This window comes from Novosphingobium sp. PhB165 (assembly GCF_004341845.1).
Classification (GTDB): domain Bacteria; phylum Pseudomonadota; class Alphaproteobacteria; order Sphingomonadales; family Sphingomonadaceae; genus Novosphingobium.
In genome coordinates, this window is the sequence record NZ_SLVB01000006.1 from 167953 (window position 1) to 225623 (window position 57671).

Annotated in this window: 36 protein-coding genes and 2 tRNA genes (1 of these 38 running past the window's edge); 22 read left to right on the top strand and 16 right to left on the bottom strand. The window is 66.6% G+C overall.

What is annotated here, in order from left to right; genetic code table 11:
• The 5 genes from EDF56_RS17830 to EDF56_RS17850 form a co-directional block, all read right to left on the bottom strand.
• Window positions 1-156, bottom strand: the beginning of a protein-coding gene (locus tag EDF56_RS17830; RefSeq protein WP_132389930.1) for a VOC family protein. 330 nt of this gene lie to the left of the window's left edge; 156 of the gene's 486 nt are visible here — the first part of the coding sequence; its start codon is at window positions 154-156; its stop codon lies off the left edge, out of view.
• Window positions 157-369: 213 nt separating this feature from the next.
• Window positions 370-1572 (bottom strand): aromatic ring-hydroxylating dioxygenase subunit alpha, encoded by a 1203-nt coding sequence (locus EDF56_RS17835; RefSeq protein WP_132389932.1) that lies wholly within the window; start codon window positions 1570-1572, stop codon window positions 370-372.
• Window positions 1573-1671: 99 nt separating this feature from the next.
• Window positions 1672-2961: an MFS transporter gene (locus tag EDF56_RS17840; protein WP_243652670.1), complete on the bottom strand. Its 1290-nt coding sequence runs from the start codon at window positions 2959-2961 to the stop codon at window positions 1672-1674.
• 615 nt (window positions 2962-3576) lie between these two features.
• On the bottom strand, window positions 3577-4008 hold the full coding sequence (locus tag EDF56_RS17845; protein ID WP_132389934.1) for a nuclear transport factor 2 family protein: 432 nt from the start codon (window positions 4006-4008) through the stop codon (window positions 3577-3579).
• A 503-nt stretch (window positions 4009-4511) separates the two neighbouring features.
• The gene (locus tag EDF56_RS17850; protein ID WP_132389936.1) at window positions 4512-6932 is read right to left on the bottom strand and encodes a TonB-dependent receptor; all 2421 of its coding nucleotides are present in this window, start codon (window positions 6930-6932) and stop codon (window positions 4512-4514) included.
• A 373-nt stretch (window positions 6933-7305) separates the two neighbouring features.
• Here EDF56_RS17850 and EDF56_RS17855 point away from each other — a divergent pair, with 373 nt between their 5' ends.
• Window positions 7306-8328 carry an aldo/keto reductase gene (locus EDF56_RS17855; protein WP_165912238.1) on the top strand — a complete coding sequence of 341 codons (1023 nt, stop codon included), beginning with the start codon at window positions 7306-7308 and terminating at the stop codon, window positions 8326-8328.
• A 36-nt stretch (window positions 8329-8364) separates the two neighbouring features.
• Window positions 8365-9354: a bile acid:sodium symporter family protein gene (locus tag EDF56_RS17860; RefSeq protein ID WP_132389938.1), complete on the top strand. Its 990-nt coding sequence runs from the start codon at window positions 8365-8367 to the stop codon at window positions 9352-9354.
• A 346-nt stretch (window positions 9355-9700) separates the two neighbouring features.
• Here the strand turns inward: EDF56_RS17860 and EDF56_RS17865 are convergent, their stop codons facing one another.
• A complete protein-coding gene (locus EDF56_RS17865; protein ID WP_132389940.1) occupies window positions 9701-11584 on the bottom strand; it encodes a potassium transporter Kup in 1884 nt (627 codons plus the stop codon).
• A gap of 143 nt (window positions 11585-11727) precedes the next feature.
• Here EDF56_RS17865 and EDF56_RS17870 point away from each other — a divergent pair, with 143 nt between their 5' ends.
• The 14 genes from EDF56_RS17870 to EDF56_RS17935 all read left to right on the top strand — a co-directional run bounded on the left by EDF56_RS17870 (window position 11728) and on the right by EDF56_RS17935 (window position 41096).
• Window positions 11728-12030: a hypothetical protein gene (locus tag EDF56_RS17870; protein ID WP_132389942.1), complete on the top strand. Its 303-nt coding sequence runs from the start codon at window positions 11728-11730 to the stop codon at window positions 12028-12030.
• A gap of 140 nt (window positions 12031-12170) precedes the next feature.
• Window positions 12171-12272 (top strand): K(+)-transporting ATPase subunit F, encoded by a 102-nt coding sequence (kdpF, locus tag EDF56_RS17875; protein ID WP_132389944.1) that lies wholly within the window; start codon window positions 12171-12173, stop codon window positions 12270-12272.
• A 25-nt stretch (window positions 12273-12297) separates the two neighbouring features.
• Window positions 12298-14001 (top strand): potassium-transporting ATPase subunit KdpA, encoded by a 1704-nt coding sequence (gene kdpA, locus EDF56_RS17880; RefSeq protein ID WP_132390572.1) that lies wholly within the window; start codon window positions 12298-12300, stop codon window positions 13999-14001.
• A gap of 29 nt (window positions 14002-14030) precedes the next feature.
• Entirely contained in the window at window positions 14031-16046 is a 2016-nt protein-coding gene (gene kdpB / locus EDF56_RS17885; protein WP_207904734.1) for a potassium-transporting ATPase subunit KdpB, read from the top strand.
• An 11-nt stretch (window positions 16047-16057) separates the two neighbouring features.
• The gene (gene kdpC / locus EDF56_RS17890) at window positions 16058-16654 is read left to right on the top strand and encodes a potassium-transporting ATPase subunit KdpC (RefSeq protein ID WP_132389946.1); all 597 of its coding nucleotides are present in this window, start codon (window positions 16058-16060) and stop codon (window positions 16652-16654) included.
• The gene (locus tag EDF56_RS17895) at window positions 16651-19299 is read left to right on the top strand and encodes a sensor histidine kinase KdpD (RefSeq protein WP_132389948.1); all 2649 of its coding nucleotides are present in this window, start codon (window positions 16651-16653) and stop codon (window positions 19297-19299) included. Before kdpC ends, EDF56_RS17895 begins: the two co-directional genes overlap by 4 nt.
• Complete coding sequence (locus tag EDF56_RS17900) at window positions 19296-19982, top strand: response regulator transcription factor (protein WP_132389950.1); 687 nt, start codon at window positions 19296-19298, stop codon at window positions 19980-19982. The genes EDF56_RS17895 and EDF56_RS17900 overlap by 4 nt, the downstream gene beginning before the upstream one ends.
• Before the next feature lie 554 nt (window positions 19983-20536).
• On the top strand, window positions 20537-21160 hold the full coding sequence (locus tag EDF56_RS17905; RefSeq protein WP_165912239.1) for an RNA polymerase sigma factor: 624 nt from the start codon (window positions 20537-20539) through the stop codon (window positions 21158-21160).
• Entirely contained in the window at window positions 21157-22185 is a 1029-nt protein-coding gene (locus EDF56_RS26455) for a FecR domain-containing protein (protein ID WP_243652671.1), read from the top strand. The genes EDF56_RS17905 and EDF56_RS26455 overlap by 4 nt, the downstream gene beginning before the upstream one ends.
• Window positions 22148-24472, top strand: coding sequence for a TonB-dependent receptor (locus EDF56_RS17915; protein ID WP_243652672.1), 2325 nt, complete (start codon window positions 22148-22150; stop codon window positions 24470-24472). Before EDF56_RS26455 ends, EDF56_RS17915 begins: the two co-directional genes overlap by 38 nt.
• 640 nt (window positions 24473-25112) lie before the next feature.
• A complete protein-coding gene (locus tag EDF56_RS17920) occupies window positions 25113-36308 on the top strand; it encodes an Ig-like domain-containing protein (RefSeq protein WP_132389952.1) in 11196 nt (3731 codons plus the stop codon).
• Between the two features lie 42 nt (window positions 36309-36350).
• On the top strand, window positions 36351-37751 hold the full coding sequence (locus EDF56_RS17925; RefSeq protein ID WP_132389954.1) for a TolC family protein: 1401 nt from the start codon (window positions 36351-36353) through the stop codon (window positions 37749-37751).
• On the top strand, window positions 37744-39888 hold the full coding sequence (locus EDF56_RS17930) for a type I secretion system permease/ATPase (protein ID WP_132389956.1): 2145 nt from the start codon (window positions 37744-37746) through the stop codon (window positions 39886-39888). The genes EDF56_RS17925 and EDF56_RS17930 overlap by 8 nt, the downstream gene beginning before the upstream one ends.
• A complete protein-coding gene (locus EDF56_RS17935) occupies window positions 39885-41096 on the top strand; it encodes an HlyD family type I secretion periplasmic adaptor subunit (RefSeq protein ID WP_132389958.1) in 1212 nt (403 codons plus the stop codon). The genes EDF56_RS17930 and EDF56_RS17935 overlap by 4 nt, the downstream gene beginning before the upstream one ends.
• A 280-nt stretch (window positions 41097-41376) precedes the next feature.
• Here EDF56_RS17935 and EDF56_RS17940 read toward each other — a convergent pair whose 3' ends face one another.
• Entirely contained in the window at window positions 41377-42108 is a 732-nt protein-coding gene (locus tag EDF56_RS17940) for a hypothetical protein (protein WP_132389960.1), read from the bottom strand.
• Window positions 42109-42121: 13 nt separating this feature from the next.
• Between EDF56_RS17940 and EDF56_RS17945 the strand changes: the two genes are divergently transcribed.
• Window positions 42122-42364, top strand: a complete 243-nt coding sequence (locus tag EDF56_RS17945) for a hypothetical protein (RefSeq protein ID WP_165912240.1) — start codon at window positions 42122-42124, stop codon at window positions 42362-42364.
• 327 nt (window positions 42365-42691) lie between these two features.
• Here the strand turns inward: EDF56_RS17945 and EDF56_RS17950 are convergent.
• From EDF56_RS17950 to EDF56_RS17970, 5 genes are all read right to left on the bottom strand, one after another.
• Window positions 42692-42767: transfer RNA gene (locus tag EDF56_RS17950), tRNA-Thr, on the bottom strand.
• Between the two features lie 190 nt (window positions 42768-42957).
• Window positions 42958-44193, bottom strand: a complete 1236-nt coding sequence (locus tag EDF56_RS17955; protein WP_132389964.1) for a hypothetical protein — start codon at window positions 44191-44193, stop codon at window positions 42958-42960.
• A gap of 4 nt (window positions 44194-44197) precedes the next feature.
• A complete protein-coding gene (locus EDF56_RS17960; RefSeq protein WP_132389966.1) occupies window positions 44198-45007 on the bottom strand; it encodes a sugar phosphate isomerase/epimerase in 810 nt (269 codons plus the stop codon).
• Complete coding sequence (locus EDF56_RS17965) at window positions 45007-46173, bottom strand: sulfotransferase (protein ID WP_207904735.1); 1167 nt, start codon at window positions 46171-46173, stop codon at window positions 45007-45009. The genes EDF56_RS17960 and EDF56_RS17965 overlap by 1 nt, the downstream gene beginning before the upstream one ends.
• A gap of 2 nt (window positions 46174-46175) precedes the next feature.
• Entirely contained in the window at window positions 46176-47306 is a 1131-nt protein-coding gene (locus tag EDF56_RS17970; RefSeq protein ID WP_132389968.1) for an LLM class flavin-dependent oxidoreductase, read from the bottom strand.
• A 128-nt stretch (window positions 47307-47434) separates the two neighbouring features.
• Between EDF56_RS17970 and EDF56_RS17975 the strand changes: the two genes are divergently transcribed.
• From EDF56_RS17975 to EDF56_RS17985, 3 genes are all read left to right on the top strand, one after another.
• Window positions 47435-48544, top strand: coding sequence for a helix-turn-helix transcriptional regulator (locus EDF56_RS17975; protein WP_132389970.1), 1110 nt, complete (start codon window positions 47435-47437; stop codon window positions 48542-48544).
• Between the two features lie 407 nt (window positions 48545-48951).
• The gene (locus tag EDF56_RS17980) at window positions 48952-49704 is read left to right on the top strand and encodes an SDR family NAD(P)-dependent oxidoreductase (protein WP_132389972.1); all 753 of its coding nucleotides are present in this window, start codon (window positions 48952-48954) and stop codon (window positions 49702-49704) included.
• Window positions 49705-49734: 30 nt separating this feature from the next.
• The gene (locus EDF56_RS17985) at window positions 49735-50538 is read left to right on the top strand and encodes an SDR family oxidoreductase (RefSeq protein ID WP_132389974.1); all 804 of its coding nucleotides are present in this window, start codon (window positions 49735-49737) and stop codon (window positions 50536-50538) included.
• Between the two features lie 449 nt (window positions 50539-50987).
• Here EDF56_RS17985 and EDF56_RS17990 read toward each other — a convergent pair whose 3' ends face one another.
• Window positions 50988-52052, bottom strand: a complete 1065-nt coding sequence (locus tag EDF56_RS17990) for an aldo/keto reductase (RefSeq protein WP_132389976.1) — start codon at window positions 52050-52052, stop codon at window positions 50988-50990.
• Window positions 52053-52195: 143 nt separating this feature from the next.
• On the opposite strand from EDF56_RS17990, the gene EDF56_RS17995 reads away from it, so the two are divergent.
• Together EDF56_RS17995 and EDF56_RS26005 are read left to right on the top strand one after the other, a co-directional pair.
• A complete protein-coding gene (locus tag EDF56_RS17995; protein ID WP_132389978.1) occupies window positions 52196-53341 on the top strand; it encodes an aminotransferase class I/II-fold pyridoxal phosphate-dependent enzyme in 1146 nt (381 codons plus the stop codon).
• A gap of 61 nt (window positions 53342-53402) precedes the next feature.
• The gene (locus EDF56_RS26005; protein WP_165912241.1) at window positions 53403-53573 is read left to right on the top strand and encodes a hypothetical protein; all 171 of its coding nucleotides are present in this window, start codon (window positions 53403-53405) and stop codon (window positions 53571-53573) included.
• Between the two features lie 51 nt (window positions 53574-53624).
• Here EDF56_RS26005 and EDF56_RS18000 read toward each other — a convergent pair.
• The 3 genes from EDF56_RS18000 to EDF56_RS18010 all read right to left on the bottom strand — a co-directional run bounded on the left by EDF56_RS18000 (window position 53625) and on the right by EDF56_RS18010 (window position 57565).
• Window positions 53625-53698, bottom strand: a tRNA-Gly gene (locus EDF56_RS18000).
• A gap of 176 nt (window positions 53699-53874) precedes the next feature.
• Complete coding sequence (locus EDF56_RS18005; RefSeq protein WP_132389980.1) at window positions 53875-55101, bottom strand: alpha-galactosidase; 1227 nt, start codon at window positions 55099-55101, stop codon at window positions 53875-53877.
• 22 nt (window positions 55102-55123) lie between these two features.
• Window positions 55124-57565: a glycoside hydrolase family 3 protein gene (locus EDF56_RS18010; protein ID WP_132389982.1), complete on the bottom strand. Its 2442-nt coding sequence runs from the start codon at window positions 57563-57565 to the stop codon at window positions 55124-55126.
• Between the last annotated feature and the right edge of the window lie 106 nt (window positions 57566-57671).

Genomic DNA, 57671 nt, shown 5'->3' on the forward strand with positions numbered 1-57671 from the left:
GCCGTCCTTGTTCTGGAAGAAGCCGCCGGGAACCATGCGGTGGTAGATCCCGTGCGGGCGCGCATCGTTCTCCCAGCCGAAGACTTCGGCGTAGAATTCGCCGGCTTTGGCGGGATCGTCGGTCGCGAAATCGACGAAGATGAGCGTGTTGGTCATTGCGAAAGGCTCCCTTGGTGGTTGACCAAGGCGTAGCTGGCGGGAGTTTGCATGCGCGGCACGAGGCGCACGAATCCTTGATTTCCAGCGTCCCTCCACAAGTGCACCTAAACGCACCCGAACGGCACCTAACCGCACGCACATAAAAAAAGGCGGCGCCCGACTTGGGTCGGACGCCGCAGCCGTCGGGAATGAGTGACGGAACTTGTGAAATCAGGCGCGTATCCGCGTGACCGGAGCAGAAGGACCGCGACGGCGATCCCACTCGGCGCGGTAGCGGTCCACCAGCCAGACATTGAGCAACCGCTGGGCGCCCTCTTGCCAGGAATAGCGACCACGCGGCGCGAACTTGGAGCGCAGGCCCTGCTGCACCAGTTCGTCGACGTGGAAATCCTGACCTACGATCTCCTCGACCGCGGTGTCGTTCATCTTCATCTTCAGCTCGTAGAGCGGATCGTCCATTGCTTCGGGCACCATCAGCGTGCCGATGGTCAGCGCGTGGCTCTCTGGTCCGCGCGGGTCCATGATCAGGTAGAGCACGGTGTCGTTCAGCACCACCAGCGAGAGGCTGGGCGGCAGGTTCACGAACAGCAGGCGGTTCTGCTCTTCCTCGGTCAGCTTCGGGAAGACCGGGAAGACCGCCTTCTGCGTGGCGTTGAAGGCGGCGTTCTTGTGGAGCGTGCCGTTCAGCCGGTAGTAGCCGGCGGAATCGGCAGGCACTTCGGGGAAGCTGGCAAGGCCGCTGGGGATGAAGTCGTGCAGCGGCCCGGCGTGTAGGCGGCTGGCGTGGTAGCCGTCGTTGTTATTCTCCAGCATGACCTTCCAGTTCCATGGGAACACGGTCGGTTCCTCGGGACGGGGGCCGCGCAGGTTGGCGAAATCGTAGTTGGCGACGACCTCTTCCAGCCCGGCAAGGCGCGGGGTCAGCGGGGCGGCATCGGCATCGAAGTTGACGAAGATGAAGCCGTGCCAGATCTCGTGCCGGATGACCGGCAGGCTGGCGGCCTTCCTGTCGAAATTGCAGGTGCGGTTCATCGCCGGCGCGCCGACGAGGGTGCCGTCGAGGTCGTAGGTCCAGTGGTGATAGGGGCACACGAAGGCGCGGGCATTGCCGTGGCCTTCGGCGACCAGCATCGCGCGGTGCTGGCAGACCGAGGACAGCGCCTTGATCGAACCGTCGCGCGTCTTGCAGATCACCATCGGCTCGTCCGCGCGGGTGACGGTGAAGAAGTCGCCCGGGTTCTCCAGCCATTCGGCGCGGCCGACGCAGAGCCATTCATGCTCGAACAGCGCGGCTTTCTCGAACCGGTAGAATTCCTCGTCGACATAGCATTCCGCCGGCAGCGTCTCGGCTTCCAGCGTGTCCAGCGTCGAGCTTTCCAGACTGTCGATGAACTTGTCGGTGAGAATGGTCATTGCTGGCATTTCCGTGTGATGGCCTCTTGCGCCTGAAGGACGCTAGCGGGCCTTGGCCGGAGGTTCTTGGCGGTGGGCGCAGGGACTTTTGGCGAGTCCCTATTCGGCCGGGACCAGTTCGGTCGCTTCCGCCAGTTCCGGTTCCCCGGCGCGGCGCGGCCCCGAAGCGGGGGCCCGCAGGAACAGCATCGACATGGCCGTCGCGCCTGCCAGCATCAGCGCGAGGACAAGCAGCGCCGGGCCGTAGCCGCCGGTCACGTCGGCAATGCGGCCGGCGCCGATCGGGCCGAACACGGCAAGCGTGGTGACGGTGGTGGCCATCGCGGTCATTTCTCCGGCGATGCCCGCGCCGAAGTAGCGCAGCAGCAGGATATGCGCGGAAAGCCAGGCCATGCCCCAGCCCATGCCGAACAGTGCGGCGGCGACCGTTGCCACCAGCACGTGGCTGGCCGTCCACAGCAGCGCCATGGCCAATGCCTGCACGGCCAGCCCGGCGATGAAGATGCGGCGCGGATCGACGCGCTCGCACAAGGTGCCGGTCACGCCTTTGGCGCCGGTGCCGGCGAAAGCCAGCAGGCTCATCGCGATGGCGCCCGGCGCCGCGCCCTGGCCGAGCTGGGCGATATGCGCGACAAGGATCGAGTGGGTGGTGGTGACCACGGTCTGCACCACGGTCATGGCGAGGGCGAGAATAATGAAGCTGGGCGTCATCAGCGCCTGCTTCACCGTCCACGGGCTGGCAGCGGGACCGTCGCTTTCGTGGCCCGCGCCCTTCACCTGATCGATGCTCTCCACTTTCACCGCGTCGCGAATGCAGAGGAGCGAGATCACGCCCAGCACCAGCGCGCTGGCGGCCATGACCATCCAGTGCAGGCGCCAGTTGCCGGTAAGGCCGACGATGGTGCCGACGATCAGCGGCCCGGCAATGCCGCCCGCCGCGCCGGTCATGAAGTAGAAGCCGATCATCCGCGAAGAGGTACGCGGGAACCACGTCGCCAGCAGATAGACGGCGGGCGAGGGGGCGACGAGCGAGAAGCCCACGCCCATCAGCGTCGTCGCCACGAAGAACAGTTCGAGGTGATGGATCTGCGAGGCGATCAGGAAGCCGATGGCCAGCACCAGACAACCCGCGAAGACCGTCAGCCGCGTGCCGATCCCCTTCATCAGCATCGGCGGCAGTGGGCTGGCCATGCCGCAGGCCATGCCGAGCAGCGAGAAGCTGAGCCCGGCAGCGGCCTTCGACCAGCCGAGTTCGGCCACCATCGTATAGAGCACGTAGCCAAGCGAGGTGAAGGTGGTGGCGGTCACGAAGAAGAAGCCGAGCGAGGCGGCGAACATGACCAAGGCGCTGCGCGATATGCTTTTGGGCGCGGACAGTCCGGACGACATGACAACTCCTGCGGGCTCACGGTCCGCGGAATCGCCGGACCATCATGCCCTGCAGGCTTACATGCTGCACCTGCACACTCTTGATGGTGCGCGACTCAATAGTTGATTGGGGGATGGGGATGCTGGTCGCGCGCCGAAAGCCGCCTTTCCGTTCTCTTCGACATTGCGGAAGCCGAAATGACGATGGAGAAACGGTAGTTATCCGCAAATCGTCGTCCTGAAACAAGTTCAGGATGACGTGGAGGAGGGGGAGGAGGAAGTTTCCCACCTTCCCGAATCCGGCCCTTCAAGTCCGCTCGGGCTGAGCTTGTCGAAGCCCCTTGCGGCGTAGCGCTGATCCAACATCCTTCGACAAGCTCAGGATGAGCGGTGTGAGGGGGATGAGCGGTGTGAGGGGGATGAGCGGTGTGAGCGGTGTGAGCGGGGGAGGGGGGGAGGCTCAAAATGAGCGGGATGGGGAAGTAATTCAGCCGCTTTCTCTTCGTCATCCCCGCGAAGGCGGGGATCCCGCTTCTTCCGTTGTGCAGGGCGAGAGGTTGCCACGACGAGGTTTTTTGTTGAGACGCCACACTCTCCCCCTCATGTGTCGAGCGTGTCGCCGCCCCGTTTCCGCACTTACGAGATGGACGTGTTTGTTTCCGCAGCACTTTCGTTCAGAACGATCTCGTAAACGCGCCGTTTGAAGCGCCACTCGCCCGCCTGCTTTTCAAGCGTGTCGTCGTATCTGCCGATCAGCTTCCACACGCGGCCATCTTTCAGCACCACGATTTCACGGCAATAGACCTGCGCGGAGGCTGTGGTCCCTTCAACGGTGATCGCGGCGATTTCGGTAAAGAACCCCATCTGGCCGACAATCGACCAGATACCGTCCCATTGCTCCGCGATCGCCGCCTTTCCGCAGGCTTCTGCATCACGGGACAGACGCACACCATCTTCGGCCCAAAAGGAAAGATAGAGATCGCGGTCCTCGCTCATCGCCGCGGCACTATAAGCGCCGTACAATTCCCGGATCGCCAAGCGGTCCTCAAGCATTCCCGCAAATGCCATCGCTTCCTCCGATCATCCTCGTCGGCTTGCTAAGTCTAGGCGATCGCTTGCGGCATGTCACTTGCCGGAGCTTGCGCGCCGTCATTCCGACAAGCCCGCTCAGGCTGAGCTTGTCGAAGCCCCGGAGGCGTAGCGCTGATCCAACATCCTTCGACAAGCTCAGGATGAGCGGGGTGGGAGGCTCAGAATGAGAGGGGTGGGAGGCTCAGGATGCGAGGGGTGGGAGGCTCAGAATGAGAGGGGTGGGAAGCTCAGGATGAGAGGGGTGGGGGAGGCAAACTCAGTCGCTTTCTCTTCGTCATCCCCGCGAAGGCGGGGATCCCGCTTCTTCTTTTGTGCGGGGCGGGAGGTGGCCAAGAAAAGCGGGACCCCCGCCTTCGCGGGGGCGACGGGGAGTTTGGGACGGACTCGCTGCATTCGCCATCGCAAACAGAAGAACGCGCCGGCCTTGCAGCCGACGCATCCCCCCAAAAAACCAATGGTGCGACCCGATTGGCTCCCTCTTAGAACTTGTACCCCACCGAGAGGATAAGCTGACGCGGCGGGATGTACGTGTCCATCACCTGCGCCGAACCGTAAGGGTCCGAGAAGCGCGAGTTGATGCCGTTCTTGTCGAACAGGTTGATCACGCGCAGGGTGATGTCCGCATTGGTGCCTTCCGGCTCGTACTTCAGCATCGTGTTGACCTGCGTGTACGAGGGCGTGAGGTCCACCGCGCCTTCGTTGAACAGGCGGTACTGGTACTTGCCGCGATAGATCAGCTGAGCACGGGCGGTCAGCTTGCCCGGGCCGACTTCGCCGTTCCAGGTGGCCGCGATATTACCCTGCCAGCGCGGCAGCTTGGGAATGCGGTTGCCCTTGATATCCTCGCGCGCGGCGTCGCGGGCGAGGGAGGCGGCGTAGAAGTTGGTCCAGAACAGGTAGTCCGGGAAACCGGCGGCGTTCTGGGCGCTGGCTGCATTGTTCGGGTCCAGCGCGTAGTAGTGCGAGGTGAACTCACCCTCCAGCCACGACATCGACGCGTCGAAGCGCAGATGGTCCGTCGGCGCGTACGTGCTTTCCAGTTCGAGGCCGTAGACCCGCGCCTTGGGCGCGTTGCTGATACCCTCGCCATAGAGAACGGGGTCTTCCTCAAGGAACTGCATGTTCTTGTAATTGTACAGGAAGGCCGAGGCATTCACTTGCAGCGTATCGTCGAGGAAGCGGTTCTTGCTGCCGATCTCGAAGGAATCGACGGTTTCCTTCTTGTAGGTGGGCTTGATCGAATCTTCCCAGCCGAAGATGCAGTAGGCGCCGCCGCAAGCGGACGAGGCGCTGTTGATGCCGCCCGGCTTGAAGCCGCGCGTGTAGCTTATGTAGACCATGTTGCTGGGCGTGATCTGATAATCGAGCGCCACTTTGCCGGTCCAGGCGTGGTCGCTGCGCGATCCCGTGGAGGCGGGCTGGAGATAGGCGCCTGAGGTCTGGTCGGACACGCCGCCGGACATCGAATCGTACATGCCCGATGACTTGTCATGGTTGTAGCGGGCGCCGGCGGTCAGCTTCAGGCTGTCGGTCAGCGCATAAGTGCCCTGCGCGAAGACCGCGTAAAGCTCACGCTTGATCGAGGAGAGTTCGGCATAGGTCAGGTTGCCGACCAGCGGATCGTTCCACGCGGTGTCTTCCGGCAGGGCCTGCTGCAGGAAGTTGTCGTCGTCGCTGCGGTATTCGTTGACGTACTGGCTGTTCTCCGAATGCAGGTATACGCCGCCGAGCACCCACTGGAACGGGCCGTTGCCGTTCGAGGTAAGGTTCAGTTCCTGGCTCCAGCTCTTGGTGTCCGAGGCCCAGAGCGGCACGTGGTCGTAGCTGACGCCGGTGTAGCTGACCGGGTTGTAGGTGTTCTGGTAGAACAGCGTGGTGTCGAGGCCGTCGGCATCCCAGGCCTGCTCGGAATGGAGCTTCTGGTAGCCGGTGATCGACTTGATCGTGGCGAACGCGGTGTCCCACTTGATTACGCCGGTATAGAGCTGGGTCTTCACTACCGAGCGGCCGGGGAAGTCCTGCGTCAGGATGCGCGGGTCGGGCTCGGGGTCGAGGATGTTCTTCTGGGCCGGGCCATTGGTGTTCGAACTGAACTGGATCGTGTTCAGCGTGATCGACAGGTTGGACAGCGGCTGCCACTTGGCGCCAAGGCGCCAGCCGGTCTCGTCCTGATCGTCGAGATCGTACTTCTTGAAGCCGGGCACTTCGGTGGCGTGGGCATAGCCGTCATGCTTGGTGAACTGGAAGGCGCCGCGAATGGCGAGCGTGTCGGTCACCGGCACGTTCAGCGCGGCGGAGCCTTCCATGTAGTTGTAGTTGCCGAAGCCCGCGTTGACATTACCCTTCAGCGCATCGGTGCTCGGCTCGATCGAGACGACGTTGATGGTGCCGCCGGTCGATCCCTGGCCGAACAGCGTGCCCTGAGGTCCGCGCAGCACTTCGACTTGCGCGACGTCGATGAAGGCGGCGCTCGCGGCGATCGAGTTGAAGATGTAGACGCCGTCGATGTGGTAGGACACGCCCGGCTGGGTGTTGGTGTTCTCCGGCGTTTCCGAACCGATGCCGCGGATCGAGATCACGCGCTCACCGCCGCCGCTCTTGGCGATGACGAGGCCGGGGACAGTGCCGTTGAGCCCGGTGATGTCGGTCACATTTCCCGCGCGGAGCGTGTCGGACGTGATCGCGCTTACCGAAAGCGGCGCCTGCTGGAGGCTCACATTGCGGCGTTCCGCGGTGACGACGATATCCGTCAGGCCCGACTGGCCGTCGCCAGCAGGATCGGGTGCGGGCTCGGCAGCAGCGGCGGCCGGAGCGGTTTCGGCGGCGTGCGCGGCCGAGGTAAATGCAAGCAAAGAGATGCCCGATGCCAGGGCGTAGGCGAAAGTGGACTTGGTTCTCATGTCAGCTCCCCGAACAGGTCGTCATTCGATTCCCGGGCTGCGGCTCATGCTTGCTGCTGGGTTGGCCGCTTGAGGGGGAACTTGGCGGTTCGATGACAGTGCGGTCTTGTGCAGTTGCGAATAAGTAGTTGACCGCTGCAACCCGGACCCTTCCGGCGAGAGGAACGGGATGCGCGCAAATGCGCCGTTTTGGGGTGGGTTCGGGTAATCGGGAACTGGCTTGCGTTTTTTGCGTTGCAGCGCTCGCCGCCGTTCATCACTGGTCCATGGCGTCTCGCGTCAAGCCGATGGCGGTCTCAGCGACAAGACCGTGCCGCCCGCGCCTGCCATGGGGCAGGGGAGGGGCAACCGGCCCCGAAAAGGATGCCCTGTCATGACTGCCACGGTCCTGAACGTATCGCCTGCAACCCGCCCGCTAGGCCAGACCGGCATGGCGATCAGCCGCGTCGGCTTCGGTGCCTGGGCCATCGGCGGGCCGGACTGGGCCGTCGGCTGGGGTGCGCAGGACGATGCCGATTCGATCCGGGCGATCCGCCATGCGGTCGAACGCGGGGTGAACTGGATCGACACGGCCGCGATCTACGGTCTCGGCCATTCCGAAGAAGTGGTCGCCAAGGCTCTGGCCGAAATGCCGGAGGCTGAGCGGCCCTATGTCTTCACCAAGTGCGGGCAGGTCTGGGATCCGAACGATCGCCAGTCGAAGCTGCGCGTTGGGCGGCGGGAATCGATCGTGGCCGAGTGCGAGGATTCGCTGCGCCGCCTGCGGGTTGAGCAGATCGACCTGCTCCAGATGCACTGGCCCGCCGAGGACGGCACCGCGCTCGACGAATATTGGGGCGCGCTGCTCGATCTGAAAGCGGCGGGCAAAGTGCGCGCGGTCGGCCTGTCCAACCACAATGCCGATCAACTTTCGGCGGCCGAGGCCTTGGGGCATGTCGATACGCTGCAACCGCCGCTTTCGGCGCTGAAGCGGGATGCCATCGCGCGCGAACTGCCGTGGTGTCTGGCGCATGATACCGGCGTGATCGTCTATAGCCCGATGCAGTCGGGCCTGCTCTCCGGCGCGTTCTCGGCCGAGCGCGTGGCGGGGCTTGCCGCCGACGACTGGCGCTCGCGCCATGCCGATTTCACCGGCGAGAACCTGACGCGCAATCTGGCCGTGGCAGCGGCGATGAAGCCGGTGGCCGAGCGCCACGGCGTTTCGCAGGCGGCGGTCGCGGTGGCCTGGGTGCTGGCGGTCCCGGGCGTGACCGGGGCGATCGTCGGCGCGCGCAGCCCGGCGCAAGTCGATGGTTGGGTGGCAGGGGCGAACCTTGCCCTCACCGACGAGGACCGCGCCGGGATCGCTGCCGCCATTCGCGATTCCGGTGCGGGGTCCGGCCCCGTTCCCGACTGATTTTACCTTCGTTTCCCCATTCGATCAGGACTGCCTATGCTTCGCCTTCTCGCCCGCCTGAACATCGATCCCTATCTCTTGCTGCTGGTTTCGACCGTGGGTCTTGCCTCGGTGCTTCCGGCGCGCGGCATGTGGGCGGGGATCGCGGGCGGCGCGGCGGACGCAGGCATCGCGCTGCTGTTCTTCCTCCACGGCGCCAAGCTCTCGCGCCAGGCGATCCTCGACGGGGCGCGGGCGTGGAAGTTGCACCTGACCGTGGCCAGCCTGACTTTCGGGATCTTCCCGCTGATCGGGCTGGGCGTCAGCGCGATACCGGGGCTGGAGCCGTCGCTGGCGATGGGCGTGCTCTACCTGACGCTGCTGCCCTCGACGGTGCAGTCATCGATTGCCTTTACCGCGATTGCCGGGGGCAATGTGGCAGCGGCAGTGTGCAGTGCCTCGTTCTCCAACCTTGCGGGGATTTTCCTGACCCCGGTGCTGACGGCAGTGTTCATCACCGGCAAGACGCAGGGCTTCTCGACCGTTCCGATCATCGCCATCGCCGTCCAGTTGCTGCTGCCGTTCGTGGCCGGGCATCTGCTGCGGCCGTGGATCGGCGGCTTCGTGCAGAAGCACAAGAAGCTGGTGGGCTATACCGACCGCGGTTCGATCCTGCTGGTGGTCTACACGGCGTTCGGGGCGGCCGTGCTCGAAGGGCTGTGGCAGAAGGTGACTTTGGCCGAACTCGGGCTGATCGCGGCGCTGTCGCTGGGGATTCTGGCGGTCGTGATGGTGGTGGGCAATGTGCTCGGGCGGGTGCTGGGCTTCAACCACGCGGACCGGATCGTGATCCTGTTCTGCGGTTCGAAGAAGAGTCTGGCGACCGGCGTGCCGCTGGCAGGGGTACTGTTTCCGCCTGCTCAGGTGGGGGCGATCATCCTGCCGCTGATGTTCTTCCATCAGATCCAGTTGATGGTCTGTGCGGTGCTGGCGCGGCGGATGGCGGCGCAGGCCGAGGCCGAGGGGGATCCGGTGGCGGCCGAGTAGGTTGGCCTCCTCCACTCCCGCCCCCTCCACTCCGCTCATCCTGAGCCTGTCGAAGGATGGAGGCCTTGCGCCACGCCCGCGGGGGCTTCGACAAGCTCAGCCTGAGCGGGATGGGAGGTCGGGCCGGAGGGGGGAGGTGAGGTGAGGTGAAGTGAGGCGAGGTGAGAACACCTCGCGCTCCCAATTCCGTCATCCCCGCGAAGGCGGGGATCCCGCTTCTCTTGCCCAACACGAGAGGTCGCAGAAGAAAGCGGGGCCCCCGCCTGCGCGGGGGCGACGAAGAGTATCGCGTGAGGACGGGGTGAGGTTGGGGTTGGGGTGCGTCCACCTGAAAGGACCTCCCGCCTCAGATCTCCAACTGGCTACCCAGTTCGATCACGCGGTTGGTGGGGAGCTTGAAGAATTCCATCGCGCTCTGGGCGTTGCGGACCATGATCGCGAAGAGCTTCTCGCGCCAGATCGCCATGCCCGGACGGCTCGACGGGATCAGGGTCTGGCGGGAGAGGAAGTAGCTGGTCTCCACCGGCTTGAACGGGCCGCCGGCGCGGTCTTCGTCGGCAAGCGCGGCCGGGATGTCGATATCGTCCATGAAGCCGTAGCGCAGCACCACGCGGTAGAAGCCCTGTCCCAGCGCTTCCACTTCCGCGCGGTTTTCGGGGGCAACGTGCGGCACGCCTTGTCCGGCCACGGTCAGGATCACCACGCGTTCGTGGAGGATGTGGTTGTGCTTGAGGTTGTGCAGCAGCCCCGGCGGCACGCCGTCGTTCGAGGAGGCGAGGAAGATCGAGGTGCCCTGAACCCGGCGCACGCGCTCACCGACCGAGCGGATGAAAGTGGCGAAGGGGATCGAATCCTCGCGCAGGCGTTCGCGCATCAGGCGGCGTCCGTTCGCCCAGGTGGTCAGCAGGGTGAATACCACCGCCGCCACCAGCAGCGGGAACCAGCCGCCGTCCGGGATCTTGGTGACGTTCGACGCGAAGTAGAGCCCGTCGATGAACAGGAAGCCTGCGGTGACGCCGATCGAGACCACCGGGTGCCATTTCCACACGGCATAAGTCAGCACGCCCAGCAGGCAGGCGGTGATCAGCATCGTGCCGGTCACGGCGATACCGTAAGCCGCGGCCAGATTGCCCGAGGTGCGGAAGCCGAACACCAGCAGCACGACCATGACCAGCAGGCCCCAGTTGACGAGCGGGACATAGATCTGTCCCGCCGCCGTCGCGCTGGTGTGCATGATCTTGAGGCGCGGCAGGAAGCCGAGCTGCACGGCCTGCTGCGATACCGAGAAGGCGCCGGAGATCACCGCCTGGCTGGCGATGATCGTCGCCAGCGTCGCCAGCAGGACCAGCGGCAGGCGGGCCCAGTCGGGCGCCATGAAGAAGAACGGGTTCTGGATCGCGTCGGGATTGCGCAGCACCAGCGAAGCCTGCCCCAGATAGTTGAGCAGCAGGCAGGGGAAGGCGATGTAGAGCCACGAGATCGTGATCGCCTTGCGGCCGAAGTGGCCCATGTCGGCATAGAGCGCTTCCGCGCCGGTCACTGCCAGCACCACCGAGCCCAGCGCCAGAAACGCCAGCTTGGGATTGATGACGAAGAATTCGATCGCATGGTATGGGCTGAGCGCCCAGACCACTTCGGGTGCCTTGACGATCGAGGACAGCCCGAGCCCGGCCAAGACCAGGAAATAGACGATCATCACCGGCCCGAACAGCTTGCCCATCGTCGCGGTGCCGTGGGACTGGATCGAGAACAGCCCGATCAGGATCACCACCGCAATCGGCAGCACGAATTCGGCAAAGCCCTCGTTCACCACGGTCAGCCCCTCGACCGCCGAGAGCACCGAGACGGCCGGGGTGATGATGGCATCGCCATAGAACAGTGCGGTGGCGATGACGCCCAGCATCGCGATCAGCCCGGTCCAGCGCGACTTGCCCAGCTTGCGCCCGATCAGCGCCAGCAGCGCCAGGCTGCCGCCTTCGCCGTTGTTGTCTGCCCGCAGGATGATGAAGACGTATTTGACGGTGACGATCAGCATCATCGTCCAGAACATCAGCGAGATCACCCCGAAGATGTGCATGCGGTCCACCACCAGCGGGTGGTGGCCGATGAAGCTTTCCTTGAGGGCATAGAGCGGCGATGTGCCGATATCGCCGAAAACGACCCCGATTGCGCCGACTGCCAGCGCCGTAAGGCTTTCATTGGGGGCGTGGTGCCCGGAAGACTCGCTCATAATTTCGGCGCCTAGTCTCGCGCGCGCGAAAGCGCCACGGGCTTTATGCGATCTTTATGCGTAACGGGCAATTCCCCGTGGAACCTTAACGGCTCCCGGGGCCATCTCGCATTCCGTCACCCATTGACGGGAGCCCTCGTGCCATGTCCCGATTTCCTTCACCCGCCCGATACGTTTCGGCCGAAAGGCTGGCCGCGCTGCATGCCGGCGTGCGCTGGTGGCCTGTCGAAATCGCGATGCGCGCCGCCGGGCTGCTGAGCCTGTTTGTGGCCGAGCGCGTGATCCTGGCCGAGCGCCGGATGGCGATCACCCCGGTCCTCCACGCGCCGACCGTGACCGACCTTGCGCTCTGCGCCGTCTTCATCGTGCTGCTCAGCCTTGGCCTGACGCTGAGCCTGTGGGGGCCGCGGCTGTTTCGCACGATCGAGCTGCCCGGCCACTTTTGACGCGATTTCACGCAATTTCTGACTCTGGCAACGGACCCAAGACAATGACCGACTTTGCCTGGCTCGCGGTACTCGCCGGCCTGTTCCTCCTGACGCTCGCCTTCGCGCGGCTTTGCGAAAAGGCCTGAGGAGGCGCCGCCATGACCGACACGCACACTCTTCCGCTGGTACTCGCCGGGCTGACCGCGCTTGGCCTGCTGATCTATCTCGTTGCCGCGCTGCTGCGGCCCGAACGTTTCTGACGAAGGGCATGCCATGACCACGGGAATGACCTTCCAGGGCTGGACCCTGATCCTCTTTTTCACCGCGCTTGTCGCGGCCTTGGCCAAGCCCGTCGGGGTCTGGCTTTTCGCTCTGTACGAAGGGCGGCGCACGCCGCTCCACCGCGTGCTCGGCCCCGTCGAGAACGGCTTCTACCGCCTCTCCGGGATCGATCCCGAGGCGGAGCAGGGCTGGCGCCGCTACGCGCTGCACATGCTGGTGTTCAATCTTGTCCTGCTGCTGTTCACTTACGCGGTGCTGCGGCTTCAGGACGTGCTGCCGCTGAACCCGCGCGGGCTTGCCGCGATGGGCGCGGACGGGGCGATGAACACGGCGGTGAGCTTCACCACCAACACCAACTGGCAGTGGTATGCGGGCGAGGCCACGGTTTCGAACCTCAGCCAGATGCTGGGCCTCACCATCCATAACTTCCTCTCCGCCGCCACCGGTATCGCCGTAGCTTTCGCGCTGTTCCGCGGTTTCGCGCGGCGCGAGGCGAAGACGGTAGGCAATTTCTGGGCGGACTGCACGCGCGTCACGCTCTACCTGCTGCTGCCGATCTGCGTGGTCTACGCGCTGTTCCTCATCGCCAGCGGCGTCCCGCAGACGCTGTCGAGCCTGGTCGACACCACCTCTCTGGAAGGGCTGCGCCAGTCCATCGCGCTCGGCCCCGTCGCCTCGCAGGAGGCGATCAAGATGCTCGGCACCAATGGCGGCGGCTTCTTCAATGCCAATTCCGCGCATCCGTTCGAGAACCCGACGGCGCTGACCAACCTTGCGCAGATGCTTTCGATCTTCGCCATCGGCGCGGGGCTGACCTGGTGCTTCGGCAAGGCCGTGGGCAATACCCGGCAGGGCTGGGCGATCCTGACCGCGATGCTGACGCTGTTCCTGATCGGCGCGGGCGTGACCTACTGGCAGGAAGCGGCGGGCAATCCGGTGCTCCACCACCTCGGCGCCATCGGCGGCAACATGGAGGGCAAGGAAGTCCGCTTCGGCATTGCCGCCAGCGCCCTGTTCTCGGTGGTGACGACGGCAGCTTCGTGCGGCGCGGTCAATGCCATGCATGACAGCTTCACCGCGCTGGGCGGCATGGTGCCGCTCATCAACATGCAGCTTGGCGAAGTGGTCGTCGGCGGTGTTGGCGCGGGGATCTACGGCTTCCTGCTGTTCGCGCTGCTCGCGGTCTTCGTGGCGGGCCTGATGGTCGGCCGCACGCCCGAGTACCTCGGCAAGAAGATCGAGGCGCGCGAGGTCAAGCTGGCGGTTCTGGCCATTGCCGTGCTGCCGCTCTCCATCCTTGGCCTCACCGCGCTTTCGGCGGTCCTGCCGGACGGTCTTGCCGGGCCGCTCAACAAGGGCCCGCACGGCTTTACCGAGATCCTCTATGCCTTCGCATCGGGCACCGGCAACAACGGCTCCGCCTTCGCGGGCCTGAGCGCCGGGACGCCGTTCTACAACGGGCTGCTCTCGGTGGCGATGTGGGTCGGCCGCTTCTTCATCATCGTGCCGGTGCTGGCCGTGGCCGGAAACCTTGCCGCCAAGAAGCACACGCCGGAGACCGCAGGCTCTTTCCCCACCACCGGACCGCTGTGGATCGGCTTGCTGATCGCCGTGATCCTGATCGTCGGCGGTCTCACGTTCCTGCCGAGCCTCGCCCTCGGGCCCATCGCCGATCATCTCGCGATGATCTCGGGCCAGCTGTTTTGAAAGCGCCAGTCATGACGTCACACACTTCCATGACGACTCCCACCTCGATGTTCTCGGCCAGACTGGTCGTTCCCGCGATCGGCGATGCCTTCCGCAAGCTGAACCCGCGCGAACTGGTGAAGAACCCCGTGCTCTTCACGACCGCCGTGGTCGCGCTTCTGCTCACCGTGCTGCTGGCCGTCGGCGGTGAGCCGATGCCGGTGGGCTTCCAGATCCAGCTGATCGGCTGGCTCTGGCTGACTGTGCTGTTCGGCACCTTTGCCGAGGCGCTGGCCGAAGGGCGCGGGCGGGCGCAGGCCGCCTCGCTGCGCGCCGCCAAGTCCGACCTTACCGCGCGCCTGCCCGACGGGCGTGTGATCCCCGCCTCGCAGCTCAAGAAGGGTAGCGTGGTGGTGGTCATGACCGGAGACCTCATCCCGGCCGACGGCGAAGTGATCGAAGGCGTCGCCTCGGTCAACGAAGCCGCCATCACCGGCGAGAGCGCGCCGGTGATCCGCGAGGCGGGCGGCGACCGTTCGGCGGTGACCGCCGGCACCCGCGTCATCTCCGACCAGATCCGCGTCCGCGTCACGCAGGAGCCCGGGCAGGGCTTCCTCGACCGCATGATCGCCCTTGTCGAAGGCGCCGAGCGGCAGAAGACACCGAACGAGATCGCCCTGACCATCCTGCTGGTGGGCCTGACGATCATCTTCCTGATCGCCGTTTCCACCATTCCCGCCTTTGCCCACTATGCGGGCGGCGCGATCCCGGTGGCGGTGCTGGCGGCGCTGCTCATCACCCTGATCCCGACGACCATCGCCGCGCTGCTTTCGGCCATAGGCATCGCCGGGATGGACCGCCTCGTGCGCTTCAACGTGCTTGCCAAGTCGGGCCGCGCGGTCGAGGCGGCGGGCGATATCGACGTGCTGCTGCTCGACAAGACCGGCACGATCACCGTGGGTGACCGTCAGGCCGCCGAATTCCGCCCGGTTTCCGGCACTGACGCACGCCTGCTTGCCGAAGCCGCGCTGCTGGCCAGCCTTGCGGACGAAACGCCCGAAGGTCGCTCGATCGTGGTCCTGGCGCGCGAGCATCACGGCTTGGCCCTCGGCGCCTTGCCGGTGGGTGCCGAAGTGATCCCGTTCACGGCCCAGACTCGTATTTCCGGCCTGAAAAGCGAGACCGGGCTGGTCCAGAAGGGCGCGGTCGATGCGATCCTGCGCGCCAATCCGGAGGCGGTGAACAGCCCGCAGGCCGCCGAACTGCGCCGCATTTCGGAAGAGATCGCCCGCTCCGGCCAGACCCCGCTGGCAGTGGCTCGCGACGGCCGCCTGCTCGGCGTGATCGCGCTCAAGGACGTGATCAAGGCCGGGGTGCGCGAACGCTTCGCCGAACTGCGCCGCATGGGCATCCGCACGGTGATGATCACCGGCGACAACCCGCTCACTGCCGCCGCCATCGCCGCCGAGGCGGGCGTGGACGACTTCCTTGCCGAAGCCACGCCGGAGGACAAGCTGGCGCTGATCCGCAAGGAACAGCAGGGCGGCAAGCTGGTGGCCATGTGCGGAGACGGCACCAATGACGCCCCGGCACTGGCGCAGGCGGACGTGGGCGTGGCCATGAACACCGGCACGCAGGCCGCGCGCGAGGCGGGCAACATGGTCGACCTCGACAGTGACCCCACCAAGCTCATCGAGATCGTCGGCCTCGGCAAGCAATTGCTGATGACGCGCGGCGCGCTGACCACGTTCTCGGTCGCCAACGATGTCGCCAAGTACTTCGCGATCATCCCGGCCATGTTCGTGGTGCTCTATCCCGGCCTTGGCGTGCTCAACGTGATGCGGCTGGCCTCGCCGCAAAGCGCGATCCTTTCGGCCATCGTGTTCAACGCGCTGATCATTCCCGCGCTCGTGCCGCTCGCGCTCAAGGGCGTGACCTACCGGCCGATGGCGGCGGGCCCGCTGCTGGCCCGCAACCTTGCGGTCTACGGCCTTGGCGGCCTGATCGCGCCTTTCGCCGGCATCAAGCTCATCGACCTTGCGGTCGCCGGGCTCCACCTCGTCTGAGGACCTGTTCCATGCTCAAGGACCTTTCCACCGCCGCGCGCCCCGCGCTCGTGCTTACCCTGCTGTTCGCGCTGCTGCTGGGGCTGGCCTATCCGCTCGCGCTGACCGGGATCGCGCAGGTCGTGTTCCCCCGACAGGCCAACGGCAGCCTGATCGAGCGGGACGGCCACGTGATCGGCTCGGCCCTGATCGGCCAGATGTTCACGCAGGACCGCTACTTCCACGGCCGCCCCTCGGCCGCCGGGAAGGGATACGACGCCATGGCGTCATCGGGCTCCAACTTCGGCCCGACCAGCCGCGCCCTTGCCGACCGCGTGACGACCGACGTCGCCGCTTTCCGGAAATCCCCAGGTTCCCCTGTTCCTGTCGACCTGGTGACCACTTCCGCCTCGGGGCTTGACCCTCATCTCAGCCCCGAGGCGGCTCTTTTCCAGGCGGAGCGCGTCGCCAAGGCACGCGGACTGGATGTCGCGCGGGTCAAGACGCTGGTGATCGACAATACCGAGCGGCCTTTGCTGGGCTTCCTGGGCGAGCCGCGCGTCAACGTGCTCGCACTCAATCTGGCTCTCGACAGCATGGCGGGCGGCGGCGCACAAGCGCATCCGTGAACGAGCCGCGTCCCGATCCCGAAGCCCTGCTCCGCGCCGCCGCGCGAGAGCGTCGCGGCCGCCTCAAGGTTTTCCTTGGGGCGGCTCCGGGCGTTGGCAAGACCTATGAAATGTTGGGCGAGGGCGCCGCGCGCCGCGATGCCGGGGTGGACGTGGTGGTGGGCGTTGCCGAGACCCACGGGCGCGAGGAGACGGCGGCGAAGCTGCGCGGGCTGGAAACGGTGCCGCGCCATCATGTGACCTATCAGGGCCACGTGCTGGACGAGATGGACATCGACGCCATTCTCGAACGCCGCCCGGCGCTGGTGCTGGTGGACGAACTGGCGCACACCAATGCCCCGGGCAGCCGCCACGACAAGCGCTGGCAGGATGTCGAGGAACTGCTCGATGCCGGGATCGACGTGTGCTCCACGCTCAATATCCAGCATATCGAGAGCCTGAACGACATCGTCGCCTCCTTCACCAAGGTCCGCGTGCGCGAGACGCTGCCGGACAAAGCGCTGGAAGACGCCGAGATCGAGGTCGTCGATATCCCGCCCGACGAGCTGATCGAGCGGCTGCGGCAGGGCAAGGTTTATGTGCCGGACGAGGCGACGCGCGCGCTCGGCAACTTCTTTTCCAAGTCCAACCTTTCCGCCTTGCGCGAGCTGGCGCTGCGCTTCGCGGCGCAGGCGGTCGACGCGCAGATGCTCGAATATGTCCGGGCCCATGCGATGGAGGGCAACTGGGCGGCGAGCGACCGGCTTGTCGTCGCGGTGAGCGAGCAGGCGGGATCGCTCGAACTGGTGCGCGCGGCCAAGCGCCTGGCCGATGCCCTGCGCGCCTCGTGGACGGCGGTCCATATCGAAACGCCGCGCGCGGCCACGTTCAGCGACGGCGAGAATACCCGGCTGGCCGATGCGCTTCATCTGGCCACGCAACTGGGCGGGCAAGTGGCGACTCTGCCTGCGGAGACCGTGTTCGACGGACTCAAGAGCTTCACCGTGCAGGCCCGCGCCACGCAATTGATCGTCGGCAAGTCGCTGCGCTCGCGCTGGTTCGAACTGCGGCACGGTTCGGTGGTGGACCGGCTGGTGCGCGAGATGCCGGGCCTTGCCATCCAGGTCCTGCCGACGACGCCGATTGCCGACCGGGGCGAGCGCCGACCGGCGGGGCAGTGGGGCTCGCTGTCGGGCTACCTTGTCGCGCTGGTGCTGACGGCGGCGGTCACGCTGATCGGCACCGGCATCCTGTCCAGCGGCAATATCACCGATCTTGGCCTGCTCTACCTGCTGCCGGTCATGTTCGCGGCGACGCGCTACGGCTTGCGGACCGGGATCGCGGCGGGGCTGGCCTCCTCGCTCGGGTACAATTTCTTCTTCCTGCCGCCCACGCATACGCTGACCATCGAGGATCCGCGCAACATCATCACGGTGCTGGTGCTGCTGGCAGTTGCCATCGTCAGCAGCCAGATGGCCGCGCGGGTGCGCGAACAGGCGCTGCTGGCCCAGGCGAGCGCCACGCAGAACAGCGCGCTGGCCGGTTTCGCGCGCCAGCTTACCGGGATCAGCACGATCGACGAGCTGGCGCAGGTGGTCTGCGGGGAAGTCGGCGGGCTGCTCGACGGCAATACGGTGCTGCTGATGCCGGGGGACGAGGGCCTGTCGCGGCGCTGGAGTTGGCCGAAGGAGCCGCGCCTCGAAACGCTGGACCTTGCCGCCGCGAACTGGGCTTTCGAGAACAATGCCCCGGCCGGGCGCGGGTCCGACACGCTGACCGCGTCGGAATGGCTGTTCCATCCGCTGGCCGCGCGCGGCACGGTCATGGGCGTGTTCGGGCTGGCGCGCAGCGATGCCCGCGCGCCGGTGCGGCCGGACCAGTTGCCGCTGCTGCTCAGCCTGCTCGATCAGGCGGGGCTGGCGCTGGAGCGCATGGCGCTGGAAGGGCAGATGGTGGAACTGTCGCAGGCGCGCGAGCGGGACCGGCTGCGCCATGCGCTGCTCTCCTCGGTCAGCCACGATCTGCGCACGCCGCTGACCACGATCATGGGCACGCTGGCGGAGATCGAGGCGAGCGAGCCGCTACAGTCCGCCCCTATCGCCGCCGCACGGGGCGAGGCGGAGCGACTGCACCGCTTCGTCACCAACCTGCTGGACATGGCGCGGATCGAAGCGGGCGCGCTCCACGGCAAGATCGAGCCGGTCGACCTGGACGAGGCGGTGGGCGAGGCACTCCACGAATTGCGCGCGCTGCTGGCGGGCCATGCGGTGGAAACGGCGATCGATGCGGACGTGCCGATGGTGCTGGTGGACCCGCACTTGTTCCACCACTGCCTGACCAACCTGATCGAGAATGCCGCCAAGTACGGCGATCCCGACGCGCCGATCGTGGTGAGCGCCGTGCGCCGGGAGGCGGGGCTTGTCCTTGCCGTCAGCGATCGCGGCCCCGGTATTCCGGCGGGCGAGGAAGAGCGAATTTTCGAGACGTTCACGCGGATCGAGGGGTCTGACCGCAAGGGCGGCACCGGCCTTGGCCTTGCTATCGTCAAGGGTTTCGCCACGGCCATGGGCCTCACCGTGACCGCCGCCAACCGCGAGGACGGGCATGGCGCCCGCTTCGCGATCCATTTCGACACGTCCCACCTCAGGGAATGGCCCGATTCATGACTCAAAGCATCACCATCCTCGTCGTTGACGACGAGCCCGCCATCCGCCGCCTGTTCCACGCGGGGCTCGCCCGCGCCGGCTATGCCGTGGTGGAGGCCGGCACCGCGCGCGAGGCGCTGAACGCCCTCGATATCGACAAGCCGGAAGTCGTGCTGCTCGACCTTGGCCTGCCGGACCGCGACGGGCTGGAACTGATCCCGCTGATGCGCACGCAGGCGGCGATCATCGTCGTCTCCGCGCGCGAGGCGACCGACCAGAAAGTGGCCGCGCTCGATCTGGGGGCCGACGATTACGTGGCCAAGCCCTTCGACAGCGAGGAAGTGCTCGCCCGCATCCGTACCGCGCTGCGCCACCGCCTGCCGGCGGAAGCCGCCGAGCGCCCGGTGCGGCGCGGCGATGTCGAGATCGACCTTGCCGCGCGGCTGGTGCGCAAGGGCGGGCAGGAAGTGCACCTGACGCCGAAGGAATACGGCTTCCTTGCCGAACTCGCGCGCAATCCGGGACGGGTGATTACCCATGCGCAATTGCTGCGCGCGGTCTGGGGGCCGGGACATGAGAGCGACGTGGAATACCTGCGCGTCGCCGCGCGCGGCATTCGCCGCAAGGTGGAGGACGATCCCGCTCACCCGGCGCTGCTGCGCAACGAGCCGGGTATCGGTTATCGGCTGGTGAGTCAGGACTGACGGCCAAGGCTGCTCCACCTCCTGACCAACGGCTCAAAATTCAGCCCCCAAACCCCCGTCATCCCCGCGAAGGCGGGGATCCCGCTTCTCTTGCGCCCAGGAAAGAAGGAAGCGGGGCCCCCGCCTTCGCGGGGGCGACGAGTGATGGGTGCAGTTTCAGTTCCTCCCCTGCAAGGGGAGGTGGCAGTGCGAAGCACTGACGGAGGGGTGTCCAGCTCTCGGCGTGGCACGCTGCCGAGAGCTGGACACCCCTCCACCACCCTCCCTTCGACAAGCTCAGGATGAGCGGCGCGGCCCCCCTCCCCTTGAGGGGAAGAAGGGAAATCCAAATTTATTTCACCCCGCACCTGCGGATGCCTCCTCGCGGCGACGTCTAGTCCTGATCCACGACGCTCGCAGGGGGTAATCCCGGCGTCCCCCCGGCGTCTGGGCCGCGTTTCTCCGACAGGATTTGCAAGGGAGTGCGTCGAAGTGCATGAAGTGGCGGCGATGTGCTGGGCCAGAGGCCTGCCGGTCCGGGGCTGGTACTGAGCATGGTTCAGGCGGAGATAGAAATGACGCCCTCGCCGCAGCCGCCGCGTGCCTCCGGGCTCGCGCTCGTACTGGAGGAAAATCGCCGCGCGCTCCTGCAATTTCTGGCGGCCCGCTGCGGGTCCGTCGATGAGGCGCAGGACCTGTTGCAGGACTTGTGGATCAAAGTGGGCGCGCAGGCGACCGGGCCGGTAGCATCCCCGCGCGCTTATCTGTTCCGCATGGCCAACAACCTCGTACTCGACCGGGTGCGGGGGCAGCAGCGGGCGATGCGCCGCGAACGGGTCTGGCTGGACACCGAGAGCGGCGGCAGCGCCACCGCGCCCGAGGACCGCGCCGATCCCGGCGAACCGGCCGACGAGGCGATAGCCCGGCGGCAGGAGGCAGAGATCCTGCGCGGCGCCATTGCCGCTCTGCCGGAAGGCGCGGGCAAGGCGCTGCGGCTCTACCGCTTCGAGGGGCTTGGCCAGAGCGAGATCGCGCGGGTCATGGGAATCAGCCGGAGCGGCGTGGAAAAACATCTGGCGCTGGCGATGAAACGTCTGCGTCAGGCACTGGCGGACTGTGGATGTTTCGGCGGTGCGACGTCTTCCTTGTACGGGGCAGAAGTGCGGAGTGAATCGGCGCAAAGGGAACAGGGACAATGAACCGCGACATCGATCCTATCCTGTCCGAACGGGCCTTGCCGGACGATATCCTTTCCGAGGCCGCGCGCTGGCACCTTGCCAGCGATGACGATGCCATGGACTGGGACGCCTTCACGCTCTGGCTGGAGCACGATCCCCGCCACCGCCGCGCGTTCGACGAAGTGGCGCTGACCGATGCCCTGCTGACCGAGCATCGCCCCGAAATCCGCGCGGCACTGGCCGAACAGGGCGATAGCGACCACGCCGCAAACGATGCGGAGGATGAGGCGGAAGCCCTCGCGGCCGGTGGCGGCCGTGCGCCCGTGCGTCCGCTCCTGCACCGGCGCGTCTGGCAATGGGCGGGCATGGCGGTGGCCGCCTCGCTCGCGGCGGCGATTGCGGTGCCGCAGTTCATGGATACCGCCTCCGAAGTCTATGCCACCGAAGGCGCGCCGGAGCGGATCGCGTTGGCCGATGGCTCGACCATTCTGCTGGCGCCGCGCAGCAAGCTCACGGTGGACGGGCGCGGGCAGGACCACATCGGGCTGACCGGCGGCGCGTGGTTCGACATTCGCCACGATCCCGACCGGCAATTGCAGATCACCGCGGGCGATGTCTCGATCAACGATATCGGCACGCGCTTCGATGTGCAGGCACAGGACGATGCCGTGCGCGTCGCAGTGGTGGAAGGCCAGGTGCAAGTCAGCGCGCAGGCGATGGCAGGGCCAGTGCAAGTGCCGGCGGGCAAGGGGCTGGCGTTCGACAGCCGGGCGGGCACGGCCACGGTTGCCGCGGTCAATACGCAGGATGTCGGGTCGTGGAAAGATGGACGGCTCACGTACGACAATGCGCGGCTGGTACTGGTCGCGAGCGATCTGCATCGCTATGCGGGGATTACGGTAGACGTACCCCCCGCTTTGCGGGACCGACGGTTTTCGGGGACCCTGATTGTCGACAATGGCGATGCGGCGTTGCGCGATCTGGTCCAGCTCATGGGCCTGCGCCTCAGTGGCCACGCTGGCGCTTGGCGTCTGGAGCAGCCCTGAGGTCTGTGCCCGCGAGGCTGCGGGCGCACATATAGACGTTACCGCGACCCGGCTGCCCGACGCCATTGCCGAACTCTCGCGTGAGGCGCATGTCTCGATCGGTACCGATGGTCCGCTGCCTGCGATCCCCACCCGTCCGCTGCACGGCGTCCTGACCGTTGGTGATGCGCTGGCGCGGCTGCTTGCGGGCAGCGGCTATCGGGCGCGGCAAGTGGGCGAGACGGCGTGGCGGATCGAGCATGTGCCTGCGCCGCAAGCGCCGGTCCCCTCCGAGCCGCGTCCGGTGGAACACGTGGCGCCGCCCGAGACTGCATTCGGCCCGCCGATCATCGTTACCGCCACCAAGCAGCCGCTCGAACTCTCGGTGCTGCCGGCGGCGGTCTCGGTGGTTTCGGCCTTCGGCATCGGGCACGACGATCCGCGCCGCTCCAGCGCGGCGGTGGCGGGGCAGGTGGACGGGCTGGCGCTTACCGCACTGGGCCCCGGACGCAACCGCATGTTCCTGCGCGGCGTGGCGGACAGCGCATTCGGCGGCGAGAGCCAGTCGACCGTCGCGGTGGTGCTGGATGAAGCGCGCCTGACCTATGCCGCGCCCGATCCGGACTTGCGGCTGGTCGATATCCAGCGGGTGGAAGTGCTCAAGGGGCCGCAGGGTTCGCTTTACGGCACCGGCGCGCTGGGCGGGATCTACCACATGGTCTCGCACCAGGCCGATCTGGACGAGAGCAGCCTGACGCTGACCGGCGGCGGCAGCATGGCCGCGCATGGCGAAAACGGCTATTCGGGCTCGGCCGTGGCGAATGTGCCGCTCCTGCCGGGAACCGCCGGGTTGCGGCTGGTGGGCTACATGGCGCAGGAGCCGGGCTGGGTGGATACCGGCACGCGCACGAACGGCAATACCACGCAAGTCACCGGCCTGCGGGGGCTGCTGGGGATCGAGCCGGTTTCGGGCTGGCGGATCGACGTGACCGGGCTGGGCCAGTGGATCGCCTCACGCGACAGCCGCTATGTCTATGATGAGCACAGCTATTCCCGCCCCGCCCAGCTTCCCGAGCCGCACGATAACGACCTTACCCATCTGGCCGGGCGACTGACCGGCAAACTGGGCGATATCGACGTAATGCTCGCCACCGCCATGACCTGGCACGACGTGGGCGATACGCTGGACGCGACGATCGGCGCCGACGATTTCGGCATCGCCGATCCCAAGCTGCTGATCGACAAGCGGGACTATCGCACCTGGGACAGCGAACTGCGCCTGCGCGGGCATCTCGGCGGGATCGGCTGGCTGGCGGGGCTTTCGCACCTCGATGCCCGGCAATCGCTCGATACCACGCTGCAAGGCATGGCCGGGGAGTCGCTGGTGGTGGACGCGGATCATCGCGACAGCCACGATACCGCCGCCTATTTCGATGTGACGGTGCCGCTTCTGACGCATCTTTCGCTCGATGGCGGGGCGCGGCTGTTCGTCTCCTCGATCCGGGACACGCGCCAGCTCGACAGCGGGAAAGTTGCGGAAGAGCAGGACAAGTCGGGCGTAACGCCCAGCCTCGCGCTGGCGTGGCAGCCCCATGACGGGCGGCTGATCTATGTGCGCTACGGGTCGGCATTCCGGCAGGGCGGGACGATGATCGGGCAGGACGGCACGGTCCAGACGCTCAAGGGCGACGAGCTGTCCTCGGTCGAGGCGGGCTGGCGTGAGACACTGGCGGGCGGCGGGCAACTGGATCTGGGCGGGTGGTATTCGCACTGGGACGATGTCCAGTCCGACGTGCTGGAGGACAATGGCCTCATCACCACCACCACCGCCGGCGATGCCCGCATCCTGGGCGTGGAGGGCAGTCTGGACCTGCCGATCCTGCGCGGCTGGCGGGCGCAGGCGGGGGCGAACTACACCGATGCGCGCCTCACCCGCAATGCGCTGGGCTATCGGCTGGAGGACAGCCGCTTGCCGGTGGTGCCCGAATATACCGCGCGGCTGGCGCTGCGGCATGACTTCACGCTGGGCGCGCTCGCCGTCTGGGCGCAGCTGGGCGGGCGCTATGTGGGCCCCGCGCGCATGAGCTTCGATCCCGCGCTCGACCGCGACATGGGCGACTATATCGAGAGCAATTTCGAGCTTCATGTGGCGCACGGGCAATGGCAGGTGGCGCTCACCGCGCAGAACCTGCTGGGCGACAAGGGCAACGTCTTCGCCTTCGGCAATGCCCTGCGCTATCGCACGATGGCGCAATATACGCCGCAAGGGCCGACCACGATCTTCCTGTCCGCGTCATTGACGATGTGACGGCCATGGGCTCGGGCCCGGGTTAGGGCTGATGCTCGACGGGAGAGTTCGGTCCAAATCGGAGTGTTTTGCCGGATTGCCTGCGGAACCGCGGATTACCGCGCGGTTGCGGGGTGTGGGAAGCGGGCGGCTCGGGCTTCACCGGCAAAGTCTTTCCCTGCCGATGAAAAGGCGGCCGTGCGCGGTCCGGGAAAATCGGTTCCGCAATGCCCCTCGCGCGGCGGAAATGCTGCCTTTTCGGCCATCTGCGCACTATGCGACATTCGCAGGCTTGCCTCCAAACTGGAGCCAAAAGCGCTGTTCGTTGCCCGCCCGCGAATCTATCTCTTCGAATAATAAGGCGAATTATCTCATCCGGGGGAAGTGAACCGGCTGCCCCGCGTGATGTCATCGCGATCAGCGTGATATTATCGTGATCGGCCGGGCCTGCCTGACTTTGGGGCGCCAGCGCGCCTCAGCCGCTGCGTTTCGTACCGTGAATTCTCGTGCCGCATGTGCTGCCCGCATCCGCCTGACCGATCGCGTCGGACGGGGCGTGCGTCACTGACTGGAACGAATTGCCCTGAACGAGCCGACCTCCTGAGCGGAGGCCGATGACGACTGCCTGCCCGGCGATGGCAAACCAGTGGGAGACCATGCGATGGATACGCGCGTCGATGTCACCAATCGTGCCACCAAGGCTGTCAGCAGCGCGGTCGCGCATTCCGGCAGGACCACCGTGGCCGTCCAGCCCGGCGCCAGCGTCAAGGTCTTCGCCTCGCCCAAGACGGTCGCATCGATGGGCCGCGAGGGCAACGATCTCATCATCAGCTTCGAAGACGGTTCGAGCATTCGCCTGGATGGTTATTTCGCCTGCCCGGCAGAGGACATCGGGCAACTCTCCTTCGCGGATCCCGCCAGTGCCGGGCAATGGCTCGTCCATCTGAGCGAGGCGGCCTGTTTCGCTCCGGCGGACACGACCACCGAGGCGCTGGAATACAGTCTGTCGCCGCTCGATGCCGCTCCCGCTGCGGCGAGCGCCGCCGCGGCCGGGGGAGGGATCGGCAATCCCCTGCTGATCGGGCTGGGCGTGGCCGGTCTGGCGGGCGGCATCGCGGTGGCCGCCAGTGGCGGCGGTGGCGGCAAGAAGAGCAGCGGCACGACGCCCCCCGCCGATACCACGGCGCCGAACGCGCCGGTGGTCGATCCCAGCAACGGCAGCACGCTCCACGGCACCGCCGAACCCGGCTCGACCGTGAGGGTCGATGTGAACGGAGACGGCACTGTCGAGGGTACCGTCACCACCGATGCCAGCGGGCATTGGACATATACGCCGGGCACGCCGCTAACCGACGGTACCACGGTCAAAGTCACGGCCACCGACGCCGCCGGGAATGTCAGCACGCCCACCACGGTCACGATCGACCGCGCGCCGCCTGCCACGCCCTCGGTCGGCGCGGTCGTCGACGATACCGGTGCGGTGCAGGGCACCGTCGCCAATGGCGGGGCAACGGACGATACCCGCCCGACGCTGAGCGGCACGACCGAAGGCGGGGCCACGGTCTCGATCTACGACAACGGCACGCTTCTCGGCACGGTCACCGCGGCCGCCAACGGGACGTGGAGCTTCACGCCCACCGGCGCTCTCGCCGACGGCGGGCACAGTTTCACCGTCACCGCCGCCGATGCGCTCGGCAATGTCAGTGCGGCCTCCGCGCCCTATGTGGTGACGGTCGATACCCTGGCGCCCGCCGCGCCGGTCCTCGCGCCGAGCAATGGGCAGACCATTTCCGGAACCGCCGAAGCCGGCGCGACCGTGGCGATCGATACCAATGGCGACGGCACGGCGGATATCACCACGGTTGCCGGCAGCGACGGTCACTGGAGCGTCACCCCCGCCACGCCGCTGGCCGACGGTACGCCAATAAGCGCCGTCGCCATCGACGCGGCCGGGAACGCCAGCGCCCCCGCTTCGGAAACGACGGACGGCGCGGCCCCTGCCACGCCCTCGGTTGGCGTCGTCACCGACGATGTCGGGCCGGTGCAGGGCACTCTCGCGAGCGGAGGCGCAACGGACGACAGCCAGCCGACGCTGAGCGGCACCACCGAAGGCGGGGCCACGGTTTCGGTCTACGACAACGGCACGCTTCTGGGCACCACCGTAGCGGCCGCCGACGGTCAATGGAGCTTCACGCCTGCCACGGCTCTGGCGGACGGTGCGCACAGCTTTACCGTCACCGCGACCGATGCGGTCGGCAATGTCAGTGCCGCGTCCGCGCCTTACGTGGTGACGGTCGATACCACCGCCCCCGCCGCGCCTCTGCTTGCGCCCACCGATGGCCAGACCGTTTCCGGGACGGCCGAGGCGGGTTCGACCGTGGCCGTCGATACCAATGGCGATGGCACGGCGGACGTGACGACCGTGGCCGATGGGGACGGGCATTGGAGCGTCACCCTCGGCACGCCGCTGGCCGATGGTACATTGGTGAGCGCCGTCGCCATCGACGCTGCGGGCAACCGCTCGGCCGATGGTACGGTCACGGTCGACGTGGCGCCCGCCGCGCCGGCTGTCGGCCCGGCGAACGACGATGTCGGCTCGATCCAGGGCGATATTGCCAGCGGCGGGACGACCGACGACCCCACGCTCCGCTTCACCGGGACCGACGCCGCGCCGGGAACGATCATCACGGTCTATGCGGACGGCACGCCGATCGGCACCACCACGGTCGACGGCAGCGGGCACTGGACATTCACGCCCGGCGCGCCGCTTGGCGAGGGCGCGCATGCCGTGACGTTCACGGCAACCGATCCCGCAGGCCACGAGAGCGCCGCCGCCGGACCGTTCGATATCACCGTCGACACCACGGCCCCGGCCGCTCCCGGCGTTGCGCCGACAAGCGGAGACGGCCTCAGCGGCACGGGCGAGCGCGGGGCGCTTATCAGCATCGACGTGAACGGTGACGGCACTGTCGATGCCACGACGCGGGTCGGGGACGGGGGCAACTGGGCCTATGTGCCGCCCACGGCGATTCCCGACGGTACCACGATCAGCGTGACGGCCACCGACGCTGCCGGAAACACGTCTGCGGCATCGACCGTGGTGGTCCATTCCGGGCTGGTTATCGCTCCGGTCATCACGGCGGTGATCGACGATGTTGCGGCGCTGACGGGCACGATCCCCAGCGGCGGCAGCAGCAACGACGCGGCGCCGCTCATCACCGGCACCGCCGAAGCGGGATCGACCGTGCGCGTCTTTGACAACGGCGTGCTGCTCGGCACTGTCACGGCCGATGGTGCGGGGGCATGGACGCTGGCTTCCCCGCCGTTGGCCGAGGGGCCGCACAGTTTCGCCGCGACATCGAGCCTGGACGGCGATACGCGCGGCCCCTCCACCGGCTATGCAGTCACCATCGATCTCACCGCGCCTGCCGCGCCGCTGCTGGATCCGAGCGACGGCGCCACGCTGTCCGGCACGGCCGAAGCGGGGGCGGTAGTCTCGGTGGACATCAATGGCGATGGAACGCCGGACGCCACGGCCATCGCGAACGACAGCGGGCGCTGGAGCGTGACGTTCTCACCCACGCTCGCCCATGGCACCGAAGTCAGCGTGACGGCCACCGACGCATCGGGGAATACGTCCGCCGCGGCGACCGAAGCCGTCGACAACACGATCGACAGCACGCCGCCGCCGGTGCCGGTGATCCTTGCCGCCGCGGACGATGTCGGCACGGTGCAGGGGCCGCTCGCCAGCGGGGCGGTGACCGACGACCCCGGGCCGGTGCTGAGCGGCACGGCCGAGGCCGGCGTACTGGTCTCGGTCTATGTCGACAATGTCCTGGCGGCGACCACGCATGCCGATGGCCTGGGCAACTGGAACGTCGCGGTCACGCTGACCGAAGGTCCGCACAGCCTGACCGCCACGACCACCGACAGCATTGGCAACGAGAGCCTGCCCTCGGTCGCGTTCGACGTGACACTGGACACGCTCGCCCCGGCCGCACCCGTTGTCGAACCCACGAACGGTACCGTCCTCATGGGCACGGCCGAGGCGGGGGCAACGGTCAATCTCGATCTGGACGGCAACGGCTCGGTCGACGTCCATGTTCAGGCCGATGTGTCGGGCGCGTGGAGCTATACGCCGGGTCTGCCGCTGGCGGACGGCAGCACGGTGCTTGTCACGGCCACCGACGCGGCGGGCAATGTTTCGGCCCAGACTTCGGCGGTCGTTGACGCCCTTGCACCGTTCCCGCCGCTCATCGTCTTTGGTGAGGACGATGTCGGCCCTTCGCAGGGCATCGTGCTCGGCGGCACTGCCACGGATGATACCCAGCCGCAGCTGACCGGCATTGCCGAGGTCGGTTCCACCGTTCAGGTCTATGACGGCACCACGCTGCTGGGCACGACCGTCACCGATGGGGGCGGGGTCTGGACGTTTACCCCGTCGGTGCCGCTGAATTCGGGGACTCATTCCGTCACGGCGGTCTCGATCGATGCTGCCGGGAATGTCAGTGTCACGTCGCCGGTATTCCAGTTGGTGATCGACACGATCGCACCCGTCGCGCCCGCGATTACCGCCGTGAGCGACGATGCCGGTCTGATCCAGGGCCCGGTGGGACAAGGCGGAGTTACCGACGATACCGTCCCGCTGCTCGAGGGCACTGCCGAAGCCGGCGCGCTGGTCACGCTCTATGACAACGGCGCGCTGCTCGGCACGACCTCGGCCAATGGATCGGGCGACTGGGTGTTCCTGCCGGGCGCGGCACTGACGCCCGGCAGCCACAACTTCGTGGCCACCGCGACCGACGCGGCGGGCAATGTCAGCGCGGATTCGAGCGGCTGGACGATTACTGTCGATATCAGCGTCCCGGCCGTTCCCTCGATTGTCAGCGCGGCCGACGATCATGGTGCGATTCAGGGGCTGGTCGCCAGTGGCGGGGTCACCGACGATACGCTGCCGCTATTCGCCGGTACCGCGCAGGCGGGCGTGGAAGTCACGATTGTGCAGGACGGGTTCGTGGTCGCCACTGTGACCGCCGATGCGCTGGGCAACTGGACTTATGCGCCAACGACGGCGCTTGGGGGCGGCCCGCACACTCTCACGGCCTTCGCCACCAATGCCGCCGGCACGCAAAGCGCGCTTTCGTCGGACTTCGTGATCGACGTGGACACGGCGGGCCCGCTCCCGCCCATCATTCTGGAGGCGCTGGACGATGCCGGGGTCTACCAGGGCCCGCTGTTCGGCGGGGTGTCGGTGACGGACGACATCCTGCCCACGCTTTCCGGCATCACCGAGGCCGGCGCGACGGTCGCGATTCTCGATAACGGTACCGAGATCGGCCGGGTCGCGGCGGATGGCCTGGGCGAGTGGAGTTTCACGCCCACCACCGCGCTGGCCTCGGGCGCGCACAGTTTCACCGCTATCGCGACCGATGTCGCGGGCAATGTCGGCACCGCTTCGGCGGCCTTCGCGCTCACCATCGACGTGACCGCGCCCGCGGCGCCCACGATCGCGCCCAGCAATGGCGTGATCCTGACCGGCTCGGCCGAGGCCGGGGCGACGGTCCTGATCGATCTTGACGGCAACGGCGCCCCGGATGCTTCGGTCGTGGCCGATGGCCTCGGCACGTGGCTCTACGTTCCCGGCATCCCGCTGGCCGACGGGGCCACGGTGCTGGTCGCAGCGCGCGACCCGGCGGGCAACACCTCCGCCGCAACCAGCCTCACGATCGACCGGACCGCGCCGGTGGCCCCGGTGATCTTGGGCGTGGCGGACGATTTCGGCGCGCAGACCGGGCAAGTGGCCAACGGCGGCGTGACCGACGATACCCAGCCGGTCATCTCCGGCACCGCCGAACCCGGCGCCTCGGTCATCGTCTACGACAACGGCGGGGTGGTCGGGCAGGTGACCGCCGCCAGCACCGGGGTCTGGACGATCCCGATCGGCGCGGCGCTTCCGGACGGACCGCATGCCTTCACGGCCCTTGCGATCGATCCCAGCGGCAATGTGGGACCGGCCTCGGCGGCTTATACGGTTACGGTGGACACCGGCACGCCCGCCGCGCCGGTCATCACGTCGGTAACCGACGATGTGGGCGCGGTTCACGGCACCGTTGCGGCGGGCGGCACGACCGACGACACTCTGCCCGCCATCGGCGGCACCGCGCCGATTGGCGCCACGGTCACGATTTCCGACAACGGCTCCGTCCTGGGCAGCACGGTGGCCGATGGCGCCGGCAACTGGAGCTTCACGCCGTCCAGCGCGCTCACCGGCAGCAGCCATGTCTTCACGGCCATCGCCACCAATGGCGCGGGCAATTCCGGGCCGGTATCGAACAGCTACGGCGTCACGCTGGACACCAGCACGCCCACGACACCGCAGATCAGCTCGGTGATCGACAATGTCACGGCGTTCACCGGAGCGGTGACCGACGGCGGGCTGACCAACGATATCACGCCCGCCATCACCGGCATGGCGCAGGCGGGTGCGCTCGTTTCGATCTTCAACAACGGAACGCTGCTCGGCACCGCCACGGCCGACAGCGGCGGGGCGTGGAGCTATACGCCCACGCTGGCCGAAGGCGCGCAGAGCATCACTGTCAGCGCCGCCAATGCCGCGGGCAACAGCAGCGCGGTGTCCGCCCCCTTCACTTTCACGATAGACGCAACCGCGCCTGCGGCCCCGGCGGTCTCCCCGTCCAACGGCCTGACGCTGTCCGGCACGGCCGAAGCCAATGCCACCATCGGCATCGATATCGGCGCCAACGGATCTGTCGACGCGCAAGTGCAGGCCAATGGCTCGGGCGTCTGGACTTATACTTTCGGCAGCAATCCGGGCTCCGGCACCGCCGTTGCCGTCACCGCGAGCGATGCGGCCGGAAACCTTTCCGCCCCTACCAGCGTGACGATCGACACGACCGCTCCCGTCCCGCCGACGCTGCTGTCGGTGGTGGACGATCAGGGCCTTGTGACAGGCGCGGTCACGCTTGGCGGCGTGACCGACGATACCGCGCCGGTGCTGAGCGGCCTGACCGAGGGCCACGCCACGGTCTCGGTCTACGACAACGGCGTACTGCTGGGCTCGGCGGTCGCGGATGCGGCGGGCATCTGGAACTTCACCCCGGCCGCGCCGCTGGGAACCGGGCCGCACAGCATCACGCTGACGGCCACAGATCAGGCGGGCAATACCGGCGGCTTCTCGGCGGCCTTTGGCTTCGATGTCGATACCAGCGCACCTGCCACGCCCGTCATAACCGGCGCGCAGGACGATGTGCTGCCCCAGATCGGCGCGATCGCCAACGGCGGCGCTACCAACGATATCCAGCCGGTGATCTCCGGCACGGCCGAGGCGGGGGCGACAGTAACGCTCCACATCGACGGCGTGGCGCAGCCCGTGACGACCGTTGCCGACGGGGGCGGGCACTGGACCCTTGCCCCCTTCCTGATCGACGGCAGCTATAGCCTGACCGTGACGGCGACCGACCCAGCCGGGAACGTCAGCGCGCCCTCCGCCGCCTTTGCGATCACGGTGGATACACTGCCGCCGACTTCGCTCTCCCTGAACCTGACCGATGGCACCACGGTCTCCGGCACCGGAGAAGCGGGCACGACCATCCAGATCGACACCAATGGTGACGGCACGGCGGATGCGACGGCCACGGTCGATGGCTTTGGGCAGTGGAGCGTCTCCTTCTCGCCCGCGCTGATCGACGGAACGCTGGTGATCGCCACCGCCGTGGACGCGGCGGGCAATACGACCGGCCCGGCCTTCGCGATTGTCGACAGCCTGATCCCCACCACGCCGCCCGCCGTTCCCTCGATCCCGACGATCACCGACGACGTGGGGACCACGACGGGGCCAGTCGCCAACGGCGGCGTTACGGACGATGCGCTGCCGCTGATTTCCGGTACCGCCGATTTCAATGTGCAGGTCACCGTTTACGACAACGGCAACGTGCTCGGCACGACGACTGCCGACTCTTCCGGCCATTGGACATTTGCGGTCGGCCTGCTGGACGGCCCACACAGCATCACCGCGACGGCGACCGCGAACGGGTTGCAGAGCCTCAACAGCACGCCGGTCAGCTTCACTATCGATACGCAGGCCCCGCCGCCGCCGATCGTGAACGCCAGCAACGGTTCGAGCCTTACGGGCACCGCCGAAGCGGGCGCCACGGTGAATCTCGACTTCACGGGCGATGGCATCACCGATGCGACGGTTCACGCCAATGGATCGGGCGTCTGGACGTACACCCCGGGCGTTCCGCTGGCGGATGGAACGCTGGTCGTGGCGACGGCGGTAGACCTGGTCGGAAACGTCTCGCTGCCGGGGGTGACGGTCGTGGATCGGGCGCCCCCCGCCACCCCCGCGATTGCCGGCCTTGGCGACAATGTCGGGGCGATTCAGGGGCTGGTCCTCAGCGGCGGCGTGACCGACGACACCACGCCCACGCTTTCGGGAACGACCGAGCCGGGCGCCACGGTCTCCGTCTACGACGGCATCACTCTGCTGGGCACGGCCACGGCGGACGGGCTGGGTGCGTGGAACTTCACGCCGCCGACCGTGCTGATCGAAGGGGGCCACAGCTTCACGATTACCGCCACCGATACGCTGGGCAATGTAAGCCTGCCGTCCGCCGCCTATACCGTCACGGTGGATCTCACCGCGCCGGGTGCCCCGGTGATTGTCGGGGCGAGCGACGATTTCGGCACGATCCAGGGGCCCATTGCCAGTGGCGGCGTGACCAACGACACCACGCCCACGCTTACCGGCACGGCGGCGGCCAATGTCACGGTCGCTATCTACGAAGGCGCCACTTTGCTCGGCTCGACCACGTCGAACGGGCTGGGCGCATGGTCGTTCACGCCGCCCACGCCGCTGGGAGGCGGGCTTCACACGTTCACCGCCGTTGCCACCGATGCCGCCGGGAATACCGGCGTCGCCTCCCCCGGTTGGAGCCTGACGGTCGACACCACGCCTCCCGCGACGCCGCTGTTGCTCTCGGTCACCGACGATGTCGGCACGGTGCAGGGCGTGCTCGCCAGCGGCGCCGTCACTGACGATACGCACCCCACGCTGTCCGGCATTGCCGAGGCCGGGGTGACGATATCGGTCTACGACGGCGGAGCCCTGCTGGGCTCGACCACCGCGAACGGCCTTGGCGTCTGGAGCTTCACGCCTTCCACCAGCCTCATCACCGGCCCTCATGCGCTGACCGTGACGGCCACCGACAGCGTCGGCAACGAAGGCACGCCGACCGCCGCCTTCAACCTGACCATCGATACCGGCGCCCCCGCCACGCCGACCATCCTCTCCGCTGCCGACGATGTCGGCTCGATTCAGGGCGGCGTGGCCAACGGCGGCAGCACCGACGATGCCGCGCCGCTGCTGACTGGCAGCGCGGAAGCGAATGCGATTGTCTACATCTATGACAACGGTGCATTGCTGGGCACGGCATCGGCGAACGGCGGCGGGGCATGGACATTCACGCCGCCCAGCCAGCTTGCCGACGGGATCCATGCCCTGACCGCCATCGCGCACGATGCAGCGGGCAACGTCAGCGCCGCATCATCGGCTTACGCGATCACGGTCGATACCACGGCACCGGCCGCGCCGGTGGTCGTCAGCGTCATCGACGATGCCGGGCCTCTGACCGGCGCGCTGGCCAATGGCGCGACGACGGACGACACACTGCCCGCGCTTTCCGGCACGGCGGAGATCGGGGCGGCGATCACGATCTACGACAATGGCGCGCAGATCGGGACGACCACGGCCAACGGGCTCGGCGTGTGGAGCTTCACGCCTCCCGTTGCCCTGCTGCAAGGCGATCACAGCCTGACCGCGCGGGCTACCGATGCCACGGGCAATCAGGGCCCGGCGTCGTCTCCCTTCGTGGTGCGGGTCGACACTACGCCCCCCTCGGCGCCGACGATTACCAGCGTGACCGACGATGTCGGCACCGTGCAGGGCCCGGTGGCGCCGGGCGGCGTGACCAACGACACGATACCGCTGCTGCGCGGCACGGCGGAGGCGGGGGCGACCGTCACGGTCTATGGCAACGGCACAGCGCTGGGCACGGCGCAGGCCGATGTCGGTGGCAACTGGAGCTTCAGTCCGTCATCGGCCTTGTCGGACGGCACTTACGCTTTCACGGCAAGGGCCACCGACGCGGCGGGCAATCAGGGGATCGGTTCGAGCAGCTTCACGGTGACGGTCGACACCGCCGCGCCGACTGCGCCCGCGATTACCGGGCTTGTCGATGATGTGGCGCCGATCATCGGCGCCATCGCCAATGGCGGCATCAGCAACGACCCGTCGCCGCAACTGAACGGCACCGCCACTGCCAATACGACCGTCGTGATCTATGACGGGGCCACGGCGCTGGGCAGCACTACGGCGAACGGATCGGGCGCCTGGTCGTTCACCGCGCCGTCCACGCTTGCCGACGGCACGCACAGCTTCACGGCAGTGGCGGTCGATACCGCAGGCAATGCCAGCGCGGCTTCCAATGCCTATGCAATGATACTCGACCGCGTGCCTCCTACCGCGACCATCGCGGTGACCACGCTCTCGGTCGATACCGGCACCGTCGGCGACTGGAGCACGCAGGACAACAGCCCGACAATCAGCGGCACGCTCAGCGCCGCGCTGGGCGTGGGCGAGCAAGTTCAGGTCCAGCTCGACAGCGGCACATGGGTCAACGCGGTGTCGGCGGGGACGAGCTGGTTCTATGGGCCGGGCACGCTCCCCATCGGATCGCACACCATCGCCGCGCGCATCGTCGATGCGGCGGGCAATATCGGCAACGGCACCTCGCAGACCTTCACCATCGCGGCGGTGACTGCGCAGGCGCCGGTCGTGCAGGCGACCAGTTCGTCGCTGCTCGGCCTGATCGGGGTGGAGGCGCTGAACCTCATCGACCTCAGCGGCCAGTCGCTGACGGCGGTGGATGTGAACGACAACCTGAAGAACGTGCAGGTGCGCTATGCCCCGGTGCTGTCACTGAGCCTTGGCGCCTATACGCTCACGGCATCGTCGGCGTTGGCGGCGGAGCTGGGGCTGCATATCGACATCAGCAACTCGGCGGGCATCCTCGGCCTGATCGCGCCGTCGTCGACGCTGACGATCACCTCCACCAGCGGCGGGGCGATGGATAATCTGGCGGTGAACGAACTGCTCGCCACCGTTCATTTCCAGCAGAACCTCAGCCTGCTGAGCCTCGACGTGCTGAGCGCGACGACGATCACCGCAACCGATACGACCAGCCTTTCCAGCACTACTGCCGTAGGCTCGTTGCTCGATCTCAGCCTGATCAATTCCGCCGGGCCCGCCAATATCTTCGAGGGCGATGCCACTGCCAATGTGCTGACCGGCACCACGGGCAACGACCGGCTCTACGGCTATGCCGGGAACGACGTACTGAACGGCGGCGACGGCAACGACCTCCTGCGCGGCGGGGCCGGGGCGGACACGCTGAACGGCGGCAATGGCGACGATACGCTGGTCTATGACCCGGCCGACACCCTGATCGACGGCGGGGCGGGCACCGACACGCTGCTCATCAATTCTGGCACCGGCCCGGTGCTGAACCTGAACACCGCCACCAACATCCGCAATATCGAGCGGATCGATCTGGGCACCGGCGATGCCGGGCGGCAGGTCACGCTGACCGAGGCGGGCGTGCTGCGCGCGACCGACAGCAACCACACGCTGACGATCCTGGGCGACGGCAACGATTCGGTCACGATGACCGGGGCGGTGCTGACCGGCCAGACCCAGATCAATGGCGAGGCTTTCAACCATTACACGCTGGGGACGACCGACATCTTCGTCGAGCACGCGGTGCTGGTGGCGGTCTAGCGAGCGATAGGGGAGGGGGTTTGCCAAGGATGAAGAGGACGCATGATCCTGACGTTCCGCACGATTGCCGTAGTGAGTGCTTTTCTGGGTCTGGTGATCGTGGCGGAGCGGGCGGGCGCGGCCCCGGAGCAGGGCGCGCAGGGCGAATTGAGCCCAGTGGAGGCGCCGCAAAACGATCCGCCGCCGCCGGATGAAGCGGACCCGAAAATCCCCCGCCAGCTCGATCTGCCGACGGCGGTCGCCCTGACGCTCGGGCGGCATCCGGAAATCGCGCGCGCCAATGCCGCTCTTGCGCGCGGGCAGGCGGATCTGGGCGCGGCGCGCTCGGTATGGACGCCGCAATTGTCCTATCAGGCCAATCTGGGGCCGCACATGCTGTCCGATACCAACAGTTCGGGCGTCAACGAGAACATGTCCGGGCCCACCGTCTATCTTCAGCAGCAAGTCTGGGATTTTGGCCGCTCGAAAGGTGAAATCGGTGCCGCCCGCTCCACCACCGGCCAGCGCTGGTACGAGCGCGAGGCCACCGCCGACCAGCTTGCCGAACAGAGCGCCCTGGCCTTCCTCGAAGTGCGGCGGTTCGAGATGCTGGCGGGTGCCGCGCGGACCCAGCTCGAAGACCTCGGGCACCTCCGCGAGCTGATCGGAATGCGCGTCCATGCCGGGATTTCCGACAAGTCCGACCTCATGCTGGCCGACGTGCGCGTGGAAAGCGCCCGGGGCGATGCCATTCAGGCGGAGACGTCGGCAGCGATGGCGCGCGCCGCGCTGGCCAACCTGATCGGCGGCATGCCGCAGGATCTGGCCGACGCCGGCCCGCTGATCTCGCGCTTCGAACCGGCCGACGAGGAGCCGGACTATGACAAGCTGCCCGCCGTCGCCGCTGCCGGGGAGGCTGCCGATGCCGCCGCCGCCAAGATCGGCGAGACCAAGGCAGAGCGCTATCCCCGGCTGGGCGTGCAACTGGGCTACACGCGCAACAACTATACCTACAACACGCGCGACAATGCCCTGACCGCGGTGATGACGGTGACGGGCAATCTCTATCGCCGCAGCGACCACTACCTGATCGAGGCGGCCGAGGAAGACCGCCGCGCCGCCGAGGCCGCGCGCGACAGCACCGTGATCGAGGCACGCGGCCGCGCGCTGTCCGCCCAGCAGGAAATCCGCGCGGGCAGCGCCCGGATCGGCGCCTATTCCCGGCAGGAGGAGCAGGCCGTCACGGCCACCCGGATCTTCCTGGAGGAATACAAGCTGGGCAAGCGCACCCTGACCGAGCTGCTGAACACCCAGCTCGAAGTCTACCGCGCCTCCAGCGCACGGATCGCCGCCGAACACGACATCATGGAAGCGCGCGTCCGGTTCGAGAACTTGTGCGGCACCTTGCGGCCCTCGCTCGGTCTGCCCGCCCGCCTGAGCGACGAAGAGGACATGCATGGCTGACGGCCCCGCGATTGCGAACAAGTCCTGGATTGCCGCCATCGCGGCGCTCGGCCGATTGAAAGGCGTGCCGGTGGGCGAGCCCGAACTGGTCAGCCGCCTCTACTGGAGCGACGGGCAGGGCAGCGAGGCAACGCTGGCCCACGCCGCGCGGCTTTCCGGCCTCCATTTCGAGATTCTGCGGACCGGGATCGACGATGTTCCGCCGATGCTGCTGCCCGCGATATTCGAACTGCAAGACAATGGCGCGGCCATCGTCCACAGCCGCCATGCCGACCATGTGCAGGCCACATTGCCGTCCTCCGGCGGCAATGCCCCAGTCGAACTTACGCTCGACAGCTTGCGCGCACAGGCGACCGGCCGCGTCGGCTTCGTGGAGCCGCTGTCCGCCCGCTCGCGCGACGCCCGCCTTGACGAGTTCCTGCGGCGCCCCGCCGGCTCCTGGCTGCGCGATATCATCATGGCCGACCGGCGCGGCTATGGCGAAGTCATGATGGCGTCGTTCTCGGGCAACCTGCTGACGTTCGCCACCTCGCTCTTCGCCATGCAGGTGTGGGACCGGGTGATTCCCGCGCAGTCGATCCCGACGCTCTGGGTGCTGGCGCTGGGCACGGCGATGGCGTTGCTGCTGGAACTCACGCTGCGCAGTGCGCGGGTGCAATTGGTCGACCGCATCGGCCGGCGCGCGGACCTTGCGATCTCCTCGCGCGTGTTCGCCCGCGCGCTGGACATCCGGAACGACGCGCGGCCGCGCTCGACCGGCGCCCTGATCGCGCAGCTGCGCGACATCGAGCAACTGCGTGAGATGCTGACCTCCACCACGATATCGGCGCTGATCGACCTGCCGTTCATTGTGATGTTCCTGATCCTCTTCGCCTTGCTGGCGGGGCCGCTGACATTCGTGCTGGTCGGCGCCGCGCTGCTGATCGTGCTGCCCGGCCTGCTGCTGCAACGCCCACTGGCGCGGCTGGCACGCGAAGGCATGCGCGAGGCGGCGCTGCGCAACGCCATCCTCGTCGAATCGATCGAACGCATCGACGAGATCAAGTCCGCGCAGGCCGAGCCCCGGTTCCAGTCGCTGTGGGAGCGGCTGACGCTCACCGGCACGCGCGTCGGGGCGGAGCAACGCTTCCTTTCCGCGCTGTTCGTCAACTGGACCCAGACCTTGCAGCAACTGGCCTATACGGTGGTGATCGTTGCCGGCTCGTTCCGGGTGATGGACGGCCGGATGACGATGGGCGCGCTGATTGCCTGCTCGATCCTCACCAGCCGCGCGCTGGTGCTGTTCGTGCCGTTCGGGCAGGTTTTCGCCCGCTGGCAGCACGCCAAGATCGCGCTTGCCGGTCTGGAGGAACTTTTCGCAAGGCCGGTGGACCATGACCCCGAACGCGGGCTGCTGCGCCGCCCTTCGCTGCGCGGGCACTACGAGCTGAAGGACCTCACGTATGCCTATGATCCGGAAGCGCCGGTCGCGCTGAAGATCGAGCGGCTGTCGATTGCCGCCGGCGAGCGCGTGGCGCTGCTCGGCCGGATCGGCGCGGGCAAGTCCACGCTGCTGCGGCTGCTGGCGGGGCTCGCCTTGCCGACTAGCGGCGAGGCTCTGCTCGACGGTACCGGCATGGCGCAGATCAGCCCGGCCGATATCCGCCGCGACACCGCCTATCTCGGGCAGAATGCGCAGCTGTTTCTCGGCACGATCCGCGAAAACCTGGTGATCGGCGCACCCGGCGTCACCGATGAGGAGATCCTGCGGACGCTGGCGGTAACGGGCGGCATCGGCCTCGTGCAGAACCAGCCGCAGGGGCTCGACCTGCTCTTGCAGGAAGGCGGCGCGGGGCTTTCGGGCGGCCAGCGCCAGACCCTGCTGCTCACCCGCGTCCTGCTGCGCAGGAGTAACGTGCTGCTGCTCGACGAACCATCCGCCGCGCTGGACGAGATCAGCGAGCGCAACCTTGTCGCCAACCTCGGCCAATGGCTGCGCGGCCGCACTCTGATCGTCACCACCAACCGGCCGGGCCTGCTCGATCTGGTCGACCGGGTTGTGCTGATGGACAATGGCCGCGTCACGCTGGACGGGCCCAAGGCGATGGTCCTGCCGGTGCTTGCCGGGCGGTCCGCAGATCAGGAGAAGCGGGCATGACCGGTGTGGCAACGGGAGGCTCGCTGGGCGGTCCCTTGGGAGGACTCGGCAGCGAAGGCGAAAGCACGTGGCTGCGGGCGATCGAACGGCTGCGCATCATCCCGGTGCTGTCGGCGGGCGTGCTGGCCTTCCTCGTCTGGGCCTATTTCGGGGTGCTGGACGAAGTCGCGGTCGGCCCCGGCAAAGTGACGCCGCCCTCGCGCTCGCAAGTGATCCAGAGCCTTGAAGGCGGCATCGTCGACGGCATATTCGTCCACGAAGGCGATATCGTGCGCCCCGGGGAGAAACTGGCGACGCTAGACCGGGCGCGGTTCAGTTCGATGCTGGGAGAGGCGCAGGCCAAGGCCCGCTCGCTGGAAGCCGCATCCGCCCGATTGGAGGCCGAGATCGGCGGCGGCGAACCGCAATTCCCGCAAGAGGTAAAGGACACACCGGGCCTTGTCGCGCGCGAAATGGAACTGATGCATTCGCGTCGCCGCAACCTGCAAGTGGCCACGGCCAGCCTCGGCCAGTCGCTGGCGCTTACCCGGCGGCAACTGGCGATGACCGAGCCATTGGTCGATCTCGGCGCCGCCAATCAGGTGGAGATCATCCAGCTTCGCCGTCAGGAGAACGAGATTCAGGCTAAGCTCGATTCGCTGCGCAACCAGTATGTGATCGACGCCAGCGCCGATTACGCCAAGACCCGCGCCGAACTGGATCAGGTTGTGCAGGTGATCGGCGGGCGGCGGGATCAGCTTGACCGCACGGTGCTCACCTCGCCCGTGCGCGGCATCGTCAAGAACCTGGAGATCACCACGATCGGCGGCGTCGTCCAGCCCGGCGGCTCGCTGATGGAGATCGTACCGCTGGAAAAGCAGCTTCTGATAGAAGCCCGCATGTCCCCGCGCGACATTGCCTTCATCCGCCCCGGCCAGAGCGCGACCGTGAAGATCACGGCCTACGACCCCTCGATCTATGGAACGCTGGCGGGGACGGTGGACCGCATCTCGCCCGACACCTTGCAGGACGAAGTGCACCGCGATCAGGTCTACTACCGCGTCTACGTACGCACCGCGCGATCGAGCCTGAGAACCCGCGACGGCCGCGAACACGGCATCATGCCGGGCATGGTCGCCACGGTGGAGATCCGCACTGGCCGCAAGACCGTGCTCGAATACCTGATGAAGCCGATCAACAAGGCCCGCGAAGCACTGCGTGAGCGCTGAGGGCGGCTATTGCTGTCTGATCGAGTGGGAGAGTGGTGCGCATACGGGTCTCGAACACGTGACCCCATCATCACGAAAGCAAGGATAAGGCGGCCGGAATGTGAGGGTTTGTGCGGAATTCTGGGTAATTGGGAGGGCATTTTCGGGTTTACCCCATGCCCATCCCAAGTCGCGCCATGGCCCGGTCGGGGGCGTTTCCTATGGAAGACACTTTGGTAGGAACGATTCCGGAAAAGTGACCCGTGCCGGACCCGGCTTTTTTCTGCGGGGCGATCGAAGGTTAGCTCTCGTCGTCAGCAACCTTCCCGATTTTCGAGCCATCGGCAAACACGATCATCCCCGGGACAAAAGTCACCTTCATCTTGGTAAACGGGATCGAGGTCAGTTTCTTATCCGAATCCTCGAACTGGTTAAGATCGCGGCCATACCCAGTGATATTTCGTGACTCGTTGGGTTTGACGTCCTCGTCGAGCGACACGTTCAAGCTGGAGATTCGTGAACCGAACTGGTCGTCAAAATTCACAGTGCCCTTGATGCCACTTATTTGCTTGGCTGTTTTGTTCTGGACAGCGATTTCCATATTCAGGCGATCACTGTAACGACCTGCCATCACGTTTTGAGGAAGAATGCTGACGTCTGTGATGGCGACGGTTGCAGCTTGCTTGATTTTTGCCGCATCGGCGGCCTTCTGAGCCTCGACCTTGGCCTTGAGGGCCGCAGCCTCAGCCTCTTCCTGCTGCTGCTTCTGCTGCCACTTGTGCTGCTGTTCAATCGCATCACCGATCGTTGTGCCGGGAGGAATTCCGGCCTTCCCACCCGAGAAGGCTGCGCCCAATGTCATTCGCATCATGTATTTGGTCACGGCCTCGCGATCGGCATCGTTAAGCCTCTTCACCTGTTCGCTGATTTCCCCCCACTTTTCCGGATCGGTCGGAATAAGGGTGCTCTTCGCGTTATTGCAGGCGCTGAGCGCAAGCGTTGCAGCCATGATCGGCAAGATAAATTTACGCATATTTCCCCCTTGAGTGCCCATCAATCGTAGTAACTTTGCGCAGATGTACGTCAATGATAGTCAATGCAAGTGGACGGTCGTCGCCGCTTCAAAGGCTATCTACTGCCGCGTCAACGGCAGGCTGTTTCGACGGGAGCCAAGACCTGACTGGCGGCTGGACCTTTCGCGCGTCGGCGCCATAGACGAGACCAAGGGCGACTTCATTGGTCGTTATGCCCGGCGCGACGCCACCAGCGCTGTTGCTGAAATCGCCTAAAAGCCCGAGCTACGCTTGCGCTAAACCGTCACGGCCAGGATAGGTAGTCTTGGAGGAATTGTTCCGTCGAAGCGGAAGGCGTGTAAACCGTTGATGCGATAGAGCGAGCCTCCGTCCGGGGCACCCCTGGGATCGGCCTATCAGCAGGTACCCGAAGCGTTGGGAATCCCCATCGAAGTGCTGGAGCGCGCCGATAAAACTCAACAGCTTGCGCTGCTCTGACACTGCCTCACGGGTTTGCCGCGGGTCGCGCATCCGAATTAGCCCAAACTGGAGAGCCTCTCGTGGGAAGCCGTCGATGTCCTTGTGAAAGCACCTTTAAGAAGGTGGTGCCGCTTACGTGACTCGAACACGTGACCCCATCATTACGAATGATGTGCTCTACCAACTGAGCTAAAGCGGCATGTCTGATGCGGACCGGTAAGCCGGGCCGCAGGACAGGGGGCGCCTTTACCGGGGAGTGGGGACTCGTGCAAGGGGCTTTCTTGTCCATATCGCGATCTGATTTGCGCAGGCCGTAAATCCCCGGGCCGTGGCCTGTTTCTCGTTGCCCGTCGGGACGCCGCGAGACGGCGCGGCGCCCTCGTGCGAAACTAGATTCCGTAGCGCAGTTTGATGGCGCGGTAGCGTTCGCGGAGCATTTCGGCGCGCTGTTCGGCGGTGGTTCGCGTGGTGTCCGGCGGGAGATGCTGCGACAGGTCCGCCGCTTTGACGAGGCGGGTGCGGAACGTGGCGGGCTGCTGGCTCATCAGGTTGCGGTAGGTGAGGTTGCCGTCGCTGAAGCCCTGCGTGTCGAGCCAGTTGTGGAGGCCCGGGTCCTCGTGCGCGAGAATCAGGCGCACGATGCCGTCGCCATCCACTTTCGTGCGCGCCGGGGTGTAGCTGATCGGGCGATGGAGGAAATCCATCGAGCCCATCATGGCGCCGCCCATGCCGAACAGCCAGAAACCTTCGTGCCAGTCCATTTCGACGATCAGCGCTTCGCCAGGCTGGAGGCGCCAGACCATGTGGGCGGCCATGCGTCCGCGCTTGGCGTCGCTGGTGTCGTTGGCGGCCTTGTCCGCCGGGAAGGCGTTGAGGCTGGCCGGATCGCAGACCCCGCGCGAGGTGAGCCAGGCGTGCTCGGGCCAGTCATGCATCAGACCGGTGACGAACTGACCGGCCCAGTCCATCGCTTCGGTCATCTGCGCGGGCGAGGGCAGCGGGCGGGGCGTGGCCATGCCGATTCGTTCGATGGTGAGCGTAGTCGGCGTTTCACCGAAAGCGTCGAAGGCTTCGCGGATGAACAGCTTGCGCGTGCCCGGCGTGGTGGGGAGCCAGTTCTTTTCCTGAGCCGGGCCGCCGATGGTCACTTCGAAGCGGCCTTCGGCGTCGGCTTCGATCTGGTGGCCGAACAGGTTGGCATCGGGAATGTCACCGAAGGGTTCGTGCAGGCTGGGCCAGTCGGTGCCGGGGATCTTGTCCGGGCGCGGGCCTTGCACCGTGACGTTGAGCCAGCGCGCGGTGCCGCGTCGGCCCGAGAGGCGGTAGACGTGATCGCCCGAAATCCACGCCTGCCGATACGTGAAGTCCGCCAGATCGCCGCCCAGCTTCATCGTCGGCGTGGTGAAGGGGTGGATCTGCGGGAAAGCCGGATCGCGCGTTTCGAGGGCAAGGTCGAAGGCCTGGCCGAGGTTTTGCGTCAGGAACCGGAAGGCGTCCGCGCGCTGGAGCGGGTTGGTGGGATTGGCGTCCTTGAAGGCGTATTGGCCCGCCTGCTTCAAGTGGTCGCAGAAGGCGTCCCAAGCCGTTTTGAGCGCTGCGTCGTCGGTTCCATCGCCGAATGCCATCGTGTCAGGCTCCTAGCCGGGTGAGAATGTTGGAAAGCGCGTGCGCCGCGCGGGTGCAGGCTTCGGCGGGGCCTTCCGCTTCTATGCGCGGGCCGACCAGTTCGAGATCGAACAGGCCGGTGTAGCCAAGGTCCAGCACGTCGCGCAGGATTGTTTCGAGCGGCACGGCGCCGTCTCCCGGCACCGCGCGGCAGGGCGTGGTGCGGTCGCCGGGGACGTGGTCGCTTACTTGCACGAGGCCGGCGAGGGGAAGAGCCTCGGCCAGCTTTTCGCGCAAGTGGGCCTCGACCCAGCAAGCGTGGAGGTCGACGCAGAGGCCGATCCCGGCGAGCCGGGCGAGCCGCAGCGCATCGGGCAGGGTGTGTGCGATGTGGATGTCCACCGTCAGCGGTGAGGCGTTCTCCACCAGCAGCGCGACGTTACGGGCGGCGGCATGGTCGCGGCACGGTGCGAGCAGTTCGACGAAGCGTTCGGCGGCCTGCTCCCACAGCAGTGCGCCGCGTCCGCCGGTGATCAGATAGATCGACGGCGCGCCGAGGTCCGCGGCCATGTCGATCACGCGGATCAGGTCGCCGGTGGCGCTTTCCGCGTGGCGTTCGAGGTCCGGCTGGAGCGCGAAGGGGTGGTTGATGCAGCCGATGCGCACCCGGCCATGCTGCACGGCTTCGCGTGCAGCATGAAGCTCGCTCGCATGAAGCAGGCGGGGGGACACAAGCGTGACATGCTGCACCCCGATCTCGCTGCAAAAGTCGAGGAAGGGGCCGGTTTCCCGGTCCACCATCGCGACCTGGTGCAGGCTGACACGAGGGTGCATCAGTGGCGCTTCTCGATCTCGACGCCGAAGCGCTCGCGGAAGGGGGCGAACTCCTCGTTCAGCGCGTCGATATCGTATCCGGCATCGACCAGCACTTGCGTCGAGTAGTGGAACTTGCCGTGGCGATCTCCCCTGTTGTCCGCCAGATAGCCGCGCATCGCGCTTTCCGCTTCGGGGGTGAAGGGGCGTCCGGCGAAAGCATAGTAATCGCGGATGGTGGCGATGGGATCGGCCACGAAGTCGCGGTAGCGCACGTGATGGATGCGCGGATCGTTCGCCAGGGGGTGGGCCATCGTATTGCCGATCGACCAGCGCACGCGCTCCAGATGGGCGCGGGCTTCCTTCACCAGATCGATCTTGCCGACGATGCCGTCCATGATGTCCGCCATCATCATCGTCGAACTGGCCGCGACCATCACCGGATCGCGGTGCAGCCAGACCAGCGAGGCATCCGGATAGGTATCGAAGAAGGCATCGAGCCGGGTCGTGTGGAAGCCCTTGAGCGCCCAGTGCCGGTTCGGTCGGCCAAATTGCAGCGCTTGCAGCATGGCCTTGTGGATGCAGTATTGCGCGGGCGGATCGGTGGGCAGGCCGAACGAGAGGTTCTGCATCGGCACGCGCCACCACGCGGTGGGCGTCATCACCCGGAAGTCGAAGGCCCAGGTGCGCTCGTCTTCGGGCAGGCCTTCGCCGAGCATGTCGTTGTAGGGGTGGCAGTGCAGCCAGCGCGGCATTTTCGCGTTGATCTCGCGCCATTCGGCATCGGCGGCGGCGATGCGGGGATCGGTGCCTTGAACCGTGCCCGGCGGGGGCGAGGGGTGCATGACCTCCCAGAACCGCAGCGCCCGCGCGCCGGGATCGACGGCGAGGAGGGCGTGCATCAGCGTGGTACCCGAGCGGGGTTCGCCGCTGACGAACATCGGACGGTCGATCACTTCCTCGGCCAGCGGATAGCGCTTGCGATCCTCGAAGAAGCGCAGGCGATCGGTCAGCAGCCAGAGAATGTTCTCCGCCGCCGCCGCGCGGCCGGCCGCGTCCATGGCGATGCCGTTGATGTGCTCCACTGCGAGGGCGAAGCGTTCGGGGAAGCCGTCATCTGCCCAATCGGAAAGGCCGGTGCGCTGCTGGGCTTCCTGCAGCAATTGCTGTGCGTTCAGGTCGGCCATGATCACGCCTCCACCAGACGGGCGATTTCGTCTTCGGTCTCGCGGACTTTGGCGGCGCTGGTGGCGGAGAACTTCATGCCGCCCATCGCGCCATATTCCATGAGCTTGTAGACGCGCATGCCGGCATCCGCGAAGCCCTTGATCTTGAGCGCGACTTCCTTCGGCGTGCCGACGGGCAGCACGTCGCGGATCGCCTGCGGGTTCATCTCGTCACAGAATTTCAGCATCTTCTCGCGGCTGAGGCGCACGGGATCGAAGTCCATGATGCCGCGCCAGTCGGGACCCATCGGGTGCTCGTAACCGAACTGGGCAAGGTCCTTGGCGGTCATCATCAGGATGATCGACTTCACCATCGGCGCGCGCAGCATTTCGTCGATCTCATCGGGCTCGCCGATCAGGCAGATCTGGGTGATCGCAGGCGTGAAGTGGCTCATGTCACGCCCGGCGGCATCGCCCGCGTCGAGGATGACCTTGAGCTTTGCTGCATAGTCCTCAGGCGTCCACGATCCCGCCGGCCACCAGCCATCCGCCTCGCGCCCGGTGATCGAGAGCATCCTTGGTCCCGCCGCGCCCAGCCAGATCGGCGGGGCTTTGCCTTCGTAGAACTCGGTATCCATCCGCGCGTGGTGGAGGTGGAAGAACTGCCCCTCGAAATCGACCGGCCCATCCGTGTGCCAGAGCAGCTTGATGACTTTGATCGCCTCTTCCAGACGGCCGACCGGCTTGTCGAAATCGAATCCGTAAGGGACCGTGTTTTCCAGTTCGCCCGAACCGAGGCCAAGGATGAAGCGGCCCTTCGACAAGTGGCTGATCGTCAGCGCGGTCTGCGCCAGCAGCGAGGGATGGCGGCGCACGGTATCCACCACCGTGGTCGCCAGCGGGGTGTTCCTGGTCAGCACGGCCGTCGCGGCGGCCACGGCCAGCCCGTCGAGATGGCGGTGCGGGCTGGGCGAGGCTTTCGCAAGGTCGGTGAATTCGGGCGTCCAGATCGAATCGGGCCAGAAGCTGACCATGTGGTCGGGCAGCCAGATCGAGTGATAGCGCCCCGAATCGTATTCCTGCGCCATGTCGATGCCGAGCGGCAGGGTGGTTCGCAGGAAGGCTGCGGGCTGCACTTTGGTCACCTCTGGCATTGCGGTATCCTCTCAGGCGGCGTCCGCCCTTCACCGCAGGGGTGATGGTTCGGCGCCGCTCGTTGTCTCTGCCCCCGCTTGTGGGTTAGCCCTTGGCTCACGAAAATTCCCATTTGGGGATCGCGAAAATGCTGCAAGGCGAAGACGCGGCGCTATTGGTGCCGCTGATGGAGGGACTGGTGGAAGATCCGCCCTGGCGGCGCTTCCTCGATGCCCTGCGCACGCGCGTCGCGGCGGACTATGCCAGCCTGGTGTTCCGGCCCCTGCCGATGGGCACGCCAGAGGCGCGGGTGATCCATCTCTATTCCGGCCAGCCTTCGCCGCCGCCGATCTCGCAGCTCTATCGCGAGAGCCTCTATCTGCGCGATCCCATGCCGTATCATGCCATGCAGGAGGGGCGCACTTATGCGCTCGGTGAACTGCTGACGCTCGGCGATCCGCGCCATGACGCCTATCTCGACCAGTTGCTGGCGCCTTCGGGCATGAACCACATGCGGATGATCCGCTTCACCGAGCCCGGCGGGGTCAGCGGCTGGATCACGATCACCCGGCGCGTGGGCGAGTTCGCGGCGGATGTCGACGGTTTGCTGGAAGACCTCTCGCCGTGCCTGCGGGCTGCGCTCGGCAGTTTCGTGGCGCTGGAGCGCGAGCGCATGGGCGCCGAAATCGAGCGCGAGGCGGTGCGGCGGATGAACTACGGCTGGGTGACGCTGGACGGTGAGGGCAAGGTGCTCGATGCAGACCGCCTCGGCGCGCAGATGTTGCAGGGCCCGGGCGGGCTCACCCGCTCTCGCGACGGCAGGTTGAGCGCGGCCGATCCGGGGCTGCGGCGGCAATTGCGCGAGGCTATCGGCGAACTGGCCCGCGATCCCGAGGCCCGCCCGCGCGCGATGGTGCTTAGCCGCGAGCCGTGGCTGGACCTGCTGCTTGTCCCCTCCGGCCGCCGCATGGGCACCACCCGCGCGGCGCCGGCGATCCTTTGCTACCTTCATGCCGACCACTGGTCCTCGGCCGATCGCTGCGGACAACTGGCGCAACTGTTCGACCTGACCGCCAGCGAGGCGCGGCTGGCTCTGGCGCTAAGCCGGGGGCTGTCCATCGCCGAGGCCGGGCCGGAAGTGGGGCTGACGGTGGAATCGGCGCGGACCTATTCGAAGCGGATCTACGCCAAGACCGGGGCGCGGGGGCAGGCGGATCTTGTGCGGTTCATCCATCGCAGTGTGTTGGCGATTGCGTGAGGAAGTTGTTTCACGCGGAGGCGCGGAGACGCGGAGAAGAAAAGGGAAGATCGCGCAAAGGCGCAAAGGCGCAAAGGGGTTGCGCCTGCGGCGAAGCCGCCTTCGAATTGGGCCCATGGCGCACCGCAAAACGTTCAGGGAATGCCTGCGGCGCCGCCGACATCTTTGCGTCTTCGCGCCTTTGCGCGATCTTCCCTTCCTTCCCTTTTCTTCTCCGCGTCTCCGCGCCTCCGCGTGAACCCATTTTAATCGCCCCTTGATCCCGGCAAGGATGGATACATTTCTCTCATTCCGCGCGAGCGATTTGAACATATGTTCAGCATTTTTCGTTGACTTTGCCTTCGGCCCCGGCCAGCCAATGAATACGAAAGCGGCAGCAAAGATGCCGCGTGAAAAGTGGAGAAGGCATGTCGGGCCAGCTTGCAGGTAAGGTCGCGCTCATCACCGGGGCGTCGTCGGGAATTGGTGAAGCGGCGGCGCTCTGCCTTGCCGAAGCGGGGGCGACCGTGGTGGTCTGCGCCCGCCGCGTGGAGCGCCTCGCGGGCCTGGTCGCGCAGATCGAGGCGGCCGGCGGCAAGGCGCTGGCGATCCCCGGCGACATGACCGTGGAAGACGATGCACGCGGCGCGGTGGAGAAGACGGTCGACGCGTTCGGCCGGATCGACATTCTCATCAACTCGGCCGGGATCATGGAAGCGGGCGGTATCGAGAACTGCGACACCGCGATCTATCGCCGCGTGATCGACATCAACCTGATGGGCACTGTATACACCAGCGCCGCCGCGGTGCCGCATATGCTGGCGCAGGGCGTGGGTGATATCATCACCATCTCCTCGCTCGCGGGGCGCAAGGGCGGCCCGATGACGAGCGCCTATTCGGCCAGCAAGCACGCGGTCAACATGATGACCGACGGCATGCGCCAGGAACTGGGCGGCAAGAACATCCGCGTCACCACGCTGATGCCGGGCGCGACCGAGACCGAAGTGGCGGATTCGATTTCCGACCCGCAGTGGCGGACCGCGATCAAGGCGCATGTCACCAAGGAAGGCGCCGTGAAGCCGCGCGACATCGGCGAGGCTCTGGTCTTCATTCTGGCCATGCCGCGCCGCACCAATATTTCGGAAATTTCGATCCGTCCGACCATCGACACGAGTGCCTGACCAAACCAGAGTCTGAGAGGGAGAGAGAACATGGCCGGAAGGCTTCAGGATAAAGTCTGTGTCATCACCGGCGCCGCGTCGGGCATGGGCAGGGCAATGGCCGAACTGTTCCACGCGGAAGGCGCGAAGCTCGTGCTGGCGGACATTTCGGGCAAGCAGGACGAAGTGGCCGCCGCGCTGGGCAGCGACGCCGTGGGCGTGCAGTGCGATGTTTCGGACGAAGCACAAGTGCAGGCGATGATTGCCACTGCGGAAGACCGCTTCGGACGGCTGGACGTGCTGTGCAACAATGCCGGGTTCGGTGGTCCGATGGCGCCGCTGCACACGCAGTCGCTGGAGACCTGGGACCGGGTCCACGCCACCAACTTGCGCGGCGCGTTCCTGGGCATGAAGTACGGGATCACCTCCATGCTGAAGACGGGCGGTGGGGCGATCGTCAACACCAGCTCGGCTTCGGCAGTGATCGGCTGGAAGCATCACGGCGTCTACGGCGCGGCCAAGGCGGGTGTGAACCAGCTGACCAAGGTAGCGGCGCTGGACTATTCGGACCAGGGCATCCGCGTGAACGCGATTGCCCCGGGCACGATGTGGACCGGCCTTGTCGAAGCCTCCCGCACCCATGCCGAGCCGCCTGCGGACTTCCCGGTGCTGGCGGGGGTTCCGATGGGCCGTTGGGGGCTGGCAAAGGATATCGCGCTGGCCGCACTTTACCTTGCCAGTGACGAAGCGGCTTACGTGACGGGTGTGGTGCTGCCGGTGGACGGCGGCTACTGCGTCGGCTTTTCCGGCATGGGCGCCGAGCGCCCCGGTATCGCCAGCGCCAATCCCGGCTGAACTTCAGTTCGGCGCCGAGCTTGCCCTCCGCTTGCGCGGGCGATTAAGCGCGGCGCCGACCCACCTTTTCACTCGGCCCGTCGGCCAAATTTCCCCCCAAGCGAAAAGGGCCTCTGGAGCGACGAATCCCCCCCGGTATTCGTCGCGGATCCGCAGAGGCGGAGCGGGTCGGCGCCACGTTCCGGCAGTGCCGGATGGCCGGTGGCCCGGCCAGACGACGACCCCCGCCACGAACCGCCCCGGTCCGCGCATGCATCGTCGCCATCAAAACGCGAGTGGCTGGCCGAGCGCGGTGCCGGATGTCAGCTCCAGCGCTTCGGGCAGCACCCGGAACGAACGGTTCACAGTGCCCGTTCCGGATGCCCAAGCTTATGGCACTTTGCGCGCGCGGAAAGCGTGAGCAAGATCACGCCCCCAATTTCACGCAGATCGGGCCTGCGCCGCTGCCGTCAGGCGCGCTTCTCCACGGTTACGCCGCCGGTCATGATGGTCTCGGCCGCGCCGCTCAGCATGTCCATCGGGAAGACCTTGGGCACCGCGCTGGCCGCATCGAGCCGGGCGAGATGGTCGTCCGAAAGCGTTACCTCCAGCGCGCCGAGATTGTCCTCCAACTGCGCCGGCGTGCGCGCGCCCAGCACCGGGGAATCGACGTCGGGATGCGCCAGCAGCCATGCGAGCGCGACTTGCGCGGGGGTGCAGCCGATCTCCTTCGCCACATCGGCGGTGACTTGCGCGATGGCCAGGTTCTGCTCGGTGAGCCGCCCGGTCGCCACATTGATCGCCTTGCGCGAACTCATCATCTCGCCGGCGGAAGCGGAGAGGTCTGCGCTGGTGTACTTGCCGGTCAGCACGCCGCCGCCCAGCGGCGACCACGGGCAGACACCGAAGCCCATCTCGCGGGCCATCGGGATCAGTTCGCGCTCGACCGTGCGCTCGATCAGGTTGTGCTGGATCTGAAGCGCGCAGAACTGCGTCCATCCGCGCACTTCGGCAATGGCCTGCATCCGGCTCGCCTGCCATGCCGGGGTGTCCGACAGGCCGGTGTAGAGCACTTTGCCTGCGCTCACGAGGTCGTCGAAGGCGCGCAGGATCTCGTCCACGGGCGTACGGAAATCCCACATGTGCAGGTAGAGCAGGTCGATCCAGTCGGTCTTCATCCGCTTTAGCGAGGCTTCGACCGAGCGCACCATGTTGCGCCGCGAATTGCCCGCCGCATTGGGATCGCCGGGGCTGGTGGTGATCGAATACTTGGTGGAGATCACCAGCCGTTCGCGCCGGTCGCCGACGATCTGGCCCAGCAGTCGCTCGGAGCCGCCCATCTGGCCGTAGAAATCGGCGGTATCGACGAAATTGCCGCCGCGCTCGACATAGATGTCGAGCATCCGCGCGGCTTCCTCGTCGGTGGAGCCCCATGCGCCCGGCCCCACGCCGAAAGTCATCGTGCCAAGACAGAGCGGGGAGACGCGCAGCCCCGAGCGGCCGAGCAGGCGGTAGTGATCGAGCTGGGTGGGCAAAATGTTGTCTCCTTTGTCGGCCTTGTGCCGCGTGCTTCTGCTCCCGGCCACATTACCGAGCCGCGCCTGCGGCCAAGGGCAAGCGGGATTGCCTAAGCCATCAGGTGTTTCCACCGGATGTGAAAATGCTCTAGCACGCGACCATGACCGTTCCGCAGCAGATCGCCGAAGTCGATCCCTTTCACGCCATGGCGATTGGCCGCCTTGCCTATGACCTTGCCGCCGAGGGCCGCGATGTCATTCACATGGAATATGGCCAGCCCTCGACCGGCGCGCCTGCCGCTGCGATTGCCGCCGCGCATGCGGTGCTGGACAGCGACCCGGGCGGCTACTGGGAAAGCACGGCGCTGCTCGAACGCATCGCGCGCCATTACGAAGAGGCCTACGGCGTCGCGGTCGACCGCGAGCAGGTGATCCTCACGTGCGGCGCGTCGCCGGCCTTCGTGCTGGCGCTCTCCAGCCTGTTCGTACCCGGCGCGCGCGTGGCGCTGGCCCGGCCCGGCTACGTCGCCTATCGCAACACGCTGAAGACGCTCTACCTCGAACCCGTGGAGATGCCCTGCGGTCCGGCCGAGCGCTATCAGGTCACCGCCGCCGCGCTCGACGCGCTCGATCCGGTGCCGGACGGGCTGATCCTTGCCAGCCCCGCCAACCCCACCGGCACCGTGATCGCGCCCGGGGAACTCGCCGCGATCGCCGAAGTCTGCCGCCGCAAGAACATCCGCGTGGTTTCGGACGAGATCTATCACGGCCTGACGTACGGCGATGCTGCGCAGTCAACGCTGCAGCATCTGCCCGAAGCGGTGATCGTCAATAGCTTCTCGAAATACTATTCGATGGCGGGCTGGCGGCTCGGCTGGCTGGTCGTGCCGCCACACTTGGTGGCCCCGGCGCGGGCGCGGATGAACAACCTGTTCCTGACGCCTTCGGTGCTGGCGCAGCACGCCGGCCTGATCGCCTTCGACGCGACGGAGGAGCTGGAAGGGCACCTGCACACGTACGCGCGCAACCGCGAACGCCTGCTCGCTGCACTGCCGCGCCTTGGCCTCAGCGAGATCGCCCCGCCCGACGGGGCTTTCTACATCTACGCGGATATCGGCCACCTGACCAACGACAGCCTGGCGTTCTGCCGCCAGCTCCTGAACGACACCGGCGTCGCGACGGCGCCGGGGATCGACTTCGACCCCGTCGACGGCCACCGCTATTTCCGCATGAGCTTCGCGGTTTCGACGCCGCTTATCGAGCAGGCCATCGAACGCATGGCGGACTGGTTCGCAGCGCGGCGTTGATTGCTCTCAGCCTCGCCATGACGTGTCCGAAGTGGTACCATCCGGGCCGGTAGGATGAGACATGGCCAGACCGCACTTCGACGACGAACTCGACGAGATCCGCAACCCCAGCTCAACCGAGCAGCGTCGGGCGAGATCGGACGTCGACCGCGAAATCCGTTCCGATATGAAATTCCTGCTGATCAGCCTTGCCGTGGTGCTGGGACTGGGCGGGCTCATTTTCTTCGCGTGAGGCCGCCACGCGACCAACGTTGGAGGTCGCTTGAATTTCGGATTTTTGCGGTGGAGCGGGTGAAGGGAATCGAACCCTCGTATTCAGCTTGGGAAGCTGCTGCTCTACCATTGAGCTACACCCGCACGCCGGCGCTTGGCCAGAGGCGAGCCATTGCCACGGGGACGGGCGGTCCGTCAATATGGCCCGCCGCATCAATTTGATCTGCAGGCCCGAAACGGCGCCAACAAAAAGCCCGGCTCAAAGGGATTGAGCCGGGCAAGGGTGGATTCCGATATGTGAGGGCGAGCGCCCGGGCCGGTCAGGGCGTCAAAGTCACCATGGCCACGCCGTGGGGTTCGACTTGCGCCGAATAGGCGCCCTTGAATGCGCCGAGATCGCGGTGAGCCCAAAGGTCCCGCAGCTTGAGCGACTGGCTGGCCGGATAGTCGAGCTGTGTCCAGTTCACCGTCAGCGAGACCGGCGTCTCCCCGCGATTGAACAGCAGTGCGGCGCGGCGGCCATCGGCGAGGGTGCGGACCCAGACTTCGCTGTTGCCGTCTTTCGCGACGCGGCGGCCTTGGCGGCCCAGCTTGTCCTGATCGACCGCAATGACGTCCTTGTTGAGCAGGATTGAGGCGGTGTCGGCGCTCATGTTCGACACGTCGTTGCCGGCGATCAGCGGCGAGGCCATCATCGCCCAGAGCGAGAAGTGGCTGCGGTATTCGGCCGTCGTCATGCCGCCGTTGCCGACTTCCAGCATGTCCGGATCGTTCCAGTGCCCCGGCGCGGCGAAGGGCCAGAGCGGCTCGTTGAGGTCGACGATATCGAGCATGCCCAGCGCATAGCCGTGCTTGCCGGACCACTTGTCGGTGATGTCGCCCGTGGTGCGCCAGATATTGCCGATCTTCGAGGCCCAGAGCCACGGCTTGTTGGTGCCCCATTCGCAGAGCGAAAGCAGCACGTCACGGCCGCTGGCCTTCAAGGCGTCTGACATCAGCGCATAGGCTTCCTCGGCATTGCGGGTGCCGGTGCTGCACCAGTCGTACTTGAGGTAATCGACGCCCCACGAGGCATAGGTGATCGCGTCCTGATACTCGTGGCCCTGGCTGCCCGGGCGGCCGCCGCAGGTCTTGGTGCCGGCGTCCGAATAGATGCCGAACTTCAGGCCCTTGGCATGGACATAGTCCGCCAGTGCCTTGATCCCCGAGGGGAAGGCCTTGGCATTGGCGGTGATGAAGCCCTTGGCGTCACGCTCGCCGTGCCAGCAATCGTCGATGACGAGGTAATTGTATCCCGCATCCCGCATGCCGGTGGAGACGATGGCATCCGCCGTTTCGCGGATCGTCTTTTCCGAGATGTTGCAGGCGAACTTGTTCCAGCTGTTCCACCCCATCGGCGGCGTCTGCGCGAGGCCGTTGGCCACGCGCGCCGGGTCCTGCGAGGGGGGCAGGCGGTTCTGGTCCACTTCCTCCGCCAGCGCCGGACGGGTGAGCGCCAGAGGGGCAAGGCTCAGGGCGAGCGCGACGAATTTCGCGAAACGCGACATGGTGAGCGTTCTCTCTTCGCGCTTACTTGGGGCAGATCGCGCCGGTGGGATCGGCGTCGAGCTTGACCGTGGCGATCGACAGCGTGAGCCCGGCATCGCCTTGCAGCACGAAGGGACGGGCAATGGCGTTCATGTTGGCGCCCGCCGCCGCGAAGCACGAGAGCGAGACCTTGACGCTGGACCATTGGCCGGGCGCGGCGGTGAAGACTTTGCCGCCGTCCACGAACGTGGTGCCCATGCCGAGCTTCGGCGCACTCGCGCCCTTGGCATCGATGCGATAATCGATGCGCAGGCTGAGCATGGCGTTGCTCTGGCGGCTGAGGTCCACTTGCGGGCCTTCGATGCGCACTTCGCCGGGGCCGGAGAAGGCAAGCTGGCGCGCGCCTTCCTGGGTGCCGCCGCCGTCGACGTTCTTCATTGCCACGGCGCCGCCGGTCGCGAGCTTCCATGGCGGCAGGATGCGGCCGGGCAGGAAGTAGACCGAGACGTTCGACAGCGAGGCGTCGAGCCCGGCCACTTCGCTCAACTGCGGGACCGCGGTGTGGTCCTTGTAAGTGAGGCCGTAGCCATAGGCGAACTGCGGGTCGTAGCCCGGTTGGCCGACATTGTTGGCGAACTGGCCCGCGTTCTTCGGCCACGAGTAGCTGAGCTTGCCGCGGAAGTCCTTGTTGGGCGTGCCGTCCTTCTTCGCGACGAGCACATCGGCAATGCCGGCGCCTTCGGAGCCGGGCAGGAAGGCTGCGACGAATGCGTCGGACTGGTTGATCTCGGGATTTACCCAGAGCGCGCGGCCGGAGAGGAACACGGTGACCACCGGAATGCCCTGCGCCTTCAGCGCCTTGAGCTGTGCCAGCGCCTGCTTGTCGCCCGGCTGGAATTCCAGCGTGGAGATATCGCCCACCATTTCGGCATAGGGCGTCTCGCCGAACACGACGACGGCAACGTCGGGCTTGGGGCCGGTGACCTTGCCGTCCGCGCTGAGCGTGGCACTGCCGCCCGCTGCCTCGATCGCGGACTTGAGGCCCGCCCAGATCGTGGTTGCGCCGGGGAAATCGGCATTGGTGTTGCCGGTGCCCTGCCACGAGAGCGTCCAGCCGCCCGATTGCAGGCCCACGTCATCGGCATGGGTGCCGGTGACGAGCACTTTCTGGCCCGGCTTGATCGGCAGCAGCGCGCCGTTGTTCTTGAGCAGCACCAGCGATTCCGAAACTGCCTGCCGCGCGACGGCGCGGTGCTCGGGAATGCCGAGCATCTGCTTCTGCTCAAAGGGGCGCGCGGGATCGAACAGGTTCAGCTTGAACTTCACGCGCAGGATGCGGCGCACCGCGTCGTCCACGCGGGCCATCGGGATCGTGCCGTCCTGAACTTGCTTCAGGGTGTTGTTGAACAGGTCCTTCCAGTCTCCCGGCACCATCGCCATGTCGAGACCGGCATTGAAGGTCTGCGGGCAATTGCCGTTGGTGCAGCCGGGGATCTGGCCATGCGCGTTCCAGTCGCCCACCACGAAGCCCTCGAAGCCGAGGCGGCCCTTCAGCACGTCGGTCAGCAGCGACTTGTTGCCGTGGTTCTTGACGCCGTTCCACGACGAGAAGCTGGCCATGACCGTCATCGCGCCGGCATCGATGCCGCTGACATAGCCGGGCGAGTGGATGGCGATCAGGTCCTTTTCGGAGATCTGCGCGTCGCCCTGGTCGATGCCGCCGTGGGTGCCGCCGTCGGCGAGGAAGTGCTTGATCGAGGCGGCGACATTGCCGTTCTGGATGCGGGCCTTGCCGGGCACGCCCTGAAGCCCGCGCACCATCGCGGCGGAATATTCGCGGGTGATCTCGGGGCGCTCCGAATAGCCTTCGTAGCTGCGGCCCCAGCGGTCATCCTGCGGCACGGTGACAGTGGGACCGAAGGCCCAGTCGAAGCCCGAGGCGGCGCTTTCGGCGGCGGTTACTTCGCCGATCTTCTCCATCAGCGCCGGATCGCGCATCGCGCCGAGGCCGACATTGTGCGGGAAGATCGTGGCGCCGAAGACGTTCGAATTGCCGTGGACCGAATCCATGCCGAAGATCACCGGAATCGGCACGTGGCCGGGGCGCTTCTCGATCGAGACCTGACGGAAGGCTTCGGCCGTGGCGATCCAGTCGCCCACGGGGCCACGGTCATTGCCCGAGAGCGGCGGATCGTTGCCACCGCCAAGGATCGAGCCGACCGGATATTCGCGCAGTTCTTCCGGCTTCATCGAGGCGATGCTGGGCTGAATCATCTGCCCGACTTTCTCGCGCACCGACATTTCGGCCATCATCTTGGTGATCTTCGCCTCGGTCTCCGGATCGACGAGGCCCACGCTCTTGCCCTGCGGCCAGAGTTCGGGGTGCGCGGTGGCGGCAGCCGGCAGCGGCGCGTCCGCGAGCGCGGCAGCCATCGGCACAGCCGCGCAGGACAGGGCGAGGAGGGAGGAAAGCGTCAGTCGCATCTGGTCTTCCTAGAGCATTTTCAAGTCGGGTGGGATCACCGAGCGATTCAGAAAATGCGGCAAACAAAGGTTAAATAGCGCAGGATCCGATTCAGTATGAACGGAT

Excerpts from the sequence above, each read along its gene's own strand:
- EDF56_RS17955 (WP_132389964.1), bottom strand. The coding sequence starts at position 44,193 with ATGGCATTCGGCGATGGAACCGACGACGCAGCGCTCAAAACGGCTTGG.
- EDF56_RS17920 (WP_132389952.1), top strand. The coding sequence starts at position 25,113 with ATGGATACGCGCGTCGATGTCACCAATCGTGCCACCAAGGCTGTCAGC.
- EDF56_RS17845 (WP_132389934.1), bottom strand. The coding sequence starts at position 4,008 with ATGGCATTTGCGGGAATGCTTGAGGACCGCTTGGCGATCCGGGAATTG.
- EDF56_RS17980 (WP_132389972.1), top strand. The coding sequence starts at position 48,952 with ATGTCGGGCCAGCTTGCAGGTAAGGTCGCGCTCATCACCGGGGCGTCG.
- kdpC (WP_132389946.1), top strand. The coding sequence starts at position 16,058 with ATGCTCAAGGACCTTTCCACCGCCGCGCGCCCCGCGCTCGTGCTTACC.
- EDF56_RS17975 (WP_132389970.1), top strand. The coding sequence starts at position 47,435 with ATGCTGCAAGGCGAAGACGCGGCGCTATTGGTGCCGCTGATGGAGGGA.
- EDF56_RS17985 (WP_132389974.1), top strand. The coding sequence starts at position 49,735 with ATGGCCGGAAGGCTTCAGGATAAAGTCTGTGTCATCACCGGCGCCGCG.
- kdpA (WP_132390572.1), top strand. The coding sequence starts at position 12,298 with ATGACCTTCCAGGGCTGGACCCTGATCCTCTTTTTCACCGCGCTTGTC.
- EDF56_RS17965 (WP_207904735.1), bottom strand. The coding sequence starts at position 46,173 with ATGGCCGACCTGAACGCACAGCAATTGCTGCAGGAAGCCCAGCAGCGC.
- EDF56_RS17960 (WP_132389966.1), bottom strand. The coding sequence starts at position 45,007 with ATGCACCCTCGTGTCAGCCTGCACCAGGTCGCGATGGTGGACCGGGAA.
- EDF56_RS17940 (WP_132389960.1), bottom strand. The coding sequence starts at position 42,108 with ATGCGTAAATTTATCTTGCCGATCATGGCTGCAACGCTTGCGCTCAGC.
- EDF56_RS17900 (WP_132389950.1), top strand. The coding sequence starts at position 19,296 with ATGACTCAAAGCATCACCATCCTCGTCGTTGACGACGAGCCCGCCATC.
- EDF56_RS17995 (WP_132389978.1), top strand. The coding sequence starts at position 52,196 with ATGACCGTTCCGCAGCAGATCGCCGAAGTCGATCCCTTTCACGCCATG.
- EDF56_RS18005 (WP_132389980.1), bottom strand. The coding sequence starts at position 55,101 with ATGTCGCGTTTCGCGAAATTCGTCGCGCTCGCCCTGAGCCTTGCCCCT.
- EDF56_RS26005 (WP_165912241.1), top strand. The coding sequence starts at position 53,403 with ATGGCCAGACCGCACTTCGACGACGAACTCGACGAGATCCGCAACCCC.
- EDF56_RS17970 (WP_132389968.1), bottom strand. The coding sequence starts at position 47,306 with ATGCCAGAGGTGACCAAAGTGCAGCCCGCAGCCTTCCTGCGAACCACC.
- EDF56_RS17855 (WP_165912238.1), top strand. The coding sequence starts at position 7,306 with ATGACTGCCACGGTCCTGAACGTATCGCCTGCAACCCGCCCGCTAGGC.
- EDF56_RS17840 (WP_243652670.1), bottom strand. The coding sequence starts at position 2,961 with ATGTCGTCCGGACTGTCCGCGCCCAAAAGCATATCGCGCAGCGCCTTG.
- EDF56_RS17850 (WP_132389936.1), bottom strand. The coding sequence starts at position 6,932 with ATGAGAACCAAGTCCACTTTCGCCTACGCCCTGGCATCGGGCATCTCT.
- EDF56_RS17905 (WP_165912239.1), top strand. The coding sequence starts at position 20,537 with ATGACGCCCTCGCCGCAGCCGCCGCGTGCCTCCGGGCTCGCGCTCGTA.
- EDF56_RS17935 (WP_132389958.1), top strand. The coding sequence starts at position 39,885 with ATGACCGGTGTGGCAACGGGAGGCTCGCTGGGCGGTCCCTTGGGAGGA.
- kdpB (WP_207904734.1), top strand. The coding sequence starts at position 14,031 with ATGACGACTCCCACCTCGATGTTCTCGGCCAGACTGGTCGTTCCCGCG.
- EDF56_RS17925 (WP_132389954.1), top strand. The coding sequence starts at position 36,351 with ATGATCCTGACGTTCCGCACGATTGCCGTAGTGAGTGCTTTTCTGGGT.
- EDF56_RS17860 (WP_132389938.1), top strand. The coding sequence starts at position 8,365 with ATGCTTCGCCTTCTCGCCCGCCTGAACATCGATCCCTATCTCTTGCTG.
- EDF56_RS17865 (WP_132389940.1), bottom strand. The coding sequence starts at position 11,584 with ATGAGCGAGTCTTCCGGGCACCACGCCCCCAATGAAAGCCTTACGGCG.
- EDF56_RS18010 (WP_132389982.1), bottom strand. The coding sequence starts at position 57,565 with ATGCGACTGACGCTTTCCTCCCTCCTCGCCCTGTCCTGCGCGGCTGTG.
- EDF56_RS17835 (WP_132389932.1), bottom strand. The coding sequence starts at position 1,572 with ATGACCATTCTCACCGACAAGTTCATCGACAGTCTGGAAAGCTCGACG.
- EDF56_RS17870 (WP_132389942.1), top strand. The coding sequence starts at position 11,728 with ATGTCCCGATTTCCTTCACCCGCCCGATACGTTTCGGCCGAAAGGCTG.
- EDF56_RS17930 (WP_132389956.1), top strand. The coding sequence starts at position 37,744 with ATGGCTGACGGCCCCGCGATTGCGAACAAGTCCTGGATTGCCGCCATC.
- kdpF (WP_132389944.1), top strand. The coding sequence starts at position 12,171 with ATGACCGACACGCACACTCTTCCGCTGGTACTCGCCGGGCTGACCGCG.
- EDF56_RS26455 (WP_243652671.1), top strand. The coding sequence starts at position 21,157 with ATGAACCGCGACATCGATCCTATCCTGTCCGAACGGGCCTTGCCGGAC.